The following is a 48,625-nucleotide window of genomic DNA, read 5'->3' as shown; positions in this document are numbered from 1 at the left end:
TGAACAAGTAGAACAAGTAGAACAAGTAGAACAAGTAGAACAAGTAGAACAAGTAGAACAAGTAGAACAAGTAGAACAAGTAGAACAGGTGGTCGCGATAAATTCAGTTAATGCTAAATACTTGGACAATCAAAAAAAGACGCAAGAGTTTATTAGCGAACTTTCTATCGGCCCCGTTTTTAATTCTGATTTAAATTATGTCTTGACTCTCGATACTGAAAACGATTTTTCATTTTATGATTTATCGACAACAACTGCTGAAGTAATGTGGTTCGATGAAAATATTGATTTGTTAGAGACCGAATATCGACTTAGCTTGAGTGACTTGATACTGAATAAATCCGTATCTGCCGAAAAATACGGTTTAATAAATAATCTGTCGCTGTTTGACCGAGGCTCCCTAGTTCATAGCTCGGATGTAAATATGGAGTCGTTTATGAATGAACCGGTGCATGTTATAAAACACACGAAAAAAATTACCGTGAGTTTTTTGGTGATTATCTCCGATATAAATTCGGGTCAGCAATTGCAGTCGAGAATTATCGATTTAAATGTCGATTATGTGGATTACAGTGTTAAGGCTGAGCAACTGGGTGAGACGGTTTTTATCCCCTATATTTTCGCAACCATTCCCAATGATCGATATTTGTTGGACGAAACCTTCCGCTACGGTCGTGAGCTGTTGTTATCTCGATTCACAAATCCTATTAATCTCGCGGAGTTTTAATAAATATTCGCAAGTTGTTTGCAATTACCTGCAAATAAATTTTAGGAAACTCTGATTAACCTAGAATTTCCAGCGACACAAGGATGTGTCGCCAATTTCAAGAACGGTAAGTGATTGAAATTGTGAAGAAATTGGAAATCGTATTTTCAATTTCTGTCCTCTGATTAAATCAGGGATGAGTTAATCAGAGGTTCCTTTAGTGTAATTACTGATGGCATTACTCGGAAAACGCCGAGTCTGTAGCGCATCTGCTTTCACATCAATCTAAACTCGGTATACTTGGCCTAGGCATTCTCTCGTGTGGTATTTAGGCTATGTTAAAATTTGAGCTGGTTCCTGTTACGCATTTTCAACAAAATTGCAGTGTTGTTTGGTGCAGTGAAACCAATCATGCGGCATTAATTGATCCCGGTGGTGAACCGGAGCGCATCATGCAAGTGGTGGAGCGACTTAAACTTACCGTGGTGGCAATTTGGCTAACCCACGGCCATCTCGATCATGTTGGTGCTTCAAATGCGCTCGCTAAAACACTCAAGGTTGATGTTATCGGCCCACACAAAGACGACGAATTTTGGCTTAAGGCGCTACCCGAACAAAGTAAGATGATGGGTTTCGCCGCTCATGATGCTCTGGCGCCAACACGTTGGTTAAATGACGGCGATACATTGTCGTTGGGTAATTTAACTTTTTCGGTATTGCATTGCCCAGGTCATACACCGGGCCACGTGGTATTGTTTGAGTCAAATTCAAAAATGGCATTTGTGGGTGACGTGATTTTTGCCGGATCGGTTGGTAGAACAGATTTCCCGCGCAGTAATTCTAAGCAACTGATTGATTCCATTCGTGAGAAATTATGGCCATTAGGCGATGATGTGAAGTTTGTTCCCGGACACGGCCCAATGTCTACCTTTGGCCAAGAGCGGCGCGTCAATCCCTTTGTTGCGGATGCTCGATTTGGCTAGCGTGGCAGAAGTTGGTACTTCGACGGGTTTAGGTTTTCCCTATTCTTTGCGGCGTTCGCGACGACGAAAATCCCTGGAAGTCAGAATCAGTCAGGGACAGGTTTTGGTGTCGGTACCGCACTTTGTTAATGAGCCGGAAGTTTTACGATTTTTAATCAGTAAGCGTGCTTGGATTCTAAAAAAAGTTGGTGAGCAAAATCATCTACTCGATACAAAACCAAAGCGCGAATTTTGTGATGGTGCGAATTGGCCGTATTTAAACGAGAACTTAACACTACGGCTTTATTTTGGCTCCAAGCTTGATGTTAATCGTCGTGATAACGAACTGCTGATCAGTTTATCGCGACGATCAAAAAGCAGTATTGAGTCACAGGTGCGAGGCGCATTAGAGTTTTGGTACAAAGAGCAGGCTTTAAGAGTTCTCTCTGAAAAGAGTTTTGCGCTTGCCAAGCTGATTAACCAAGACTTTACTGAAGTTCGAGTTCGCAAAACCAAGTCGCGTTGGGGGCATTGCACCAGTAAAGGTGTGCTGCAATACAACTGGTTAATAATGCTTGCACCGGAAGCTATCGCGGATTATTTAGTGGCGCACGAAGTGAGTCATCTGCGTCACTTTAATCACAGCCCTGAATTTTGGTCATTGGTGGCGAGTTTGTGCCCCGATTATCAACAACGACGCCGATGGTTGAAATCCGAAGGTTTTAGCCTGTGGTTTTGATGTTAGGTTTTGATAAATGTCTGTCGCATAGATCCACAATAATTCATAATCGAATTTTTTAGCCCGGAAAGATCCCATGAGCACGCTTCCACTGAGCAACGATTTAGACGAAAACTATGACCGCTTCATTGTTGAAGCCCTAGAGACTGGTTGTGTTTGGGGATTGTGTAATGAAGAAGGTTGGGCGGTATGTCCTTCTGAGGCCAGCCCTAATCGCGATGTTATGCCGTTTTGGTCACAGCCAGAATTTGCAGAGGTGTTGTGTGATGACGAATGGCAAGATTACGAAGTTACCGCTGTAAGCACAGAGGAATTTTTAGAAGAGTGGCTAACTGGCTTACACGATGACGAAGTGTTGGTGGGAGTTAACTGGAACGAAAATCTTGAGGGTGATGAAATTGAGCCGCTGGATTTATTAGAAGATTTCGATGGCGAACTAGAGTAAAAACGCTTTTCAATGAAAAAAAAACGAGCCTAAGGCTCGTTTTTTTATGCGTTTAATTTGGTTCGGAAAATCTATTAAAGCTCCAATGCTTCTCTAACCGCAGCCACAGCCGTCTCTTTACTGGTGCCTTTTTGACGAATGTAGGTGATGTTTTTATTCTCGTCCATCACAAATAAACCTGGAGTTCCTACAACGCCATAGCGTTGTGCCACTCGATCGGCTTGCAGCAACAGTTGCATGCCATAACCTTGTTTTTCCATGTAGGCTTTGGGGTCGCCGTCATCCCAAACATCTAAGGCATAGAATTTAACGTTTTGATCTTCGAGCTCAGCTCTTAAGGCATCTAACTCAGGCATTAGCTCGTGACAGAATGGACACCAAGTCGCCCAGAATAAAATAACCGCTTTTTGTCCCTCTGCGTCAGCGTACAAAGATATTCGTTCGCCGTCTCCAGTGGTTAAAATCCAGTCTGGAGCCTTTTCGCCACTTTGAGGTGGCATAGCTGCAAAGGCAGCAGTTGCAAAAAACATCCAAAATACAGCAGCAATCACTCGCATGAGAATTTCCAAATCATTATTGGTTTGTGTTCGACGTCGCCTTTTGACCTAGGTGGATTTTGATGGTTCCCAAGCGAACGTTTTGTGAAAGATTTGCGATATTTTTTACTTAATGGCCTGTGTAATTTCGCAACAGTTCAGGCAAATTTATCATGTCGTCGAAGGTGATAACCGCTCCCGCTGTCAATTGATCTTGTATGTTCATACCCGGCGCGTAAGCAAAGACGGTCATGCCAGCGGCGGCCGCAGCACGGATTCCCACCACTGAGTCCTCAATAGCGGCGCAATCTTGAGGATTGGTGTTAAGTCGGCGAGCGGCCTCCAGATAAACATCGGGGGCGGGCTTTGCTGCATCGACATCTTCAACGCAAACAGCGTCTAGAAAATAGTCTGTGAGCCTTGCTCGGGTGAGTTTGAGTTTAAGGCTTTCGCGCTGAGTATTGGTGGCTACTGCTTTAGGCAAGGCGATGTTCTGTAAAGCATATTCAATATTGTTAATGGTTTGTAGGTTGGTTTGTAGCTCGTGAACGAATCGTTGATAGAGTTTTTGCTGGAACGATTCTGGAACTGGGTAACCCAATAACTCGGCTGCTTGTTGCAGATTATCTGCCACAGATTTGCCCGCAAAATAATGCAACATCTGCTCGTAGCTTAATTCGAGTCCCAATTCGTTAAGACCCTTCTGCCACAAGATGTTGGTCATATGTTCGGTATCCACAAGAACGCCATCGCAATCAAAAATAACGGCTTTAAAAGGGAATGTATTTGTCATGGACCTTCCAAATCTTATGTAAATTCTTTCCAGATGCTTTTAAATCAAGGCTGAACACGAAAAGCGATAAAAGAATGATCGTACCACGCCTGAAAGGAGCGGTTTTTATCGAATGCTGAGTTGGGTGCAAAAATCGGGAAATATCTTTAGAAACTTCCTTAAGAAACTTCCTTAAGAAACTTCTGATTGGCACATCCATGATTGAATCAGAGGGCAGAAATTGACGGTGCGATTTCCAATTTCTTCACAACTTCAAGCTCCTACTGTTTTTGAAATTGGCGATATATCCTTGAGTCGCGGGCAACGTGGATAAATCAGAGTTTTCTTTAACAGCATAACGCGATTGATAAAGAAAAAAACCGGGAACAAGAATCCCGGTTTTTTCTAGGTCGACCAAGAGATGCAGGGAGCGACTTATAGACTTGCAAAATAAGCTGCTAAGTCTTCGATATCTTGATCTGAAAGACCTGCGGCCATCGGAGTCATGAAATCTGATAAACCACCTTTACGCTCTCCGGCACGATAGGCTTTAAGAGCATTTACAAGATAGTCAGCATTTTGACCGCCGATTTTTGGGTAGTTTGGAGCGACGGTAGTTTTACCATCGGGTCCGTGACAGCTTGCGCAAAAGGCTGATTTAGCTTGTCCAGCGGCTGGGTCGCCCGCGGCCATGGCTCCGAAGCTGACGAATGTGGCAATAATTGCAGCGCTTATTTTTTTCATGGTATTTCCTAATCACAGGTTATTGAAATCACGTAATTCGACCTTGCTTGTTATTTCTCAAGTTCACCGGAATTGCGAATATAACAAACCAAAGTTCGGATAAATGTCTGCTATTTGTATGCTTTAGTGGCCTATAACATACCATAAAGAAGACAATATTTTGCCGCCTTAATTTTAAATAGGGCAGGTCATTTCACCGAGTTTTTTCGTCAATTTTACGTTTTCAGTGTAGTCGATAGGAATTACCACAAGGCTTGGGCCGGGCTCAGAAATGGCTTTTTTTAGCTCGGTCTGCAAATCATCGGCATTGGAGACATGATGACCGTTCCATCCAAATGCCGCCGCCAGCTTTAACCAGTCCGGATTGCCAAAGGCCAAATCGGTGTGGCGGCCAAATTCGTTTTCTTGTTTCCAGCCAATCAAGCCGTAACCGCCGTCTTCCCACACCATGACCGTTAGGTTGCACTTGAGTCGAGCCGCGGTTTCCATTTCTTGCACGTTCATCATAAAACCACCGTCACCGCAGATTGCCAAAATATTGCGCTCTGGATACACAAGACTTGCTGATATGGCGCCGGGCAGTGCAAAACCCATGGAGCAAAAGCCGTTGGGAATTAAGCTGGTGTTGGGCTCGTGACTGATCCAATGACGAGCGATCCACATTTTGTGCGCGCCTACGTCACTGAGTAAAATGTCTTCTGGGTTTAACACTTGGCGAGCATCCCAAAGGGCTTTTTGCGGACGAATTGGGCCGCTGCCTGAATCGTCTTTGTGGGCTTCAAGTTCGGTAGTCATATCGCGGCGTACACTGCGTTGCACGCTAAGGTCAAAATCGAAAGGACCGTGAGCATCAATTCGTTCATTGAGCATCCACAGCGCGTGTGCTAAATCGCCAACGATCTCTACTGAAGGATCGTAGTTCTCATCGATTTCTGCCGGTAGAAAATCGATGTGCAGAACCTCTTTCTCGCCGCCGGGATTCCAAAGTTTGGGATGATATTCAACCATGTCGTAACCGATGGTGATGACCAGATCAGAGGCATCTATGGCGCAGGCGGGAATATCTTTGCTACCCAAACCAATGGTATAGAGACTGTATTCGGCGGACATATCCACACAACCTTTGGCCATAAAGGTGTTCAGCACACCAATGCCGGTTTTCTCGCACAAAAGACGCAGTTGCTTTGAGGCTCGGCGGCGAATACAGCCATTACCGGCGATGATGATCGGGCTTTTAGCGGCTTTGATTCGTGCAAACGCTTGATCAATGATTTTATCGGCAGGTACTGGTCGGCGGAATTTTTTGACCTTCAGAGGCTGCTTGTCAACCTTTAGCTTGGCGATATCCTCGGGCAATTCTATGTGCACTGCACCGGGCTTTTCGGTGCGAGCTAGACGCACGGCCTTGCGAACGATTTCTGGAATATTTTCTGGATGCCAAACGGTGGTGGCCCATTTGGTGACCGGCTCGAACATATCGACCACGTTCATGACCTGATGGGATTCTTTGTGGAGACGAGTTGAAGCGCCCTGGCCGGTAAGCACCAGCATAGGCGCACGATCCATGTTGGAGTCCGCAACGCCGGTGATTAAATTGGTGGCACCTGGGCCAAGTGTTCCTAAGCAACCTGCGGGATTGCCGGTGAGTCGGCCATAGATCTCTGCCATAAAGGCCGCGCCCTGTTCGTGGCGAGTGAGAATGAAGCGAATTTTTTTGCTTTTCTCCAGCGACATCATGAAATCGGCATTCTCTTCACCGGGAACACCAAAAATGTATTCGATGCCTTCTTCTTCTAAACATTGCACCATCAAATCGGATGCTTTCATGGTAATACCCTCATACTTTTTGTCTTGCTCTGTATTTTCTGCTTGCCACTACTTTGCGTTTGCGCTTTTTGACTGCTCACGACTCTTATCGTTGCGTTTGTACCACCTTGTGGCGAGTGACTTTTTGACAGGATTGCGTAAATTTAAAAGATTTTGTCACTCGGGTGTGGTCATTGGAAGCCATTGGCCCTTGAGTATTTTCCATTACCTTCATAGTTTGCTTTTTATTGGCAGGTTCGATAGCGCCACGCACTGGTAAGCTATAAAGTTGTTATCAGTCCTCGTTGTGTGAATGAGCGAGGTGAAAGCAAATTGCTCCTAACGGAGGCGTTTGGTATAAGCCTATAGCAAACGAGTAATTCAGAATTTAGGATAGATTGTATGACCGAGCTGACTTACGGAGCCGATGGTGAAGAAACCATGGCTCTGAGAGCCTTCACCGAAAAAGCGTACCTCGATTACAGCATGTACGTGATTTTAGATCGTGCGTTACCTCATGTTGGCGACGGGTTAAAACCTGTACAGCGTCGCATCATCTACGCCATGAGCGAACTCGGCTTACAATCTACAGCGAAGTTCAAAAAGTCTGCCAGAACCGTGGGTGACGTGATTGGTAAGTTCCACCCACACGGTGATAGCGCAGCCTACGAAGCCATGGTACTCATGGCGCAGCCTTTCTCTTATCGCTATCCATTGGTGGATGGTCAAGGCAACTGGGGTTCCCCGGATAACCCTAAGTCGTTCGCGGCCATGCGTTACACCGAGGCGCGTTTAGCCAAATACGCAGAAGCGCTGCTTGCCGAGGCGGGACAGGGCACTGTTGAGTGGCTGCCCAACTTTGACGGTACCTTAGAAGAACCGAAGGTGTTACCGGCGCAGGTGCCTAATGTGCTGCTCAATGGCACGACAGGTATCGCCGTGGGCATGGCAACCGACATTCCACCTCATAACCTACGTGAAGTGGTTAATGCCACCATTCATCTGCTCGATAATCCAAACGCCAGTGTTGCTGAACTGTGTCAGTTTTTACCTGGCCCAGATATGCCAACTGATGCGGAAATCGTAACCGGCCCAGCGGAGCTGCAAAAAATTTACGAAACCGGTCGCGGCGGCTTAAAAATGCGTGCCCTTTGGACCAAAGAAGACGGTGATGTTGTGATTACGGCGTTACCCTATCAGTCCAGTGGCGAAAAAATCATGGAGCAAATCGCCAACCAAATGCAGGCGAAAAAGCTGCCTATGGTTGCCGATTTGCGAGACGAATCCGATCACGAAAATCCAACGCGATTAGTGATCGTGCCGCGCTCGAACCGCATCGACCTCGAACAATTGATGAATCACCTATTTGCCACCACGGATCTAGAACGCAGTTATCGCGTCAATGTAAACGTGATTGGTATCGACGGCAAACCGCAAGTTAAGCCTTTAAATGTACTTTTGGGTGAGTGGCTAACCTTCCGGTTAGATACCGTTCGCAAACGTCTTTCGTACCGACTGGAAAAGGTTGAAGAGCGGTTATTGCGATTAGCGGCTTTGATGTTGGTATATCTCAACGTTGATGAAGTCATCGAAATTATTCGTAATGAAGACAAGCCTAAGCCTGTACTCATGGAGCGTTTTAATCTTATCGAAATGCAAGCTGAGTACATTCTTGATACACGCTTACGTCAGTTAGCGCGTTTAGAAGAAATGAAAATCCGCGAAGAGCAAGAAAAGCTCGAAAAAGAACGCGACGATTTAGAAAAAATTCTCGGCTCAGATCGACGCTTAAAAACCTTGGTTCGCAAAGAGCTTGAAAACGCCAGTAAAGAGTTTGGCGACGATCGTCGTTCACCGATAGTTGAGCGCGCCGAAGCCCAAGCTTTTAGTGAAGCTGATTTACTCAGTAGCGATCCAACAACCGTTGTTCTCTCTGAAAAAGGCTGGATTCGCGCCGCAAAAGGTCATGATATTGATCCGGCCGCACTCAGTTACAAATCCGGCGATAGCTTCAAATTTGCTGCACGCGGTAAAAGTAACCAAGCCGTAATATTACTCGATTCAACCGGACGCAGTTATTCTTTGGCAGTACACGCATTGCCGTCGGCAAGAGGCCAAGGCGAGCCGGTTACCGGTAAACTAAATCCACCCAGTGGCGCAACCTTTGAAGGTATGGTCATGGGCGAAAATGATCAGAAATACCTGGTCGCAAGTGATGCCGGTTATGGATTTATTGCCAAGCTTGAAGATATGCACACTAAAAACAGTCGTGGTAAAGCGCTGTTAAATGTTCCTGAAGGCGCGAAGGTTTTGCCTTTGGTTGATGTGCCCAGCGACGATGGTGCAATATTAATTGCGATCAGTAACGAAGGGCGAATGGTTGCCTTTCCGGTTGGTGAATTACCAGAATTGGCGCGTGGTAAGGGCAATAAAATTATCAACATTGCCAGTGCGCGTGTGAAAGATCGCCAAGAATATGTTGTTGCAGTTGCGATCTTAACCGAATTGCAAAAACTCGTTATTCATGCCGGAAAACGAAAAACGGTGATGAAGCACAGTGATCTGGAGCATTACTTGGGGGAGCGTGGCCGACGTGGCAATAAACTTCCAAGAGGCTTCCAAAAGGTCGATGCCGTAGAGATTGAGTAACTTAATCTCTTACGTTAACTCAAAGGAGCTCTGCTTAACCCGGAGTTTCCGGCGACACAAATCTATATTGCCAATTTCAAGAACGGTAAGGGATTGAAATTGGCAAGAAGTTTTTCAATCACACGGTAAATTTCCGTGCTCTGATTAAATCGCAGACGAGTTAATTCTTCATTTCTCTATGTGATCAACTCTCTAAGTGATCAAGGTGTAATGGGTGTGAGTGTGATTATGCGCTCACACAACGTTGTGCTTTGGGGTGAATGCATTTTATGGCGAAATTATATTTAGTATTAACGGTGCTGGGAATTATTCTACCGCTCTATGCGTTTGTTTCTTGGCTCATCGCTCACGGATTTAATGTCGCTCTATTTGTTAGCCAAATTGTTGACAACAAAATAAGTCTATTCGCTTGGCTGGATGTCATTGTCGCTGCGGTTGTTTCAATTATTTTTATTGTAACCAACGGCGCTAAGCATCAGATTCCTAATCGATGGTTAGCGATCTTGGGCACACTTACCGTGGGAGTGTCGTGTGGCCTACCATTGTATTTGTATTTAAGAGAGCGACATTTAAAAAATTGATGGCTTAAATGTGCTCTACAAAACGGTTTAGGGTGTGGTAATTTTAGTAACCTTAAAGAAGGCTTCAATGCGTCAGATTATTAGTAAACAATAAATCAGCATTAGCCTGTATATGCCAAAACGCTGCTAAGAAATTATTATCAATTTGAATTCGCAATTTAATCGCGCAGACCTATACTGAAGGTTCATCCCAATAATTACCACAGCTTCGAGGTCACTATGATAGAGAAGCGACGAAGTGAACGCACGCATTGTCATTGCACCGTCGAAATACAACCACTGGATCACGTTGTGGTTATGAATCGATTACGGTGTAGAGATGTATCTGACACAGGTGTTTACCTTTACGGCGACGATATACAAGGTTACGCCCAAGGCACCAAAGTCAGTTTAAGAGTGTGTTCGGTTTTGCCAAATCAAAAGATTAATGTTGCCCGCGTTGTGCGTAATGATCAATCGGGTTTGGCACTTGAGTTTGTCTCGGAACACCTTTGATACATATCTTGTTGTCGATATCATCTTCGTTGGAGTATTACGCCGACGATGAATTATTATTTTCTTAAAATCTATTCCAAAATAAGAGTTGAGACTTTTGCTCATCTGCCTTAAAAAGCACCTGCCGATTAAGTTGCTTCTAAGTTTTATTCATTGATTCTAATTAAGGCCGGTAGACAATATCGACCGTTTTCATGTTCACATATAATTTTTGACGACTTTACCTAACTCATTGCTATTCTAATGAATGAGCAGACTTAAAAACAGATTTCCAATTTTTCATAATTTCAATAACTTATCGTCATTAGTGCTGCCTTTGTATTGTTGATCCCTTAGGTATCTAAAACGGCGCAGGATTTGTTATTAACAAAAATTTCGAACGATTCAGAAAATATTATTTATAAATATTCGCTAGGCAGTGATAAAAGCTATAATTTTTTCATACAGTTATACCTGTCAATTTTATTGGTGATAATCAAATTTCGTAGTTAAGCTATGCCTAGTATTAAACGGATATCTACAAACGATTTAGAAGTGGGTATGTACATCGCCAATTCTAACAACGAATGGATTCCCAACGGGAATTTGTCGCGTTGTGGACTGATTAAAGATCCATTAGTTGTTGCTAAGATAAAAAGCCTAGGCATTCCCGAAATTTATATCGATATCGCTCGTGGTAAGGCGCCTGAAAGTCTAGCAACCTCTAATTTAGAGCTGATCAAACAAAAAGAAAACATACAATCACTGCTGAAAAAGCCGCACATCAGGCTGAATGAAAAAACCTCTTTTGATGCTGAATTAGCCGTCGCGAAAAAAATTCAATCCGAAGGCTTGGCACTTGTTGAAAGCGTTATGACCAACGTGAAATACGGTCAAGCCGTTGACGTCAACAGCACCAAAGAACTCGCCGGAAACGTTATTGAGTCTCTACTGAATAACCAAAATGCTTTGCTGTGTTTGACTCAACTTCGCACGAAAGACAAATACCTTGTTGAGCATTCATTTAATGTCAGTATTTTTATGGGGATTTTAGCCGTTTCCCTAAATATTATGGGTGATGAGCTCAATGATTTGGTGACTGGAGCGCTGTTGCACGATGTTGGCAAAATCAAAGTCTCCGACAGGATTTTAAATAAACCCGGAAAACTAACATCCGAAGAATGGCGAGAAATGCAGATGCATGTCACCTTTGGTGAGCAATATTTGCGAGATGTGCCGGGATTATCCAAGGAAATTATTGATATCTGTGCGCAGCATCATGAGCGCCTTGATGGCAGTGGGTATCCGAGAAAATTAGCCGCATCAGAAATACCACTGCACAGCCGAATGGCGGCGGTTGTCGATGTGTATGATGCGATCACGGCGGATCGTGTTTATCACCAAGGCATGGCTCCGGCCATTGCTTTAAAAAAAATGGTGGAATGGTCCGATGAAATTCATCTCGATAAAGATTTGGTTTATCAATTTATTCGTTGTTTAAGTGTTTATCCACAAGGCAGTTTCGTGTTACTGAACAATCAGCGATTAGGAATCGTGCAGGCTTTACATAAGACCGAAATGAAAAAACCCGTGATTACTATTGTTTATAATTTGGAAAAAAATATCCGAGTGCCTAATTTCCCTATGGATCTTTCTGACCCTTCTTGCTCGTGCAAGATAGAACGTGTGGTATTACCTGAAGAATATGGGCTTAATTTAAATGAGTTATTGGGTACGCTGGGTTAATATTGCGGCTACTAACTTCTGCGTTTTCAACGGTACTGAGATGTGTCATCAGATTTTTTGAAAGTAAGTGGCTATAGTTACGAAGTAAATAAAACGCTAGTTTTTAAACATTTTTCTACCATTAAATTAATCATCCGTCACAACAGCTTCTTAACATAATGTGTCTTATGTTGCTTCTTAAGAATCTTTTTTAGGCTGAGGGTTGTCGTATTTTTCCAGTCTGTTTGAGTCAATCATATTTTGAATTAAAACCACGTACTCGTAGCCCTTTTCAGAGTACTGCTCTAAGCCTTTGGCTAATTCTTTGCCGGTAATACGTTTATTTTCGTTGCGCAACTGCTCTCTTATTATTCTTAAATCGTAATAGGCTTCGTGAGTATTAATGTTATTAAAATACGCCTCAATAGATTTTGTAACATTCGGAAAAGTTTTTACCTCGTGATTCGCTCCGTCTAAGCGTGCGTTAGGAACTATGCCGCAGCCTTTTTCGTAGCACCATTGTCCGTAAAAATTATTACCTTCTTGTGCGAAGCGAGACGTTCCCCAACCACTTTCATTAGCGGCCTGGGCTAGAGCTAGTGATGCCGGAATTTTATCGACACGTCTAATTAATGTTTGTAGGTCTTCGGTTTGGTATCTTGTTTGAAGTTGCAATAATTTTTCGCGTTCGCTTTTATTGAGTGCTTGGTTGTTATCAAGTTTTTCTTTAATTTTAAATAAATGACTACGATTTGCTTCAATTCTTTGATTTTGACTGTTAATGGCTGGTAATAAATAATTAAAAAATGCCGATTTCTTTAGAGCGACATCGGTAATACTCTGGAAATCTGGAATGGTATTATTGGGTATAAATTCAGGAAAATCTTGCCAAATATCAGACCGGTAATTCCCATCTTTGGCCGTTGGGGTGTTGATAAGCAAAACTAAGGTAAGAATAAATAAACCTACAGCGTATAAAACAAATACAAAAATAAGTGCGTTCGCGCTTGATGTGGTACTTTTCTCGCTCACTGTAACGTTCCTATGGATTTAAATCCTTACTGTTTAAATGCTCGGTTTATATTTGGCAAATATTTAATCATTTATTGGGTCTAATATAACTAAAATCAAGTAAAACTGTCTATTTTTTGCTAATGGAATACCATTGCCTATTACCTACGTCGATTCTTGAAATAATGATTATTCACGCTAATGTTTTTGGGCCTCATTAACATGATAGAATCTGGACGACAAAGAATTTGCCGATTTAAAAGAAGAATAGGGAGAAAAACATGAAATGTACCGCGTGTGGTCAGGGTGATTTATCTCCCTGTTTAATTGATGGATTATTTCGCGCTCATAATTGCTCAAATTGCGGCGGTTATTGGATTCTTGTTGAGGACTTTGTTGCTTGGAAAGAGAATCACCCTAATTTCCAATTTGCAGTAGATGCCCAATTGAGCGAAATTGCCAACGATTCTAAAAAAGCGATGTTATGCCCAATTACTGGCACCCTAATGCAAAAATATAAAATTTCGGCTAATTCCGAGCATAAAGTTGATTACAGTCCATCGGTTGGTGGTTTATGGCTCGATAAAGGTGAATGGCAGCTGCTCAAGTCTGAAGGTATTGCCGGTGCGCTTAATTCGTTGGTGACACAAACTTGGCAGAAAAAAATTCGTGATCAACAGGCGCAATCGCGTTTTGTTACCTTGTATGAAGAGAAATTTGGCAAGGAGACCTATCAAAAAGTAAAAGAGTTTCGGCAATGGTTGGATCAACAGCCACAAAAAGCAGATTTGTTAGCGTACCTTTGCGCCCACGATCCGTACAGTGCCGAAAAATAAAGGAAATTCTACCGGTCTTTAATTGGCTCAAGCCTGATGTAATCTCAGCGCAAGTTCGAAAATGCAATTTCTGAGTTTTCAAACTGACGAGTAAGAGTGGTTATTTTAGGTACGGTTGTTGAGGTTGGCAGGACATTGTTCGAGTGCAGGAAACTCTGAATAAATCGGAGTTTCCTAAAGATCAAGCTTTGCCCTAAGTGCCGCTAATCTTTGTTGATTTTCTTCTCGCGTTAATACGCTTTCTTGGGGTGACGGCAATTCTTTTAATTTCGGTGCTTTGAGTTCTTCACCGTTACGCACGCGTTCGCACAGTTCTCGATAATGTTGCTTGAAGATCGGTAGCGCTGTGCTCTCTGGTGTGCTGGCCAGAAAAAACCAGTCGCAGGCAAGTCCTGCATAATATACCGCTGGATGACTCCATTGATATCCGGCCTTAGGGCTTGGCGCCTGGCAGGCTTCTACGTAGGCAGCGCGCGGTTCGGGCAGGGCAGCGTTACTGTGCCTTTCGCACTGAGCCACCATTTTGCTTAGCGTCGGTAAATATTCCGACTCAAGAATAATCGCTTTGGTGGCGGCTAAAATGGCTGCTGGTTCGAAGTTTTGCAAACTTTCAAACCATAATCGCTTGGCTTGCACTTCGAGAGCTTGCTCTTTAAATGCCGCGTAGTACTGATTGTGGTAGTTTAAGCTGAACAAGCTAAAGACTTGGTTAATTGCATCAATTAACGCGTCTTTATTCACACCATTATTACGATGTGTTCGCTCAGTACGCCCAGCTTCGGTCGGTGAGTCGTTCTTCGAGTGAGATATCTCTTGTGCTACGTTTTGGATCACCTGATTGCTGTCTTTCATGGCTTTGATTTGCGAGTTCGTTACCGGTTGAATGGTTAATGAGCTGATGCTGTTTCGCCCAAACGTATTTTAAGTGACGGATAAAAATGCTGTCCCAACTGTGTTTGGGTTCGCCGCGATTGCGCCAGTAGAGAATAAACTCTGGGATTTGGCTGGCGATAAAGGTTTCATCCATTTCACATTGAGTTTTCAATAACTCAACGCATTCTGGGGTTGGTGCCCAGTCGTTGTTGATAATGGTTGCCGTCGGATTGACGGTAACGCCTTCGCGGAAATACGTCCATTGTTTGCTGACGTGCTGGCAAAATAAATCTCCCCAATTGTTGCGAAAGCTGCCGTTTTCAATCCATTTGTGAACGAACTCGGCTACACAATCGTCGATAAACTGCGGGTCTATGTCGAGCTTTTCTAAATACTCTACCGTATGCGCCGCCGGTTGCCATTGATTAGTCATGGACACCGGTTTTTTGTTGGGCAAAAACGGTGTTTCTTTTTCTTGCCAATCTTTTTTCACCCACGAGTAAAACACCATTCCCCAAGACGCGCTGGTGGTGCCGGTTTCGTGATAGTACAGGCGAAACCGTGTCGCACATTCATCGATGTAATTGAGAGGAATGTCTTCGGCTCTTAACTGTGCCACAACTTGGTGATCCGGTTGCCAGTTTGGTGGCAGAGTGGTTTGCTGCGATTGCTGACGCTGTTGCCTTGCTTGATCGGTTTGAAATTGCCGATATCGGCGCAGTGCATGACTTTGAAACTTAGCGCCCCAGGCTCGGCTGGTGTCGCCTCGCTCCCGCCAATAGGTGACAAATTCCGGTACCAGAGCACGAACAAATTGCTCGGGTATACCGTGCTCTCGAATGCGTGCCAAGGTGTCTGCATTAGGTTGCCAGTTCGGAGCAATGGGTGAGCTGAAGTTGGTGTTACGGCCTTCCGAATATTGACCGCGAGCGGAAGTCTCTCCGCTTTGGTTTGCTTCTTGTTCAATGCGGCGGTTGAAGGCGAACCTCAGTTCACCACTGCTGCTAAATGGCGCCGAGGCGATCAACAGAACGCCTTGTCCGCGCAGCTGCTGCACGACCCGGTCTAAATCGAAGGCGCCCCAAAACGGAAATAGAATCTGTGCTTGAGTGTTGTCGAGACGAAACCATCGAAACTGATTGCGTATTTGCGATGGTTGATACACACAGAACTCGTTTAAAACAGCGATCATTGTTGCCGCTTCAAGTCCGTATTCACAGGCTTGGTGACGGTCAATAACAATGGGGTGACGCTGTGAATGATGTTCTGAATCAGGCATAAAATTTCGCAAAGAGTATCGGTTTGTAGAAGGATTTTAAGTCGCCGATTAGGAATAACAAGCGAGTTTGTTGGTTTCGGTGGATTGTTGTTGGACAAATGTTAAATCGAACGGTTGAATAGGTCGGTTAATAGCGTTTTAAAGAGAAGATTATCGTGGCAAAGCAAAAAACAGCTTACGTTTGTAATGAATGTGGCGCCGATTTTAGCAAATGGCAAGGCCAATGTACCGAATGTGGTGTTTGGAATAGCTTATCTGAGGTTCGTTTGGGCGCTGTGAAAGCGTCAAGAGAATCCCGATCCGGTTACGCCGGTGCTCGCTCCAACAAAGCTCAGCTACTCGATGAGATCAGCTTAGAAGACTTACCCAGATTCACCTCGGGCACCCACGAGTTTGACCGGGTTTTAGGTGGCGGATTTGTGCCGGGTTCGGTGGTTTTGATTGGCGGTAATCCCGGAGCTGGTAAGTCCACACTTCTGTTGCAAACCTTGTGTTTTCTCGCGTCAAAGATGAAGGCTTTGTATGTCACCGGTGAAGAATCTCTGCAACAGGTGGCCATGCGAGCTAAACGACTGAATTTACCATCAGACAGCCTGTATTTGTTATCCGAAACCAATGTAGAAGCCATTGTCAGTGCTGCAGAAGAGCATCAACCCAAGGTGCTGGTGGTGGATTCCATCCAAGTGGTGCATCTCAGCGATATTCAATCGGCGCCGGGCAGTGTGTCGCAAGTGCGAGAGTGTGCGGCCTTTTTAACGCGGTTCGCGAAAACCACCGGCACGGTTCTGATTTTGGTGGGTCACGTAACCAAAGACGGTTCTTTAGCGGGCCCGAAGGTGCTTGAGCACATGATCGATTGCTCGACGTTGCTCGATGGTGATCAAGACAATCGCTTTCGCATTCTCAGAAGCCATAAAAATCGTTTCGGCGCGGTTAACGAACTGGGTGTGTTCGCCATGACCGAACAGGGCTTAAAAGAGGTTTCCAATCCGTCGGCTATCTTTTTGCAGCGTAACGAAGACCGCGCCGCCGGTTCGGTAGTGATGGTGGTTTGGGAAGGTACACGCCCGTTGCTAGTCGAGATCCAGGCACTGGTAGACGACAGTCACCTTGGTAACCCGCGCCGCGTTGCTGTGGGTCTTGAACAAAACCGCCTAGCCATGCTGTTAGCCGTATTGCATCGTCACGGTGGTTTGCACTTGGGCGATCAAGATGTGTTTGTCAATGTGGTCGGTGGCGTCAAGGTGACCGAGACCAGCTCTGATCTCGCCTTATTACTTGCCGTGGTTTCTAGCTTCAGGGATCAGGTTTTGTCGCAAGAACTTATTGCCTTTGGCGAAGTGGGTTTATCGGGGGAAATTCGCCCGGTTCCGAACGGCCAAGATCGAGTTCGAGAGGCAGTAAAACACGGTTTTAAGCGCGCCATTGTGCCGGCGGCAAACTGCCCTAAAAACGGTATTGAAGGGATTGAACTAGTACCGGTAAAGCGTTTATCGGATGCGATTGAGGCGTTGTGGGGTTGAGCTTATCTTTTGAGAATTAGTCTTGATCAGACCAAACCGCAAATTCGTTACCCGAGGGTTCTAGAAAATGAAATCTACGGCCGCCGGGAAATGCAAATATTGGTTTAATAATGTCGCCGCCCGCAGCGGTTATTTTAGTGAGCGTTGCTTCTAAATCGTCGCTGTAAAACACGGCTAGGGCAGAGCCGCTATCGGTTCTAGCCTTGTGTTCGGATTTAAAAAAACCACCATCAAGACCGGCATTGGCAAATGCGACATATTCGTCACCGTAATCGGTAAATTGCCAATTGAATACTGTGCTAAAAAAAGCTTTCGTTGCTTTTAAATTACTTGCGGGATATTCCAAGTAATTAAGCTTTTCGTGGTGACTGCTCATCGAGAGTATCTATCCGGCTGATTAGTCTTGGTTGCGTGTATAGCTATTCAATAAACGTCTCAACTGCGTGCTGTTATCTACATTGGACGGTTTGCACTCAATACCCAAATAATTGCCTTTGGTGTGTGCTAAATGCCCACGCATTTTAATTTGTTCGCCAGAATCGAGATTAATAAATAACACCAGCTCTTCTTTTGCAACCAGCATTGGATTGCGATTTGTGGCTACTAGGGCGCCGTTGAACGATAAATCAACCAATTGCACCGGCCAGCGGCCTGTTGCACTGATCAGTTCGGCGGTTGCGCGAAAATTAACGCGCGGAAAGTAACGTCGCTCTTTAGGGCGAGAAGTTTTTTCTGATGTATTCATAGGGTGCTGCATGTGATTAATGGGTTTTCGTTCTTCTAAATTAGATTACTGCGACGAAACCAATCCTTGTTGACTTGTAGAGTGTTGTCCTGACACACAATCTATTACTGATTACTGCAAGATTTGTACGATCACACGAAAGTGATGTGAGATGCTATTACAGAGAGTTGCAAGCTCGATAAATCTAGTGCGCTGCGTAAACTATGATCCTAATTTTGAGGACGCTTTAGACAATTTGTTTCTACTACCTTATTTGGTGTGACTAAGCTGACTCAAAAGTCTCAGGCTGGAACGAAATATCGTGTTTTATAAGGCACATAGCTTTGGGCATAACAACGAGAAACGTAGGAACATGCAATTTATAGGGTGATTTTATCATCTTATAAATAAACAAACATGAAAGAAAGGAAAGATTGGTAAGGATAAATTGAAAGAATTGTTGATGATCTGGTTTGGAGAAATATGCAAGTGGCGAGGCCACTTGCAATAAGCCATTACACTTTAATGGGTTTGTATTTAACACGTTTGGGCTGTGCTTCTGAGCCTTTACGTTTTACAAAGTCTTCATGATATTCGGTGTAGTTACCTTCAAAGAACACCACTTCACTCTCGCCTTCGTACGACAAAATATGCGTTGCAACGCGGTCAAGGAACCAGCGGTCATGGGAGATAACCAAGGCGCAACCGGGGAAGTTCAAAAGCGCTTCTTCAAGTGCACGTAGAGTTTCAACGTCCAAATCGTTTGACGGTTCGTCAAGAAGAAGAACGTTAGCACCCTGTTTGAGTGTATTGGCCAAATGTAAACGACCGCGTTCACCACCAGACAGCTCACCTACGCGTTTTTGTTGGTCACTGCCTTTAAAGTTAAAGCGACCCACATACGAACGTGAGGGAACTTCGTAGTTGCCGATCTTAAGAATATCATGACCGCCAGAAACGGCTTCCCAAACGGTTTGCTCGTCTTTTAAACCTTCACGGCTTTGTTCAACAAACGCTAGCTGAACGGTTTCACCCATTTCAATACTGCCCGCGTCCGGCTGCTCAGCCCCAGAAATCATTCTGAATAACGTAGACTTACCTGCACCGTTACCACCAACGATACCCACAATGGCACCTTTAGGAATGGTAAAGCTCAGGTTGTTAATCAACAGACGGTCGCCAAAGCTTTTGCTGACGTTTTTAAACTCAATGACTTTATCGCCAAGGCGCTCACCCGGCGGAATGTAAATTTCATTGGTTTCGTTACGGCTTTGGAATTCCTGCGATTGCAGTTCTTCAAAACGTGCCAAGCGGGCTTTGTTTTTGGCGTGACGGCCTTTCGGGTTTTGACGAACCCACTCAAGTTCTGCCTTGATGGCTTTTTGGTGAGAAGCTTCGGCACGCTCTTCTTGCTGCAAGCGTTTTTCTTTCGTTTCTAACCATGTTGAGTAGTTGCCCTCGTAAGGAATGCCACGACCTCGGTCAAGTTCCAAAATCCATCCGGCGGCGTTATCTAAGAAATAACGGTCATGGGTAATGGCCACAACAGTGCCTGGGAAATCAACCAAGAAGCGCTCTAACCAATGTACCGATTCGGCGTCCAAGTGGTTGGTTGGTTCGTCAAGCAATAGCATGTCTGGACGTGACAAAAGTAAGCGGCACAAGGCTACACGGCGGCGTTCACCACCGGACAGTTTAGTAACATCGGCATCCCAAGGTGGCAGGCGTAACGCATCTGCTGCGGTTTCTAATTTATGATCAAGATTGTGCGCGTCCCACGCTTGAATAATGTCTTCAAGCTCGCCTTGGCGTTTGGCCAGGGCATCAAAATCGGCGTCGGGTTCGGCGTAGTCTGCGTAGACTTGATCAAGAGCAGCGATGGCGTCAACCGCTTCCTGAACACCCTCTTCAACATTACCGCGCACGGTTTTGGTTGGGTCTAGGTGAGGCTCCTGAGATAGATAACCTACCTTGATGCCGGGCATTGGACGAGCTTCACCGTTGTAATCGGTGTCGACACCCGCCATGATTTTTAGAAGGGTAGATTTACCCGCACCGTTTAAACCAAGTACGCCAATTTTCGCACCTGGAAAAAACGATAAAGAAATATCTTTTAAAATCTCGCGCTTAGGAGGAACAATTTTCCCCACGCGATTCATACTGTAAACGTATTGAGCCATATAACAGAATTCCTCTGAGTCGAGTACGTGCTGGCTTTGACGAGTTGCTCAAACAGCAACTGACTAGAAATTAATAATAGGCGGCCAAAATCTGGCTAAGGTCGCGGAAGGTACCGGAAGTTTTCAATAGTTTCAAATTTATATTAGCGTCATTGTAAAGCTTTCACACATAAAAAAACCGGCGCAAAGCGCCGGTTTTCAAGTTACAAAGTTTATTCAAAACTTAGAACTTATAGTTAACACCTACACGAAGCTTCCAAAGAGAAGCTTGGGTATCACGAGTTTCACCTCGTGGATTCAAGAACTCTCTATAAGTGTAAGTATCAGTTGCTTCATCATAGGTAGCATCAACAACTTGCTGAATTTGTGGGAAAGAAGCTTGAGTCAACTCGCCCCACTCGTCGTTTAACAAGTTGCCAACGTTTTCGATAACAACAAACAGGTTAGCTTTTTGATCTGGAGTAAATCCAGGAAGCTCTTGATCGATACGTAGATCGAAACGGTTCCACCAGCTGCCCTCGATGGTGTTACGGCCAGCGACTGAGCCACGAGATAGACCTGCTTCGTCAACTAGGCTGAAGAATGCTTCGGAATCGAAGGTATCTGCGAAAACTACGTTTGGATCATCTACACCTGTTGGAACGTAAAGAAGGTTACGGTTACCGCCGTTAGCAGGATCACCTAAGAAACCGTTGCTACCAAAGGTATATGAGTAAGATCTGTTTTGGCTAGATACACCGAATAGAGAGAACTTGGTGTAGTTGTCGCCAAAGAACGCTTTCTCGTAAGACAATCTTAGAGTGAAGCGGTGCGGAGTCTCGAAGTTAGAAGTACCAACGCTTGGATTGTTTAGGTCATCGATTGCAGTATTCGTGAAGTTCGAGAATGCAACAGAGCTAGCACCAGCGGTGACATCTTCAGAATCAGTAGCAGCATAACCTAACGAGAAGCTTAAGCCGTTATCGTATTCTTTGCTAAGTGACACAGAGAAAATGTTAGAAGAACCAGAATCGCCTTTAACGTTGGTTAACTCAAATACTTGAGTAGATCCGCCAAATGCGTCGGCACTTGAGTAGATAGGGCGACCATCGAAAGTGGTTCCGGTTTGCTCCAACGATGCATCAATAACAAGCGCAGCGTCTTCTTTTTCGGTATGGATAAAGTCGGTTTGTAATATATAACCGTTACCCACATCTAAACTCGCACCCAAGTTAAATTTCCACTCAGAAGGCACATCGAAATCAGGATCGATTACGTTAGTACCGCGAATTGCACCTTGTGGATCTGCGTTAGCAACAAAATCGATACCCTCTTGAGGAGCGTTGGCGATTGGAGTGCCATTGAAGGTTAGGTCTGCGAAGTTTACGTTACGTGCTTGGTATTCAACTTGAGTGATACCAGTGTTTGAGTAGTTGTTAGACAACCAAACGTTCGGGTTACCACCAGAGTAAAGACCTAAACCACCGTGTAATTCTAGGTTGCCATCAACATTGTATTGGAAGCCAAAACGTGGTTGAAGCAAATCAGCGCCGTCTAGGTTATCAGCGTTAGAGAAGCCCAACGCGTTTGATAGGTTCGGGTTGAACGCTGGAACGTCGTCACTTTCGTAGAAATCGTAACGAAGACCAAACAACAAAGTTAAATCAACATTGCTGAATGTGTACTCGTACTGGCCGTAAATTGAGCCAATTTGGTATGCGAAATTGGCAGCGGCATCCGCAGGATTGTTAGTACCTACGGCACTTTCGTAAGTAATACGAGATGCTTGGCCCGCTTCAAAATCGTCAATGCTGTTAAAGCGGTATTCACCAATAGATTCTTGAACGAATAGGTTAAATACGTCCAAGTCTTGGTATTCGATACCACCTGAGAATACATGGTTGCCTGAGTAATAAGTACCGGCAAACTTGAAGTTCAGGTTGTCGTAATTCAAGTCGTTAGATTGACGAGAATCGTCGGTACCTAGGTAAATGGTTGAACGGTCGCCGTTAGCGCCGGTATGGAAAATCTGCACCTCACCAAATTGACCGCCGTCTATAGAATCTTGACGGTTATCAACGTCGGTATAACCCACTTTAAATTCGGTAGTGAAGTTATCAGTCCAGTTTGAGAATAACTGAACAGAATAAGAAGTTAACTCTGCACCATCTTCATACAAGTGGTTTGAAAATTCAAATTCGTCAGAGTCGCCATCAGATTCGGTTGTAACGAAGCCATCAACATAGTTATAGGTTAACGCTAGACGCTGTGAATCGCTGATGTTCCAGTCTAATTTAACGAGGATTTTTTCGTCTTCGTTATCAAAGGTGGTTGGTACGCCGCCTGGATCATAACCGTAAACGCGCTGAGAAATTTCGCGGATACGATCAAAGTCAGCTTGGGTAAAGCCGTCAACTGGAGTGCCGGCGCCAGAGCCTTCAGGGCCTCTGTTGAAGTTGTCTGCACCTTCTAATTTTTCGTAAGCAGCAAAGAAGAACAATTTGTCTTTAACAATTGGGCCACCCACGTGGAAACCAAAACGTTTTTCATCGAAATCGTCCACGTCGATATCGTCGCCGTCGATTTCATCACCGGTGAAGCTTTCATCGGTGTAGTCGTAGAAGAAACCGCCATGGAATTCATTGGTACCAGACTTGGTAACGGCGTTGATGTTACAGGCGGTAAAGCCGCTGTATTGAACATCAAATGGTGCAAGTTCTACGGCAACCTGATCAATAGCATCAAACGAGAAGGGTACACGGTTGGTTGGGAAGCCGCCTTGGCGAAGACCAAAGTCATCGTTTAAACGCACACCGTCAACGGTAAGAGAGTTGAAACGTGGGTTAGCACCACCACACTGAATGGCGTTGTCGTTGGTTGGGTCAATGTGGATTCGAGGATCGGCGCGAATGATATCTTTAATGTCGCGGTTAATCGCTGGAATAGATTGAATATCACTTAGGTTGAACGTCGAAGACGGGCCAGTTGCTGTGTTATTTAATGCGCTAGCATCAGCAATAACCGTTACTTCTTCGATGTTGCCATCGCCCAAAGTGGCGTTGAAGTTAAAGGTCTCACCTAACTGTAGGAAAATACCTTCTTGAGTTTCGTCTTCGAAAGTATTCGAATCCACGATAATGCGGTATGGACCGCCAACGCGTAGACCACGAGCTGAGAAGCGACCGTTAGAATTAGTTGTAACCTCTGAAGATGTATTCGAAGGAATGTGGATAATTCGAATAACAGCAGAAGTTGGGCTACCACTTGGTCCAGTGATTTGCCCAGTAATAGCGGAGGTGGTTTCTTGTGCAAGTGCGCCTGATGCACCAGCAGCTAAAAACACGGCCGCGGCTAAGCGTCGCTTGATGAATGGTTTCATAGCGTTTCAATCCCTAATGATTACGTTATAAAAGTGATCTTAATGTTGTGTTGCGAACAAATAAAATACGAATCGCGCAATTGTCGATACAAATTATTACAAATTAGTTACAGTGTCAGCCCCTGCGATAACTATTTTTTATTCGGCCAGTACACTAATTACGATGATTGTTCTCTCGGCGTCATAAATAGTTTTTAACTGACGGAAATGGATAAGTTTTTATGGCAAATAGTCAGCTTTTTAAGTGGTTAAGTTTTTTAATTTTTTGTATTTGCAGTGCTATGACTTACGCCGATGAAAATTCCGCAAGCTCAGTCATTCGTATCGCAACTTTTAACGTCAGTATGGAAGCAACAAATTACACTGACGAAAAACTAGACGATGAAAGCAACGATATTCTTACTAAAGAATTACTGAGCGGCAAAAATTCACAAATAAAAAATATAGCTGAAATAATTCAGCGTGTTCGTCCAAATATCATTTTGTTGAATGAATTCGACTATATTCAAAATCCTAGCAGGGGCGTATTGGCGTTTATTGATCAATATCTAAAATTAGCCCAGCAAAGCGAATTATCGGGAATCGATTATCCCTACTTTTTTACTGCTCCCGTTAATACCGGAGAACCAAGCCCGTACGATTTTAATCGAGATGGCATTGCCTCTGGTAAAGGTGAAGATGCGTGGGGCTACGGAAATTATCCCGGCCAATACGGAATGGTAGTGTTGAGCCAATTTCCAATAGACATAGAGTCCATTCGCACTTTCAAGAATTTCCGTTGGCACGATATGCCCAACGCTCTTGCGCCGATCAATCCAGATTCTGGAAAACCTTGGTATTCGGCGGCGCAGTGGCAAGATTTTAGATTATCGTCCAAGTCTCATTGGGACCTGCCAATAACCATTCAAAATAAAAAGATTCATCTGTTAGCACAGCATCCAACACCACCGGTATTTGATGGCCCGGAGAATCGTAATGGCCTTAGAAACCACGATGAAATCCGTTTGATTGCGGATTATTTATCGGGTGAATCGTATCTTTACGACGATACTGGATCTCGCGAAAAATTTAATGGCCAGCGCTTTGTTATTCTCGGCGACTTAAATGCCAGTGTGTACAGCAAAGAAACCTATCCGGGTACGATGGAGCAACTGCTTAATCACCCAAAAATAAATTCGAGCTTTATTCCTAAAAGCGACGGCGGCAAAGAAAATGCTCCCGATGATGCCAATAGTGATGAGCATACCGCGTTTTGGAAAAGTCGGGCTGATTACGTATTACCTTCAAAAGAAGGTCTAGAGATTGTTGTTGGTGGTGTCTATTGGCCGACCAATGACAGCGCTTTGTTTCGTTTGGTCGCCGATCGTAAAGCGTCTTCAGATCATCGTTTAGTTTATTTGGACCTGAAAATAACTGACAACTAAAAAGCGAAAGCCGGTTTTGTACTGAAAGAAAGTCTCTTTTGTACGGGAGTAAACACCTTAACAAAAAGGTTAACGAACTCTTACTAACCTAGAATTTCCAATATCACAAGGATGTACCACCAATTTTAAGAACGGTAAGTAATTGAAATTATAAAGAAATTAAAAATCGAATGGTTAATTTCTTTCCTCTAAATTAATTGTGGAAGTATTAATTCTAAGTGATTCAGTTTACTTTCCCAGACGAATAACTACTTGCCTGTGTATTCAGTAAAAGTTGTTTTAGAAGAATTTACGTTCAAGAATCCGTAGGCCGATTCCCTACACAAACCCTGTTGAATCTGTATTGAATCTATTAAATGGTGCAAGCAGTGATAGCTTTGGTATTTTTCTGCGTATTCCTGTCTTAATCGACCAAAAACACTAAAATAGAGAGCAAATTTTACTGGATCGTGTAAAATCCGCGCCTCATTTTTAGACACCGGACCAGAAGGGGTAGCCAATGTTTGAATCCAACCAAACCCTGGAGCAATTTGATCCCGAAATTTGGGAAGCTATTGAGCAAGAAAATCAGCGCCAAGAGGAGCACATCGAACTGATTGCTTCTGAAAACTACACCAGCCCGTTGGTCATGGTTGCTCAAGGCAGCAAATTGACGAACAAGTATGCCGAAGGCTACCCTGGCAAGCGCTACTACGGCGGTTGTGAATACGTTGATAAAGCCGAAGCCTTAGCCATCGAACGCGCTAAAGAGCTCTTTGGTGCCGACTACGCCAACGTACAGCCACACTCGGGTTCGCAAGCGAACGCAGCGGTTTATCAAGCCTTGTGTGAGCCGGGTGACACCGTTTTAGGGTTTGACCTTGCCCACGGCGGTCACCTTACTCACGGTGCCAAAGTTAACTTCTCGGGCAAAACCTACAACGCCATTCAATACGGCTTGAACACCGAAACCGGTGAGGTCGATTACGACCAAGTTGAAGCTCTAGCCAAAGAACACAAACCAAAAATGATTGTTGCGGGTTTCTCTGCGTATTCCAAAGTTATGGATTGGCAGCGCTTCCGCGATATCGCAGACAGTGTTGGCGCCTATTTAATGGTTGATATGGCTCACGTTGCAGGTCTTGTTGCTGCCGGTGTTTATCCAAACCCTGTACAAATTGCAGACGTAACCACCTCTACCACCCACAAAACCCTTCGTGGTCCTCGTGGTGGTATTATTTTGGCCCGTGCTAACGAAGCAATCGAGAAGAAGCTTAACTCAGCGGTATTCCCAGGTGGTCAAGGTGGCCCATTGATGCACGTAATCGCTGCTAAAGCGATCAGCTTCAAAGAAGCGCTATCACCAGAATTTAAAGAATACCAAAAACAAGTGGTTGCTAATGCAAAAGCAATGGCAGCGACCTTTATGGAACGTGGTATTAAAATCGTTTCTGGCGGTACGGAAAACCACCTAATGTTGGTTGATCTAATCGGTAAAGAATACACCGGTAAAGACGCTGATAAAGCTCTTGGCGATGCTTACATCACCGTTAACAAAAACGCAGTGCCAAACGATCCGCGTTCACCGTTTGTGACCTCTGGCTTGCGCGTAGGTACACCAGCGATTACTACTCGTGGTTTTAAAGAAGCCGAAACCATTGAATTAACCAACTGGATTTGTGATGTTTTAGAAAGCCTAGAAAAAGGTACCTCTGAAACCGTAATTCCAGAAGTAAAAGCAAAAGTATTGGATATCTGCGCACGCTTCCCAGTGTACGCAAGCTAAGTTCAAAGGCTTAATTGCTCTTAAAAAACCGCAGATGAAAGTCTGCGGTTTTTTTATGTCTGCTGTTTAAGGCTTGTGTTTTTGGTGAGCAATTTTTTATAGGTTTGACGCAAGCTTTAAATACACGTTGTTGATTAAAGTTTGAACCTTGCGTGTCACTAAGTGATAGAATAGTATCACTGTTATGAAAACAGAACTCGTAACCACCTTAAAGCGCCAAGCCACAAAAATTTTGGCTGAGCTGCACGAAACCAAAGAACCGGTTCTAATAACAGAGCACGGTCAGCCTTCTGCTTATCTTGTTGATTTTGAACACTACGAGCAAATGCAAAATCGAATGAAGATATTAGAAGGCGTTGCTCGTGGAGAAAAAGCTGTGTTGGAAGGAAGAGTTTTGTCCGAATCAGAAGCTGAAGAAAGAATGGGGAAATGGCTCAAATAAAATGGACCGAACCCGCGTTTGCAGATTTGGATGAATTAGCCGAACACATCGCTCTCGATAAACCAAGTACGGCTAAAAAGTTCGTTAACGAAGTGTTTCAAGCAACTCAAAAATTAAAAACATTTCCTGAATCGGGGCGTAAGCCACCTGAGCTAGAAAACACAGACTACAGAGAATTAATTGTAGGGCCGTGCCGTCTGTTTTACCGAGCCGATAAAGATAATAATGTGTATATCTTATATGTAATGCGCAGCGAGCGAGAGCTGCGGTTATTTATGTTAAAAGATCGGAAAGGTAATCGCTAAATATTCTGAGTCAGAGTGTATTGCTGGTTGTACTTTATGCATTATCGCAATTGGGGTATTGATTGAGGTACTTACTTATACCTCAAAATAACGTCGGTAATCCAAGCACACTCGAATCTTCTTGGAACTTCTGATTAACGCATTCCTGATTTAATTAGAGAGCAGAAATCGAAAATGCCATTTCCAATTTCTTCACACCTTCAATTACTTACCATTCTTGAAATTGGCAAAACGTCCTTGTGTCGCTGGAAACTCTAAGTTAATTAGAGTTTCCGATAGGTTATTCTCACCTATTTTTGTTGTGCGATTACTGAGATAAAGTCTTCAGATAGGCTCGCCACCCACCCAATTCTGTAATTTCCTCTGCGCCTTCTATTCCGTAACCTTCACAAATAAAACCCGGTAACCATCGGCCGTCATCGAGTTCGAGTTTGCCAATGCCTAAGGGTGCTGGAATGCCTGCGACAAAGCTGCCGAATTCCGTCATTGGCAAGCGCCATACTTCTACCGCAATTTTTGCTCCGTTTTCAGTGTCGCGAATTAACCCTGGACGAAACGGTGGGCCACCGGCGAGTGCGTACATGCGGTAATTTTTTGAGGTTGTGGTGGTGTTAATTAATTTTCCGCCGCGTTCGGTAAGTTGCCAGTTCAGTGGTAATCCTTCTAGATGCGCACCGCAAACAACAACATCAACGGTTTTTGTTGAGTTAACTTTAGGTAGATGAGTTATTGTTTTCGAGGTTGTACTTGCGCCTTCGGGTGTTACAAAAATAGTCTCAAGATAATTAGCGATTGAAAGCAGCGACCGGTCGGCAAAGGTATCGCCGATTAAGGTAATGCCAAACGGTAAATTCTTTTCGGTAAACGATGTTGGGACAGCAATGGCCGATAAATCCAATAAATTCACAAAATTGGTGTAATACCCCAACTCGCTGTTGTGTTTAATGGGCTCATTTAGCATTTCTTCAATGGTAAATATCCGACCTGCCGTTGGCATTAATAACGCATTACACTTATTTAATTGAGCACGACAGGTTTTTGCGAGACCTCCAAGTTTATATTGTGCCGAAAATAATTCATGAGCTTTGGGTTCACCGCCGGGGGCGATAATATCGCGCACCACCGGAAAAATAGCATTGGGATTAGTATTAATTAACTCTTGTGCGGCAAGATAGCGTTCGGCAACCCATGGGCCTTCGTAAAGCAGTTTGGCAACTTGGTCAAAGGGTGAATAATCTATAGGAATTAAGGTAACGTCGGCGATGGCTTGCAATTGCTCAATCACCTTGTGATAAGCTTTTTCGTACTCTTTATCGCCAAAAAATTTCAGATGCGATGGATCAATAATTCCCAGTGTGAAAGGTGGTGTTTGTTGACCAAAATATCGTGATTTATTCGACGGCGTATTTTCTCGGCTGTATTCATCGCTTATATCAAAACCTTCGGCACTGGTTAATATCGTGTTGGCGTCTTCGGTAGTTAACGCGAAAATGCTCATGCAGTCGAGGCTTTTACACGCCGGTACCATTCCCGATGCCGATAATAATCCACGCGAAGGCTTTAGTCCGACTAAATTGTTAAAGCAGGCTGGTACTCGACCAGAACCGGCGGTGTCGCTGCCTAAACTAAAGGTCGCTAAACCCAATGCAACGGCTACCGAAGAACCAGAGCTTGAACCGCCGCTGATATATTCTTGATTAAACGAATTTTTACAGGCGCCAAAGGGTGAGCGAGTTCCGTTTAAGCCCGTAGCAAATTGATCAAGATTGGTTTTACCAACTGGAATGGCACCCGCGTTAATTAACTGTTGTACTGCAAACGCTGATTTTTCTGGCGTGTAAGCAAAAGCTTCGCAGCCCGCCGTAGTGGGAATTCCAGCAAGATCAATATTATCTTTTATAGCGAAGGGAATTCCCCACAATGGGTAGTCTGCTATGGGTTTTGTTGTTAAGGCTTCAATGTAAGGATTTATTTCTTTCGCCGTTAATAAATGAATCCAAATATTGTGGTCGGCAAATTTTTGGGCTTTATCTAAAATATCTGCGATTAATTGCTGTGGTGTTAATTGTTCTGATAAATAAGCATCGCGTAACGATTTTATGGTCATAGAGTTCATAGTTTCACTCCTAAAGGCTTTTAGGCTCTAGCACAATCAAAGGTTGACCCGCTTCAACGCGTTGACCTGCGGTTTTTAATATATGCGAAATGGTTCCGGCGGTGTGAGTGGTAATAGGTATTTCCATTTTCATGGATTCCAAAACCACCAAAATGTCGTCGGTGGTAATTTCGTCGCCCACGGATTTTTCTACCAGCCAAACGCTACCCGAAACCGGGCTTTCAATAACAATGCTGTCTTCGGGCCATTGTTGTTCGGGTGTGTCGTCTTGGATGTCCGTTTCGTTAAAATGAAATTGTCCATCGGCGTGCCAGCGTTGTAATTCTTGGTCAAAAGCGTAATCGCGTTTTTCTGTGAATTCTTCAATCGATGTTTGATTCTCGGCCAAAAACGTTTGGTAGCTGCTTAAATTAAATTCGGTTTCTTCAATTTTTAACGGATAATTACCTAACGGAAAATCACGGCGAATATGATTCAGTTCTTCGTGGCTGACTTCGTAAAAACGAATTTGATCGAAAAAGCGCAATAACCAAGGTTGTTCAAATTCTTTGGTTTTTTGATAGCGATTCCACATTTGCAAGGTGCGCCCGACAAACTGATAACCACCGGGGCCTTCCATGCCGTAAACGCACAAATAAGAACCACCAATACCTACCGAGTTCTCAGCTGTCCAAGTTCTGGCAGGATTGTATTTGGTCGTGACTAAACGATGACGCGGATCAACTGGTGTTGCAACCGGCGCTCCTAAATAAACATCACCGAGTCCCATGACTAAATAGGACGCATCAAAAACAATTTTTTTAACCTCGTCGATACTTTCTAAACCATTAATACGACGAATAAATTCTAAGTTACTTGGGCACCAAGGTGCATCGGCTCGCACCGATTGCTGATATTTTTCGATTGCTTGGCGGCAGGCTTTATCATCCCAAGACAGCGGTAAATGCACGATTCGCGATTTAATGGTGATGTCAGCCAGATTTTTGTAAATAATTCGCTCGGCATTTTTTAACTGTTGAACCAAATCTGAGTGTTCGAGTTGTTGGCTATCAAAATGGATTTGCAACGAGCGAATACCGGGTGTTAATTCTTTAATACCGGTTATTGGATTTTCGCTCAGCCAATTTAACAAAGCATGAGCGCGTAAACGCAAAGGAATATTCAGCATTAAATCGCCATATTCCACTAGCAAAAAATGATCGCCGGCCAAGCGATAACTGATTTCTATACCGGCATCGTGTTTACTAAAGGTCGAAAATATCGGGGTAGTTATTTCTACTTGTTCAAACTCAACGGATTGCGGTTGTAGAGTCGCGAGTTGTTTTAATTGCGCGACTTCTAACGCTTTGGCCGTGTCGATAGAAACCGGAATAAACTTGATTTTATCACCGGCTTTTAATTGGCCCAGTTTCCAAAGGTCTGCGGTAATAACCGTAGCTGGGCACACAAAGCCACCTAAAGATGGACCATCTGGGCCAAGAATTACTGGCATGTCACCAGTAAAATCAACGGTACCAAAAGCGTAGGCGTTATCGTGAATATTGGATGGATGCAGTCCTGCCTCGCCGCCATCTTTACGCGCCCATTGCGGTTTAGGGCCAATTAAGCGCACGCCGGTGCGACTGGAGTTATAGTGCACTTGCCATTGAGTGTTAAAAAATACGTCTATGTCGTCTTGTGTGAAAAAGTCCGGTGCGCCGTGAGGGCCATAAATAACTCGTAATTCCACTTCGTTATTTATATCCGGAAATATATTTGAAGATACCGATGATGTTTTTTTATCAGATAAATCATCGGATAAAAAAGGCAGCGTTGTTAAGCAATCGCCGGCGCGAAGTGCTCTACCGGCGTGACCGCCAAATTGGCCTAGTGTAAACGTAGCTTTAGAACCTAAATAATCGGGACAATCAAAGCCACCGGCAACGGCTAAATAACAGCGTGCACCCGCGGATGTTATTTTACCAATGGTCAAGGTTTGTTTGGCTAGAATGTTAATTGGGGTGTTTAAACGAATCGTTTCGCCGTCGATTGTTGCTTCTACGTCTGCGCCGACTATGGCGAAAACAGTATCAAAACTGAATTGTAGACATGGGCCTTGCAGCGTAATTTCTAAAGCAGCTGCATCGGATTTGTTGCCCAATAATTTATTGGCTAACCGAAACGAATAATTATCGAAGGGGCCGCTTGGCGGTACGCCTACATTCCAAAGCCCGGTACGACCAGGAAAATCTTGTATGGTGGTCAGCGTTCCCGCGGTTAGAACATCAATGCGTTTGGGTTGATATTTAAATTCGTTTAAATAACGAGTGGTAACATTGCCTTCGAGGAGAGTTTTATCGTTTAATAGATCACATAAATAATCTTTGTTGGTCGTTATACCGTAGAGCTTGGTTGCAGCCAGAGCGTCTCTCAGCTGATTAAGAGCGGTAGCGCGATCTTTTCCATGACAAATAAGTTTCGCGAGCATTGGATCAAAATACGGCGATACAGTAATGCCCGGTTCAAGCCAGTGATCGATGCGAATATTTTCTTGGCTCGGAAATTCAACGTGAGTTAATAAGCCAGCGGTGGCCTGAAAATTTTTGTAGGGGTCTTCGGCATAGAGTCGAACTTGAACGGCATGTCCTTCGGGTTTCAAGGTATTTCTAATGGCGTTTAAATCCAGATTCTCGCCAGAGGCAAGTTGTAACATCATCTCAACCAAATCGATGTTATACACTTCTTCGGTAACGCCGTGTTCTACCTGTAGCCGAGTATTTACTTCTAAAAAATAAAAATCTTGGGTGTCGGCATCCAAAATAAATTCGACGGTGCCAGCATTTTGATAATTCACACTGGCTAATAATTTTTCGGCGGTAGCATGTAGGTTTTTCTTGATCTCATCGCTTAGATTTGGAGCCGGACATTCTTCAACGACCTTTTGATTGCGTCTTTGGCTGGAACAATCTCGTTCTCCAATAGCCAGAGCGTTACCTTTTCCGTCGCCAAAAATTTGCACTTCAATATGTCGGGCACGGGCGATAAATTTTTCAAGAAATACGCGGTTATCGGCAAAGTTTTTTTCACCAAGGCGTCTTACGCTGTCAAAAGCGCCGCGCAGCTGATCTTCGGTTTCACACAACTGCATACCAATGCCACCACCACCGGCGCTGCTTTTTAGCATAACGGGGTAGCCAATTTCGGTGGCCGATATAAGGGCTTGATCGAGATTTTCCAGAACTTCTGTACCCGGTAATAATGGTACCTTGGCAGCTTGAGCCAGCTCACGAGCGCGGTGTTTTAAGCCGAAATCTAAAATCTGTGAAACGCGCGGGCCAATAAATACGATACCGGCCTTGTCACAAGCCTCCACAAAATCAGCGTTTTCACTTAAAAAGCCGTAGCCGGGATGAATCGCTTGCGCGCCCGTTTGTTTGGCGATGGTGAGTAATTTTTCGTAATTTAAATAGGTATCTTGTGCAGGGCCTTCACCCAAACAAAACGACTCGCTGGCTTGGCGAACGTGTAGGCTTTGAGCATCACTTTCGGCGTAAACCGCTACCGATTGAATATTGAGTTTGTTAAGCGTGCGAATAATTCGGCAAGCAATGGCGCCGCGATTGGCGATAAGAACTTTACTGAACATACATTATCGTTGGCGGGTCGTCCCGCGGGCATTACGACAGTGGCCGTCCACTGAAGGTGATTTAACTATTCCAAACCAAAACTTCGATTGGCGTTGGGTTGTAACCGTTACAGGGATTATTTAATTGTGGGCAATTCGATATGAGCACCGTGATGTCTATTAACGCTTTTAATTCTACGTATTTACCCGGCGCCGAAATGCCATCTTCAAAGGTTAGGCCGCCATCTTCGGTTACCGGTACATTCATAAAGAAATTAATGTTATGAGTGATATCACGTTTGTCTAAACCAAATTCAGGATTTTCGGCAATGGCAAGCATCCAGCTATCACGGCAAGCGTGCATGCAACGTTTCTCTAAATCATAACGAACGGTATTACTTTCAGTTGCGCAAGCACCACCCAATGTATCGTGACGACCGCAGGTGTCGGCAACGATTTCTAACATGGGATTATTCAGGTTTGATCGAAGAACGCTGCCATCGGTTAAATAAACATTTCCTTGTTCGCGAATAGTATCGGTTGCGCTGTAACGCTCTTCAGGGTTGTGTGAATTATAAAATAACGTATCGGCGGCTTGATTACCTTCGAGATCTAGAATTCTTAAAACACTGCCCGCAGTGATATTGTGAATAAAATAATCGCCCGCCAAAATTTTTTGGGTGAAATCGGCATTTTCTGCCATTAAATGACTGATTTTCATAGCGCTACGATTCCTTGTTGCTGCCCCAAGTAATACAACTGGTTATTAGCGAAGCCGCGTTGATTTTCGGGTCTAAAATTCAAACAATAATCGTCATCCATAACGGGTTCAGCAGCAGAAATATCTATTTTTACTGGTTTTGCTGGGTAATTTTCTTCGGTATTTAATGGATGAGGGCAGGTGTGTAATATCACAAGCGTATTCATTTCAAAGCGAAGTGTAATGCTGTTACCCGGTGATGAATGATTTTTGTTGAACGTTAATGCACCGTTTGCATCGGCGGTAATTTTGCTGAATAAATTTAAATTAGCAGCAAGATATTTTAAACCTAAGCCGTATTTAGCGAGTTCAACCAAAAAAGCATCGTGTCCGTTTTGATGCCAGGCATTGCGATGATTTTGATAGTCGCGAACACCCCACAATTTTGTGACTTGATTTGCGGTGCAGTTACCACCAACCGTATCGTGCCAACCTAAATCATCCTGCGTGATGGATGCAAAAATTCGCCCCATGTCTGAATATAGGCAGTTGCCGCGTGTTAATTTAAAGGTGTGCTGGCATTTTAGCGTGTCGGGTGCGTTGTATTTTTCTAACAGATTGTCGGGATTATAAAAAAGCATACCGATGTTTGCGCCACCTTCGATATCGGTAAGCGTCATTTGTGTGCCACGCAATAGCCTGAGTGACCAATGCCCGCCGGGAGCAATAGTGGTGGAGTAGGTTGATAAGCTCACGGTGTCTCCAGAGTTTTATCTAAACAGTATTTAGGAACCGCTGATTAAATCAGCCATAATTTAATTAGAGGACAGACATTGAAAATGCGATTTTCAATGTCTGCACAATTTCAATCACTTAGAGTTCTTGAAATTGGCGATACATCCTTGTGTCGCTAGAAACTCTAAATTAATCAGAGTTTTCTTTAATTTAGAGTTTCTTTTAATTTAAAAAAAGAGCGCTCAATAGTTTTCGAATTCAATTATTTTGTCGGTGACAATAAATTTTCATAATTCGAATTTTTAGAAACTGGTAGATCGTAGGTAATTGTTGCGCCGTAGGCGTTCGGGGCTTGTGGGTCGTGACGAATTTTATCGAATACCCAAAGTCGCGTGCCTAGATAAAAACCTTCTTTTAAATCGTGAGTGACCATAAATATGGTTAAGCCGTGCTCGCGCCATAAATTTAGAACCAGTTGATGCATTTCGGCACGAATACCCGGATCTAGAGCGCCGAAAGGTTCGTCCAATAACAGTATTTTTGGTTTGCCCAGTAGCGCTTGAGCAATGGCCAAACGTTGTTTCATTCCACCGGATAACTCGTGTGGATATTTTTTTAAAGCGTGCTCTAAACCCACTTCTTTGAGTATTTTTTCTGCCGCAGATTTTGCTTCTCGTTTGGCTTTGCCAAATAAATATCCAGTAAAACCTTTGCGCTCAAATGCTTTTGCGGCCATGACATTGTCTAAAACCGTCATGTGTGGAAACACGGAATACTGCTGAAAAACAATGCCCCGTTCTGGGCCGGGTTCGCTGGCAATAGGCTTGCCGTTAATCAACAATTCACCCCGAGACAATTGCTCGGTGCCTAATAATAAGTTCAGAAAAGTGCTCTTACCACAGCCGGAACTACCAACCATGGTAATAAAATCACCTTCTGCCACGGTTACATTAAGTTGCTCTAAAACAACGTTTTCGCCGTAGTTTTTCCACAAGTTTTTGACTTCAATCACTATCGATTACCTTGTGAATGCCACGGATACAATTTCCGATTCAGTAACGCTAAAAGCTGGTCAACAATAAACGCCAATAATGTAATCCACGCGACGTAGGGTAAAATAACGTCCATGGATAGATATCTTCGTACCAAAAATATTCGGTAACCTAGGCCATCGGTTGCGGCAATGGCTTCGGCGGCAATTAAAAATAACCAACCTGCACCCAGTGATAAACGCACAGAATCGATGAGTTTTGGCATTAATTGCGGCAGCAAAACGCGAACTATAATTTGTGATGTATTTGCGCCTAATGTTTGCGCCTTTACTAATTGTTCGTTGGGAATTTCTTCGGCGCGTCTTTGAATGTCGCGAGCAATAAATGGAAAGATGCCAATAACGATTAGAACAACTTTAGATAATTCGCCAAGACCAAAAACAATAAATAGAATTGGTAGTAATGCCAACGGTGGAATTAATGAGATAACCGTTAAAAAGGGCGATAAGCCCGATTTCACCAATGGAATTGCACCGGTAAAAATACCAAATAGCAAACCCAATGCTGCTGCACATAAAACGCCTAATCCTAACCGCTTTAGACTGCTTGCGGTATCTATCCAAAATGTGTATTCGCCGCTGCGTTTGCTGGGCTCTAGAGCCAAGCGTTCCATCGCGTCAGCCATTTTGCTGACGGGTGGTAACAACTTGTCGTCTGGATTTTCTGCAAGTCGCGTATTTGAATTAACCATATAGAGCATAGCAATTAAAAAAAACGGCAAAATTCCAAGTGCAAACGCTAGAGGTTTCGAGGGCTTTAAATTGATTAGGCGTTTCATAGAATAATTATTTACAGTTTTCCGTCTGCGGCCATTTGCATAAAGGTTGGATCGAAACGCAATTTAATATTGCCTGAATCTCCGTAAACTCCCGAGGGTGTTTCAATACCAATAAAGCCTGCATCCGGTGCGCCTTCACCTAAAATGCCGTGATCAAACGAAAATTCAGCAACTTGTTGCATGGTGGTTTTTAATTCAGAGCCATTAGTTAACGTTAGTGCTTGGCTCGGTTGAAAAAACATTTCGGTGCTTGCTAGCTGCGCTTCGTACCCGGTTAAATCGGTACCGGAGGCTTCGGCCATAAAAGTTTTTGCTTCTTTTGCAGCAGCGTCGTCACCGCTCATGGTTGCCATGATTTCATACCAGGCGCCAACCAGTGCTTTACCGAAATTAGGGTTTTCTTTTAGAACATCGGTATTTACAACTAACAAATCAATAATTTCGCCGGGAATTTTTGAAGAATCAAATACCAGATTGCTGCTGGGGTTTGTAAGAATTTCGCTTAATAAAGGGTTCCATGTAACAACAGAAGTCACATCGGATGTGCCGTAAACAGAAACCAAATCTGCGTCGGAGGTATTTACTACTTTTAAATCACGTTCTGATAATCCCACGCTATCTAATGCGCGAGCTAATAAATAATGTGAAACACTTAATTCAACCAGATTAACGGTTTGACCTTTGATTTCGGCGAGGGATTTTTTATCTTTGAGTACAACACCATCGTTGCCGTTGGAGAAGTCGCCAACAATTAATGCGGTTGAATCTACGCCACCCGCAGCAGGAATGGTTAGCGCATCCATGTTCGTCATAGAGCAACCGTCAAAAGCTCCGGCGGTATATTGATTTATGGATTCTACGTAATCATTGATTTGCACAACATCAATTTTAATATCGTATTTATCGGCCCATTTTTTAACGATACCGTGTTCGGCACCATAGGCCCAAGGCATCCAACCCACGTAAATTGACCAGCAGATTTTAAAGTTATCGCGAGCAAATACTGAATTAGTCAGGGAAATTAATAGCGCTGCAAGGAGAAGGTGTTTCATTGGAGACCTCTCGGATTTATAAGTATCAAATTTTCAGTTACGTGGAGCACTCTTGGCTAAACGCCAATTAAGTCTCCCGGGCTTTTGTCCCGCCGTGTAACCTCTATCTGAACTATCCGAAAGGAAAGTTAAGGAAGGTCGAGTGCTCTCGGACCAGTCGCTTAAGAATAAGCCGGAACCCTAGCGCTCTATTTAATCAAATTGTATCGCCGTCTATACCAAGAGTACGGTCGTTTTTATTAAAGCAGCCTTTATGCCACCGAGTAGATGTCTTGGAATTGGCGGTATTAAGCGGCTACCTACAAAATTAACTATTATCATACGATCATAGTTGGTGCATTTCTATTTTTTATTTAAGTTAATGGTGCGCCCTTTAGTAATAATTTTGTATTTTGTAAGGAATCCTTCTTCAATTTCTGTCAGTTTAAATTAAACCGAGTAATAATTATTAATATCGTCGCGAGTAACAACGCCTAGAATTTCGGTCTCCAGCGGTAATTGTCGAGGGTTTTGTACATACACGGCCTCGACGGATTCGCTTTTCATTAATAAATGCGCTTCAAGTACGGTAGCCTGCTCGTGAATGGGAGGCATAGTGAGTTTTTTGCCCGGCACTTCTAAAAGGTCGATGGGTTTTTCAAGGGTCAAAATGGCATTTGGTGCGTCTTCTAAAAAGCGCGCTAAATCTGCGGCACGTAATAGACGTTTGGTTTTACCAAGTTCATTGAGAACAATCCAATCCGGTCTTTTCTCTAGCAGTTCGATTGCTTTTTTATGGTCAATCTTATAAGGAGAAGACACTAATTTGACGTTCATAAGACTTCTGATGCCGATCCTTCGCAGGTCGTTTTCAAAGCTTGTGGATTTAACAATTAAACCTTGGCTTTTTAGGCTGGTAACAAATATGCCTTGGTCACCGATAAAATATCGTGTTGTTAAACAAGAAATCACCACGACCAACATACTTGGGAAAATAATGCTGGGATTGTTGGTTAATTCGAGCATGGTAACCAGAGCAGTGAGTGGAGCGTTGAGTACAGCTCCAAGGCTTGCGGTCATGCTCACTAGCACATAAAAGGTGGTTCCTGAGGCGTGAATGGGGTACGCCCAATGTGCGAAGAAACTTAAAATGGCTCCGAAAATTGCGCCAATAAATAATGTTGGGCCGATTAATCCACCGGGCATACCAAGATTTACACTGACGCCGGTTGCTATTATTTTTCCGATTAAAATTAATGTCAGTAATTTAACCTCTGTGTGGTCGAGCATGGCTTCTGCGACTGTGTCGTAGCCAAGACCTAAAATCTCCGGCAGATAAAGTGCAATTACTCCAGTTACTGCACCTGCGAAGCTTATGCGAATAAATATGGGCGTCGCATGCAATGGATTTTTCAATAGCATTAATTTAGAAAATACGGTGGCCAATAATCCAATTAGAACTCCTGCCACGAGCAAAAACGGTAATTCGGTTAGGCTGGTAATTGCAATATCTTGAACACTAAAAACAAACTCTGTACCAAATGCTAGGCGCGTAATTAGCGCTCCCGCAAAAGACGCCATAATTACTGGCACAAAACCGGTAATTGTGTACTCCATTAAGACCACTTCCATCGCAAATATAACGCCTGCTAATGGCGTGTTAAATGAGGCCGAAATGGCGGCAGCGACACCGCAGGCTACTAAATTACGTAAGCTGTTGTTGGGAATTTTGAGAACCTTACCAAAGCCGCTGGCTGCTCCTGCACCTAAATGTACAGCTGGTCCTTCTCGACCTACGGATTGACCAGTGATTAAACACAAGGCTCCGGCAAAAAATTGCACCCAAAAGTTGGATTTTGCTAAATGCCCTTGGAAGTTGTAAAGGCGATCGAGTACGTATCCGGCGCCAACGCGAATACTGCGCTTGGGAAGAAATTGAAAAATAATGCCGATAATCACAGCTCCCGCAAAAGGAACTAAAAATCTTAAATAAAATGGTAATGTTTCGAAGCCTTCTGAATTGGGTAAATACAGGCTTGTGCCGAGTTCAATGAGCGCTCGAAACGAAACAATTAGAACAGCGGCGAGGCATCCGGTGATTAAACCTAAAATAGTTAACTGTGGCAGTGCATTCAAGTATGAAAGCTGATGACGGAAATTGGTCAAAGACGAGGTTATTGCTGATCGAAAACCTTTTTGCATTGGACGATACGACGAGTCAATGAATTTAGAATTAGCAAGGGTAAACTAAAAGTTCCTGTAACGGTAATTTAAGACACCGGTAGAATTGCCGATATAGGAAATTCCGATTAACCCAGCGTTTCCAGAGACACTGGAATGGGTTGCCAATTTCAAGCGCTATAAGTAATTGAAATTGTATAGAAATTGAAATTCGTATTGTCAATTTCTGATCTCTGTGTCGTTCATCGATGCGTTAATCGGAGTTCTCTATAGTTATTTTCATTTTTCAGTATTGGGGCTACGCAATGGCGTCAATCACCAATACTTTAGCTTTTGGTTCTGCGTGGGTATCATTGCCGCCTTTATTTGACGATCGTTGTTGGTGCGAATCGCACGATCATATGGGCTAGAGGGCTTTTTCAATGGTAAAAGTAGGTATCGTTGGTGCCACTGGTTATACCGGTGTTGAGTTGCTGCGAGTTTTGGTCAATCACCCGCAAGCGGAAGTTGTTGCGGTAACCTCTCGTTCTGAGGCGGGCGTAAAAGTGAGTGATTATTTTCCAAGCCTACGAGGTCGCCTTGAGCTTACTTTTACCGACCCAACCTTTGATGAGCTCAGTCACTGCGATGTGGTGTTCTTCGCCACGCCTCATGGTGTAGCTCAGGCCCAGGTTCCTGAACTGATTTCTCGTGGCGTTAGGGTTATTGATTTGTCTGCGGACTTTCGAATCCGAGATGTCGCCCTCTGGGAGAAGTGGTACAACCAACCTCATGGTTGTCCCGATTTGGTCGATATGGCTGTATACGGCTTGCCAGAGCGTAATCGTGAGCAGATTGCTAACGCTAAGTTGATTGCCTGTCCAGGATGCTATCCTACGGCCACGCAAATGGCTTTTTTACCGTTAATTGAAGCAGGTCTTGTTGATACTCAGTCGTTAATTGCGAATGCGGCGTCAGGTGTCAGTGGTGCTGGTCGTCAGGGTAAGATCGACAATCTTTTTGCCGAAATCTCCGACAGTTTTAAAGCGTATGGCGTTAGTGGTCATCGTCATCTGCCGGAAATTGAGCAGGGTCTGAATGATGCGTTGCCTCAGGGTGAAAAAGTCAGTTTGACTTTTGTGCCGCATTTATTGCCCATCATTCGCGGTATTCACGTAACGGCCTACGCAAAATTGCGTGAAACTAGTGTTGATTTGCAGGCGTTGTTTGAAAGCCGTTACGCAAACGAGCCCTTTGTTGATGTGCTGCCAAAGGGCAGTTTTCCACAAACTCGAACCGTGAAGGGGACTAACCTCTGTCGAGTTGCAGTCGCCCGCCCTCAAGAGCGCGACACGGTTGTAGTGATGTCTGTTATTGATAATTTGGCAAAAGGTGCCTCAACTCAGGCAATCCAGAATTTTAATATCATGTTTGGGTTGCCAGAAGGTCAAGGTTTAGAGCAGGTCGCATTATTCCCATAAGATTTGCTTCTACAATTACAGTCATCTGCACAGAACAAAATATTCTAATGGGAATGGCTTGAGCGATGACAAAACTCAAATCGACAAAATCGAAACAGTTAGTAGTGGTTGAGCATCAGCCGTGGCGAGGGCGCATTTTGTTGCTCGTCGCGGTAGTGGCGATTGTACTTGCAAGCTTTGGCGGGTATTGGTTTGGTGGCTACGTGTTACGTCAAGAAGTGGCTGAGCTCACTGTCGCAAAGCAGGCGCTAGAGTCAAAGCTTGCGAGCGCAGAGGATAAGGTTAACGAATTGCGTCAACAATCGGCGAATCTGCGTTTGGGTTCAGAGATCGATAAAAAAGCCAGCGAAGATGTGCGCAATCAGGTTGTAGAACTCAGAGATAAGATCGCAACTTTAGAGGCTGATATCAGTTTCTATCGTGGCATCATGTCACCGAAAGGTAATCAGCAAGGCCTAACCATTGGACAGGTCGATTTCATCGCCACACAAATCCCGCGCCATTATCAATATCGAATGGTTATCCAGCAACTGGCAAGTAATCACAATTTGATTTCCGGGGCGTTAACTGTCACTGTTGTGGGCCGACAGGGCGGCCAGGCGCGCCAATTTCCATTGAAAGATCTTTCTGAGCAAATCGACGACGAAGACATCAAGTTGCGATTTAAATACTTCCAGAATATCGAAGGCGAGCTAGTTCTTCCCGAAGGTTTTGAGCCCGAACGTATCGAATTGATGGCAAAATCGAGTGGTAAAAACGGGCAATTAGTAGAGAAAAAGTTTGGTTGGTTGGTTCAGGAGACCTAGAACAATGTTCAACAAAAAAAGCGCTGACGTAAGTACGCCAAAAGCTTCGAAAGGTGCGACTACGTTGATTTCAAATACCACGGAAATCAAAGGTGATTTGGCTTTTAGTGGCAATCTTATGATTGAAGGTAAGGTGTTTGGCAACATTACTGCCGCTGAAGGCCCTGCCCATCTTCAGGTTCTCGACTCTGGCGAGGTTATCGGTGAGATTCGAGTGCCGACCATTATCATCAATGGTCGTGTTCGAGGTGATGTCTATTCAAGCGAACACGTTGAGCTCGCAGAGCGCGCCGTTGTTGATGGCAATGTTCATTACGCGTTGATTGAGATGGTTAAGGGTTCACAGGTTAACGGTAATCTTGTGTTCGAAAAAGTACAGCCTGCCAAGGCACCAGCCAAGTCTGATAAACCATCTGCCAAGTCAGATTCTAAACAAGACTTGAAAAATGGTGGCGCTGAGCCCATTAATGCTTGATCATTAGACTCAAGTATTTTTTGGCTTTCAACTGGTTACGAGGTGACTATGGCTTCTGGTGTTATGTATCATGACGCTGCCGCAGATTCTGCTAACTCTTTAATTAATCTTACTGATAGCGCGGTAAGTAAAGTGCGAGAGTTGATTGAAGATGAAGGTAATGAAGACTTAAAGTTTCGAGTGTATGTAACCGGTGGCGGCTGCTCTGGATTCCAATACGGTTTTACTTTCGATGAATCAACTACCGACGATGACTCCGTTATCTCGGTTGGTGGTGTTTCTGTTTTAGTAGACTCCCTGAGTTACCCTTTTTTGACCGGCTCCACTGTCGATTATGAACAAGGGTTAGCGGGTGCTCGATTTGTGGTAACCAATCCCAATGCGTCTAGCACCTGCGGCTGCGGAGCTTCCTTTACTATATAGTTTGAATTCACAACAAGTTTTTGGGTGGAGTTGTGAGTTTGGTCGATACTCTATGAAAAACTTGTTTTATTTCTTTCTCATTTTCTTCGGTTGGTCATCTTTAGTGAATGCGCAAGTCGAACAGCGCAATGACTTGCTTTTCGAAGGCAACTATCTGGCGCGCATTGGTAACAACTCTCCCGAAGAAATTGAGCGTGCACTTGTGCGTATTGAGCAGTATTTTCTGGCCGATCAACCTGAAGGTGATTACGACCCGGTTGTAATCGTATTGCACGGCCCAGAAGTCGGCATTTTTTTACGCAGTCAATATCAAGAACATAAGCACTTGGTCGATTTGGCTGCTCGTCTAACCGCCTTCGAAGTCGTGGATATTCGTGTTTGCGAGACCAGTATGGGAGTGCTTGGTCGGCCAGTGAATGAGCTGGTTCCTTTCGTAAATACCGTACCTTTTGGGCCCGCCGAGGTGAATCGCCTCATTAGCGAAGAGCAATATCTATACTTTTGACAAGCAGCCGACGGCTAAAAAGTCGTTGGCTTTTAGGTATCGTTTGCATTAACGTCTGGATTTTCCATCGATCTCCAAAAAAATTTCTATGCGTATTCGCGAAGCAACAGAAGACGACTTTGGACAAATTTGGCCAATCTTCCATGAGGTCGTCTCGGCGGGTGATACCTATGCCTTTGACGTTAACACCGATGCTGCTGGAGCGCGAAGGCTTTGGCTCGATGTGCCGCGTAAAACATTTGTTGCCGAAGATAAAGGCGAAATAGTCGCGACCTATTACATTAAAACCAATCAATCTGGCCCTGGTGAGCATGTATGTAACTGCGGTTATATGGTGGCGAGTGTTCATCGAGGTAAAGGAATTGCTGCTGAGTTGTGCGAGCATTCTCAACTGATCGCCAGGTCGCTTGGTTACAAGGCTATGCAATTTAATTTTGTCGCTACGTCTAATACCGGCGCGGTGCGGCTTTGGTCAAAACTTGGATTTGAGACTGTTGGGCGCTTGCCTCAAGCCTTTAACCACCCAGAGCAAGGTTTGGTGGACGCTTTGGTGATGTATAAATGGCTCTAATCTTAAGCGTTTCTCGTGCGCTTTATGGTTAGTGCTTTTTAGCTAGGACTTCGTGGTGCGGCGGGATATATCGCACCCAATACGAGATCTCTGGTTGCTCCGGTAACACTGGGGCAGTTATTCGTTAAATTCTTCATTGTGCGCATCGCCAGCCATGCAAATCCAGCTGATTCTACCTGTTGTGGGTCAATGCCAAGGTCTGCTGTGCTTTTCACACCTACGTTGAATAATTCAGATAACCGCGTCATTAGTGCAGTGTTGAATGCTCCACCACCGCAAATAAATACTTCATCAGGGCTAAACAGTTCTAGTGTTTGCTTTGCGATGCAAGTGGCCGTGAATTCAAGCAGGGTAGCTTGCACATCTTGCGGTAAAAAAACTGTCTGTTCGTCGAAGCCTTCAAGAGTGGCGTTTAGCCAATCCAAATTAAATTCTTCTCTACCTGTACTTTTGGGATGCGGTTGCGACAAAAATGGGTGTGCAAGTAGTTTTTCGAGCAAGCTTTCGCTTACGATTCCTGATTTCGCCCAATTGCCATTTTCATCAAATGGTTTGGCTCGGTGCATTTCGCACCAGGCGTCCATCAGACGATTGCCCGGCCCTAGATCGAAGCCAATTAGCTCATTGTTAGGATCAAGTTTAGAAAGGTTGCTGATGCCGCCAATGTTAATTATTGCTCGTGATTTGTTGGGCGAAGAGAAAAAAGCTCTGTGAAAAATAGGAGCTAAAGGTGCTCCTTGCCCACCTGCTGCTATATCTTTACTGCGGAAGTCTGCGACTGTGGTGATACCGGTAAGTAGCGAGATTACGCTGGCATCACCAATTTGCCAACTAAACGGAGAGGGGGATGTACCTGGAGGACGGTGCCGTATTGTTTGTCCGTGACTGCCGATAGCAGAAATCTCCGTAGATTTTTTTCCGGACTTTTCCAACAGAGACATAGCAGCTTGGGCAAATAAATAGCCAAGCTCTTGATGAGTTTCCCCGATCCGATCAATAGAGTAGGAATTGCAGGTGGTGAGCTCATCCAAACGCAATTTCAGATCGTTTGGAATGTCGTGGCAGTAATGATTTAAAAGCTGGAAGTGCTCTTTGGTGACTTCCAGCAACACAGCATCGATACTATCGATACTGGTGCCGGACATTAGCCCAATATAGAGCTCAGTTGTCATTGCTTGGGGTCGTTTACGTCTTGCAATGCAAGCTGTGTATTAGCAATTACACCAAGTTTTGCAAGGTGTGGCTGAGTTTGCTGAGCAAAGCGTAACATTTGTGCGTCGGGGATGGATTTCGCTTTTGGTAGTTTCACAGTTACAGGATTTCTTACGGCGCCATTTACATAAAACTCATAATGCAAATGAGGTCCTGTTGCGAGTCCGGTCGAACCAACATAGCCAATAACCTGGCCCTGTTTCACGTGAGTGCCGTTTTTCACGCCACGACGGAAGTTGTTCATGTGCGCATAAAGGGTTTTATAGGTTTGGCCGTGTTGAATGATTATCGCGTTACCATAACCGCCTTTTTTACCTGCAAATACAACTTTACCATCACCAACAGCTTTAATGGGTGTGCCCTTTGGAGCTGCGTAGTCTGTACCTTTGTGTGCGCGAATGGTGTTCAGCACCGGGTGTTTACGTTGTAGGTTAAAGTGCGAGCTAATACGAGCGAAGTCGACGGGTGTGCGCAGAAATTCTTTGCGCATTGATTGGCCGTCGGGAGTGTAGTATTGGCTGTCACCGGATTCGTCGGTGTATCTAACAGCTCTATAAGTCTTATTTTGATTGGTAAATTCGGCGGCTAAAATTGCGCCATTAGCAAACTTCTCGCCGTCTAGAAATTTCTCTTCGTAGAGGACTTTAAATTTATCCCCTTTGCGAATATCCAGCACAAAATCGATATCCCAACCAAAAATATTGGCCATTTCCATAATGACACTGTCATCCATGCCGACTCGGGAGCCTGCTAAGAACAATGATTCGTTAATTTGAGCCTCATTAAAGGCTAATTTTACGTCTGGAACGGCGGTTTGCTGGGTGAAATCAAAAGAGGCATCTGATTTGTTAAACATCAGAGTATCTAAGCGATTAGGCTTGTATCTAACTGCTACAAGTTCGCCTTCCTCAATCAAAAACTCAATTTCTTCACCCGGCTTAAGTTTGGTGAGTCCTTTGGCAGAGTCGCTGCTGTTTACAAATTGATAGACATCTCTATCACTCAGTTTTACGCGCTTAAAAATATTCGACAAGTTATCGCCGGATTTAACAACTTGTTTCTGCCAGTTTTGAGTCGGCTCAGAAGGGCTGTTTTGATCGACTGAACTACTTAGCACTTCCGATGCTATAGCGGTTAGATTGCTATCCTCTGGCTGCGAAAGTTCAGTTTCAATAACTATTTGAGAGGCTGTTGCGGTCGTCTGTGCAGAGTCTATTTCCCATTGCGGATCATTTGTTTCCTGCTCTGTAAATGATATTGCTTGGTCGGATAGAGCTTTCTCGGCAGAAAGTTCTTTATGCTTAATTGCGTTGGCGTCTTTACTCGGCCAAACAGACAGCAATCCAAGCAGCGATACGGTTAGAGCGCTCGTTACAATAAAATGAGTCTTGGGGAAATGCAGCCAGTTTAACGACTTTGATGTTTCTGTTTTTGAATCAATTGGTTGCATGGGAATCTTGAAAATTAGTTAAAAAACACACTGTATTTCTTTGTTTATAACAGAAAAAAGGGTATTTATCATCCCAATGAAACAACTTTATCGAAAATTTTGCGCGTGTTCTCAAGGTTTGCTTTGATTGTTTTTTAAGGTAAGGTTCCGCGTCCTAAAAGTCAGACGTAGATTATCTTTTCTACCTTACAGATTATATCTTTTATTTCTCCTTGTTATTTAATCATAGGCAAAAAATCCATGGCGGTGAGTATTCAAAATCTCCTCGATGACTTGCAATCACGAGGCTTGGTCAATCAGATGACCGGTGAAGAACAATTGATAGAGCATCTGAAAGAGCCTCGCATCCTATATTGTGGTTTTGATCCCACCGCCGACAGTCTTCATATTGGTAGTTTGGTTCCGCTGTTGACGCTGCGACGCTTTCAGTTGGCTGGACATAAGCCTATCGCTCTGGTTGGTGGAGCTACGGGTTTAATTGGTGACCCCAGTTTTAAGGCGCAGGAACGCAGGCTGAATTCGTCCGAAGTGGTAGCAGAATGGACCCAAAAGATTCAGCAGCAGGTATCTCGTTTTATCGAATTCGATTCTGGTGATAATTCAGCGTTGGTAGTAAATAACTTAGACTGGGTTGGCAAGCTTGATTTAGTGAGTTTTTTACGAGATGTGGGTAAGCATTTCTCCGTAAATAATATGATTAATAAAGAGTCGGTTAAGCAAAGATTGGATCGCGAAGGTGAAGGTATTTCCTTTACCGAATTTACCTACATGCTTTTGCAGAGCTATGACTTTGCCGAACTGTTTAAGCGTCAACAGTGCTCCATACAAATTGGTGGTTCCGATCAATGGGGTAACATCATTGGTGGTGTTGACCTTGCTCGCAAGATGTACGGTGGCAGCGTCTTTGGCCTTACTCTTCCACTGGTAACCAAATCTGACGGTACCAAGTTCGGTAAAACAGAGTCCGGTACGATCTGGTTGGATGCATCGAAGACATCGCCCTACGGTTTTTATCAGTTCTGGCTAGGAACAGCCGATGCCGATGTCTACAAGTTCCTAAAATACTTCACGTTCCTATCGGTCGAAGAGATAGACGCGATAGAGGCGGAAGATAAATCAGCAGCAGGTCGCCCCAAAGCGCAAGGTATTCTTGCGGAGCAAGTAACAGAGCTGGTTCATGGTGAAGATGGATTGGCTGCGGCGAAACGAATTACCGAGGCAATGTTCAGTGGTAACTCTGAGTTGCTGAGTGAAAATGATTTGGATCAATTGGCTTTGGATGGCTTGCCTTCGAGTAAATTGAGTTTTGCTGATCTTCTAGAAAAGCCTCTAACCACAATTTTGGTTGAGTGTGGAATGGTGTCTGCGGGCCGAGAAGTTAAAGACGCGCTCGGAAGAAGTGCCGTTTGGATCAACGGAGTGGAGAAATCTCAAGATGACAACATGTTGAGTGCTCAAAACTTCTCTAATGAAACTGCTCGTTATGGCCGCTATTTCTTGGTTAAGTTGGGTAAGAAGAAGAACCATCTGATCGAAGTTTCTTACTAATATCCCGAGTGTAAAAATAATTCTAAAAAAGAGTTGTCAGTCAAAAATATATTCCGTATAGTTCGCGCCCTCTTGCCAAGGGGTACAGAGAAAGCCTGCTGTAGAAGGGTTTTCAAAGG

The 48,625-nt window shown here is 44.1% G+C and carries 42 protein-coding genes and 1 riboswitch; of the genes, 21 read left to right on the top strand and 21 right to left on the bottom strand.

Annotated elements, in window-relative coordinates; all coding sequences use genetic code 11:
- From ACYQ28_RS15620 to ACYQ28_RS15605, 4 genes are all read left to right on the top strand, one after another.
- On the top strand, nt 1-727 hold a 727-nt coding region (locus tag ACYQ28_RS15620), incomplete at its 5' end, for a hypothetical protein (protein ID WP_460164726.1).
- A gap of 314 nt (nt 728-1,041) precedes the next feature.
- Nucleotides 1,042-1,689 carry an MBL fold metallo-hydrolase gene (locus ACYQ28_RS15615; RefSeq protein WP_460051646.1) on the top strand — a complete coding sequence of 216 codons (648 nt, stop codon included), beginning with the start codon at nt 1,042-1,044 and terminating at the stop codon, nt 1,687-1,689.
- Nucleotide 1,690: 1 nt separating this feature from the next.
- The gene (locus ACYQ28_RS15610) at nt 1,691-2,407 is read left to right on the top strand and encodes a M48 family metallopeptidase (protein ID WP_460051703.1); all 717 of its coding nucleotides are present in this window, start codon (nt 1,691-1,693) and stop codon (nt 2,405-2,407) included.
- Nucleotides 2,408-2,483: 76 nt separating this feature from the next.
- Complete coding sequence (locus tag ACYQ28_RS15605) at nt 2,484-2,852, top strand: DUF2750 domain-containing protein (protein ID WP_460051647.1); 369 nt, start codon at nt 2,484-2,486, stop codon at nt 2,850-2,852.
- A gap of 74 nt (nt 2,853-2,926) precedes the next feature.
- Here the strand turns inward: ACYQ28_RS15605 and ACYQ28_RS15600 are convergent, their stop codons facing one another.
- The 4 genes from ACYQ28_RS15600 to ACYQ28_RS15585 all read right to left on the bottom strand — a co-directional run bounded on the left by ACYQ28_RS15600 (nt 2,927) and on the right by ACYQ28_RS15585 (nt 6,731).
- A complete protein-coding gene (locus tag ACYQ28_RS15600) occupies nt 2,927-3,409 on the bottom strand; it encodes a peroxiredoxin family protein (RefSeq protein WP_460051649.1) in 483 nt (160 codons plus the stop codon).
- A 109-nt stretch (nt 3,410-3,518) separates the two neighbouring features.
- Nucleotides 3,519-4,181 carry an HAD family hydrolase gene (locus tag ACYQ28_RS15595; RefSeq protein WP_460051650.1) on the bottom strand — a complete coding sequence of 221 codons (663 nt, stop codon included), beginning with the start codon at nt 4,179-4,181 and terminating at the stop codon, nt 3,519-3,521.
- Nucleotides 4,182-4,595: 414 nt separating this feature from the next.
- Complete coding sequence (locus ACYQ28_RS15590) at nt 4,596-4,904, bottom strand: c-type cytochrome (RefSeq protein WP_460051652.1); 309 nt, start codon at nt 4,902-4,904, stop codon at nt 4,596-4,598.
- A gap of 174 nt (nt 4,905-5,078) precedes the next feature.
- Nucleotides 5,079-6,731, bottom strand: coding sequence for an acetolactate synthase large subunit (locus ACYQ28_RS15585; RefSeq protein ID WP_460051653.1), 1,653 nt, complete (start codon nt 6,729-6,731; stop codon nt 5,079-5,081).
- A gap of 381 nt (nt 6,732-7,112) precedes the next feature.
- Between ACYQ28_RS15585 and parC the strand changes: the two genes are divergently transcribed.
- The 4 genes from parC to ACYQ28_RS15565 all read left to right on the top strand — a co-directional run bounded on the left by parC (nt 7,113) and on the right by ACYQ28_RS15565 (nt 12,160).
- Nucleotides 7,113-9,359, top strand: a complete 2,247-nt coding sequence (gene parC / locus ACYQ28_RS15580) for a DNA topoisomerase IV subunit A (protein ID WP_460051654.1) — start codon at nt 7,113-7,115, stop codon at nt 9,357-9,359.
- Between the two features lie 269 nt (nt 9,360-9,628).
- A complete protein-coding gene (locus tag ACYQ28_RS15575; protein WP_460051655.1) occupies nt 9,629-9,940 on the top strand; it encodes a DUF2834 domain-containing protein in 312 nt (103 codons plus the stop codon).
- Between the two features lie 219 nt (nt 9,941-10,159).
- The gene (locus ACYQ28_RS15570) at nt 10,160-10,435 is read left to right on the top strand and encodes a PilZ domain-containing protein (RefSeq protein ID WP_460051656.1); all 276 of its coding nucleotides are present in this window, start codon (nt 10,160-10,162) and stop codon (nt 10,433-10,435) included.
- A 495-nt stretch (nt 10,436-10,930) separates the two neighbouring features.
- Nucleotides 10,931-12,160 (top strand): HD-GYP domain-containing protein, encoded by a 1,230-nt coding sequence (locus ACYQ28_RS15565; protein ID WP_460051658.1) that lies wholly within the window; start codon nt 10,931-10,933, stop codon nt 12,158-12,160.
- A 177-nt stretch (nt 12,161-12,337) separates the two neighbouring features.
- On the opposite strand, the gene ACYQ28_RS15560 is transcribed toward ACYQ28_RS15565, so the two are convergent.
- A complete protein-coding gene (locus tag ACYQ28_RS15560; protein ID WP_460051659.1) occupies nt 12,338-13,171 on the bottom strand; it encodes a glucosaminidase domain-containing protein in 834 nt (277 codons plus the stop codon).
- A 260-nt stretch (nt 13,172-13,431) separates the two neighbouring features.
- On the opposite strand from ACYQ28_RS15560, the gene ACYQ28_RS15555 reads away from it, so the two are divergent.
- Complete coding sequence (locus ACYQ28_RS15555) at nt 13,432-13,986, top strand: TFIIB-type zinc ribbon-containing protein (RefSeq protein WP_460051660.1); 555 nt, start codon at nt 13,432-13,434, stop codon at nt 13,984-13,986.
- A 174-nt stretch (nt 13,987-14,160) separates the two neighbouring features.
- Here the strand turns inward: ACYQ28_RS15555 and ACYQ28_RS15550 are convergent, their stop codons facing one another.
- Both ACYQ28_RS15550 and ACYQ28_RS15545 read right to left on the bottom strand, forming a co-directional pair.
- Nucleotides 14,161-14,727, bottom strand: coding sequence for a replication protein P (locus ACYQ28_RS15550; RefSeq protein ID WP_460164725.1), 567 nt, complete (start codon nt 14,725-14,727; stop codon nt 14,161-14,163).
- Between the two features lie 22 nt (nt 14,728-14,749).
- The gene (locus ACYQ28_RS15545; protein ID WP_460051663.1) at nt 14,750-16,138 is read right to left on the bottom strand and encodes a DnaT-like ssDNA-binding domain-containing protein; all 1,389 of its coding nucleotides are present in this window, start codon (nt 16,136-16,138) and stop codon (nt 14,750-14,752) included.
- 155 nt (nt 16,139-16,293) lie between these two features.
- On the opposite strand from ACYQ28_RS15545, the gene radA reads away from it, so the two are divergent.
- Nucleotides 16,294-17,661, top strand: coding sequence for a DNA repair protein RadA (gene radA / locus ACYQ28_RS15540; protein ID WP_460051665.1), 1,368 nt, complete (start codon nt 16,294-16,296; stop codon nt 17,659-17,661).
- A gap of 16 nt (nt 17,662-17,677) precedes the next feature.
- Here radA and ACYQ28_RS15535 read toward each other — a convergent pair whose 3' ends face one another.
- The 4 genes from ACYQ28_RS15535 to ACYQ28_RS15520 form a co-directional block, all read right to left on the bottom strand.
- Nucleotides 17,678-18,037 (bottom strand): VOC family protein, encoded by a 360-nt coding sequence (locus ACYQ28_RS15535; RefSeq protein WP_460051666.1) that lies wholly within the window; start codon nt 18,035-18,037, stop codon nt 17,678-17,680.
- A gap of 21 nt (nt 18,038-18,058) precedes the next feature.
- Complete coding sequence (locus ACYQ28_RS15530; protein WP_460051667.1) at nt 18,059-18,406, bottom strand: PilZ domain-containing protein; 348 nt, start codon at nt 18,404-18,406, stop codon at nt 18,059-18,061.
- A 494-nt stretch (nt 18,407-18,900) separates the two neighbouring features.
- Nucleotides 18,901-20,565 (bottom strand): energy-dependent translational throttle protein EttA, encoded by a 1,665-nt coding sequence (gene ettA / locus ACYQ28_RS15525; RefSeq protein ID WP_460051669.1) that lies wholly within the window; start codon nt 20,563-20,565, stop codon nt 18,901-18,903.
- Between the two features lie 223 nt (nt 20,566-20,788).
- A complete protein-coding gene (locus tag ACYQ28_RS15520) occupies nt 20,789-23,923 on the bottom strand; it encodes a TonB-dependent receptor (RefSeq protein WP_460051670.1) in 3,135 nt (1,044 codons plus the stop codon).
- A 221-nt stretch (nt 23,924-24,144) separates the two neighbouring features.
- On the opposite strand from ACYQ28_RS15520, the gene ACYQ28_RS15515 reads away from it, so the two are divergent.
- The 4 genes from ACYQ28_RS15515 to ACYQ28_RS15500 all read left to right on the top strand — a co-directional run bounded on the left by ACYQ28_RS15515 (nt 24,145) and on the right by ACYQ28_RS15500 (nt 27,859).
- On the top strand, nt 24,145-25,347 hold the full coding sequence (locus tag ACYQ28_RS15515) for an endonuclease/exonuclease/phosphatase family protein (RefSeq protein ID WP_460164724.1): 1,203 nt from the start codon (nt 24,145-24,147) through the stop codon (nt 25,345-25,347).
- Between the two features lie 499 nt (nt 25,348-25,846).
- The gene (gene glyA, locus ACYQ28_RS15510; protein WP_460051673.1) at nt 25,847-27,112 is read left to right on the top strand and encodes a serine hydroxymethyltransferase; all 1,266 of its coding nucleotides are present in this window, start codon (nt 25,847-25,849) and stop codon (nt 27,110-27,112) included.
- 184 nt (nt 27,113-27,296) lie between these two features.
- Nucleotides 27,297-27,554, top strand: coding sequence for a type II toxin-antitoxin system Phd/YefM family antitoxin (locus ACYQ28_RS15505; protein ID WP_460051674.1), 258 nt, complete (start codon nt 27,297-27,299; stop codon nt 27,552-27,554).
- Nucleotides 27,542-27,859, top strand: a complete 318-nt coding sequence (locus tag ACYQ28_RS15500; protein WP_460051676.1) for a type II toxin-antitoxin system RelE/ParE family toxin — start codon at nt 27,542-27,544, stop codon at nt 27,857-27,859. The genes ACYQ28_RS15505 and ACYQ28_RS15500 overlap by 13 nt, the downstream gene beginning before the upstream one ends.
- Before the next feature lie 307 nt (nt 27,860-28,166).
- On the opposite strand, the gene atzF is transcribed toward ACYQ28_RS15500, so the two are convergent.
- From atzF to ACYQ28_RS15460, 8 genes are all read right to left on the bottom strand, one after another.
- Nucleotides 28,167-29,975: an allophanate hydrolase gene (gene atzF, locus ACYQ28_RS15495; RefSeq protein ID WP_460051677.1), complete on the bottom strand. Its 1,809-nt coding sequence runs from the start codon at nt 29,973-29,975 to the stop codon at nt 28,167-28,169.
- A gap of 10 nt (nt 29,976-29,985) precedes the next feature.
- Nucleotides 29,986-33,600: an urea carboxylase gene (uca, locus tag ACYQ28_RS15490; protein WP_460051678.1), complete on the bottom strand. Its 3,615-nt coding sequence runs from the start codon at nt 33,598-33,600 to the stop codon at nt 29,986-29,988.
- Between the two features lie 61 nt (nt 33,601-33,661).
- Nucleotides 33,662-34,300 (bottom strand): urea amidolyase associated protein UAAP2, encoded by a 639-nt coding sequence (locus ACYQ28_RS15485; RefSeq protein WP_460051680.1) that lies wholly within the window; start codon nt 34,298-34,300, stop codon nt 33,662-33,664.
- Nucleotides 34,297-35,034 carry an urea amidolyase associated protein UAAP1 gene (locus ACYQ28_RS15480; protein WP_460051681.1) on the bottom strand — a complete coding sequence of 246 codons (738 nt, stop codon included), beginning with the start codon at nt 35,032-35,034 and terminating at the stop codon, nt 34,297-34,299. Before ACYQ28_RS15480 ends, ACYQ28_RS15485 begins: the two co-directional genes overlap by 4 nt.
- Before the next feature lie 242 nt (nt 35,035-35,276).
- Entirely contained in the window at nt 35,277-36,026 is a 750-nt protein-coding gene (locus ACYQ28_RS15475) for an ABC transporter ATP-binding protein (RefSeq protein ID WP_460051683.1), read from the bottom strand.
- Entirely contained in the window at nt 36,026-36,844 is an 819-nt protein-coding gene (locus ACYQ28_RS15470; RefSeq protein ID WP_460051684.1) for an ABC transporter permease, read from the bottom strand. Before ACYQ28_RS15470 ends, ACYQ28_RS15475 begins: the two co-directional genes overlap by 1 nt.
- Before the next feature lie 11 nt (nt 36,845-36,855).
- Entirely contained in the window at nt 36,856-37,896 is a 1,041-nt protein-coding gene (locus ACYQ28_RS15465; RefSeq protein ID WP_460051685.1) for a putative urea ABC transporter substrate-binding protein, read from the bottom strand.
- Nucleotides 37,897-37,967: 71 nt separating this feature from the next.
- Nucleotides 37,968-38,091, bottom strand: a riboswitch (guanidine-I (ykkC/yxkD leader).
- A gap of 234 nt (nt 38,092-38,325) precedes the next feature.
- Nucleotides 38,326-40,077: a chloride channel protein gene (locus ACYQ28_RS15460; protein ID WP_460051687.1), complete on the bottom strand. Its 1,752-nt coding sequence runs from the start codon at nt 40,075-40,077 to the stop codon at nt 38,326-38,328.
- Between the two features lie 401 nt (nt 40,078-40,478).
- On the opposite strand from ACYQ28_RS15460, the gene argC reads away from it, so the two are divergent.
- From argC to ACYQ28_RS15430, 6 genes are all read left to right on the top strand, one after another.
- Nucleotides 40,479-41,516: an N-acetyl-gamma-glutamyl-phosphate reductase gene (gene argC / locus ACYQ28_RS15455; protein ID WP_460051689.1), complete on the top strand. Its 1,038-nt coding sequence runs from the start codon at nt 40,479-40,481 to the stop codon at nt 41,514-41,516.
- 65 nt (nt 41,517-41,581) lie between these two features.
- Nucleotides 41,582-42,322, top strand: a complete 741-nt coding sequence (locus tag ACYQ28_RS15450; protein WP_460051690.1) for a DUF6776 family protein — start codon at nt 41,582-41,584, stop codon at nt 42,320-42,322.
- A 4-nt stretch (nt 42,323-42,326) separates the two neighbouring features.
- Entirely contained in the window at nt 42,327-42,797 is a 471-nt protein-coding gene (locus ACYQ28_RS15445; protein ID WP_460051692.1) for a bactofilin family protein, read from the top strand.
- Nucleotides 42,798-42,845: 48 nt separating this feature from the next.
- Complete coding sequence (gene erpA, locus ACYQ28_RS15440; protein WP_460051694.1) at nt 42,846-43,220, top strand: iron-sulfur cluster insertion protein ErpA; 375 nt, start codon at nt 42,846-42,848, stop codon at nt 43,218-43,220.
- A 52-nt stretch (nt 43,221-43,272) separates the two neighbouring features.
- On the top strand, nt 43,273-43,725 hold the full coding sequence (locus ACYQ28_RS15435) for a DsrE family protein (RefSeq protein WP_460051695.1): 453 nt from the start codon (nt 43,273-43,275) through the stop codon (nt 43,723-43,725).
- 88 nt (nt 43,726-43,813) lie between these two features.
- A complete protein-coding gene (locus ACYQ28_RS15430; protein ID WP_460051697.1) occupies nt 43,814-44,296 on the top strand; it encodes an N-acetyltransferase family protein in 483 nt (160 codons plus the stop codon).
- 38 nt (nt 44,297-44,334) lie between these two features.
- Here ACYQ28_RS15430 and ACYQ28_RS15425 read toward each other — a convergent pair whose 3' ends face one another.
- The gene (locus tag ACYQ28_RS15425) at nt 44,335-45,468 is read right to left on the bottom strand and encodes an anhydro-N-acetylmuramic acid kinase (protein WP_460051699.1); all 1,134 of its coding nucleotides are present in this window, start codon (nt 45,466-45,468) and stop codon (nt 44,335-44,337) included.
- A complete protein-coding gene (locus ACYQ28_RS15420; protein WP_460051700.1) occupies nt 45,465-46,958 on the bottom strand; it encodes an OapA family protein in 1,494 nt (497 codons plus the stop codon). Before ACYQ28_RS15420 ends, ACYQ28_RS15425 begins: the two co-directional genes overlap by 4 nt.
- A 240-nt stretch (nt 46,959-47,198) precedes the next feature.
- Between ACYQ28_RS15420 and tyrS the strand changes: the two genes are divergently transcribed.
- A complete protein-coding gene (gene tyrS / locus ACYQ28_RS15415; RefSeq protein WP_460051702.1) occupies nt 47,199-48,506 on the top strand; it encodes a tyrosine--tRNA ligase in 1,308 nt (435 codons plus the stop codon).
- The last annotated feature ends 119 nt before the right edge of the window (nt 48,507-48,625 follow it).

Source organism: Sessilibacter sp. MAH1, assembly GCF_054658315.1.
The sequence above is the reverse complement of the archived record's forward strand: the minus strand, read 5'-3'. Positions and strand labels throughout refer to the sequence as shown.

Bases quoted from the DNA above. Each gene is read 5' to 3' on its own strand.
- tyrS (WP_460051702.1), top strand. From the start codon at position 47,199: ATGGCGGTGAGTATTCAAAATCTCCTCGATGACTTGCAATCACGAGGC.
- atzF (WP_460051677.1), bottom strand. From the start codon at position 29,975: ATGAACTCTATGACCATAAAATCGTTACGCGATGCTTATTTATCAGAA.
- ACYQ28_RS15600 (WP_460051649.1), bottom strand. From the start codon at position 3,409: ATGCGAGTGATTGCTGCTGTATTTTGGATGTTTTTTGCAACTGCTGCC.
- ettA (WP_460051669.1), bottom strand. From the start codon at position 20,565: ATGGCTCAATACGTTTACAGTATGAATCGCGTGGGGAAAATTGTTCCT.
- ACYQ28_RS15555 (WP_460051660.1), top strand. From the start codon at position 13,432: ATGAAATGTACCGCGTGTGGTCAGGGTGATTTATCTCCCTGTTTAATT.
- ACYQ28_RS15595 (WP_460051650.1), bottom strand. From the start codon at position 4,181: ATGACAAATACATTCCCTTTTAAAGCCGTTATTTTTGATTGCGATGGC.
- ACYQ28_RS15425 (WP_460051699.1), bottom strand. From the start codon at position 45,468: ATGACAACTGAGCTCTATATTGGGCTAATGTCCGGCACCAGTATCGAT.
- ACYQ28_RS15520 (WP_460051670.1), bottom strand. From the start codon at position 23,923: ATGAAACCATTCATCAAGCGACGCTTAGCCGCGGCCGTGTTTTTAGCT.
- erpA (WP_460051694.1), top strand. From the start codon at position 42,846: ATGGCTTCTGGTGTTATGTATCATGACGCTGCCGCAGATTCTGCTAAC.
- ACYQ28_RS15575 (WP_460051655.1), top strand. From the start codon at position 9,629: ATGGCGAAATTATATTTAGTATTAACGGTGCTGGGAATTATTCTACCG.
- ACYQ28_RS15500 (WP_460051676.1), top strand. From the start codon at position 27,542: ATGGCTCAAATAAAATGGACCGAACCCGCGTTTGCAGATTTGGATGAA.
- ACYQ28_RS15435 (WP_460051695.1), top strand. From the start codon at position 43,273: ATGAAAAACTTGTTTTATTTCTTTCTCATTTTCTTCGGTTGGTCATCT.
- ACYQ28_RS15605 (WP_460051647.1), top strand. From the start codon at position 2,484: ATGAGCACGCTTCCACTGAGCAACGATTTAGACGAAAACTATGACCGC.
- ACYQ28_RS15615 (WP_460051646.1), top strand. From the start codon at position 1,042: ATGTTAAAATTTGAGCTGGTTCCTGTTACGCATTTTCAACAAAATTGC.
- glyA (WP_460051673.1), top strand. From the start codon at position 25,847: ATGTTTGAATCCAACCAAACCCTGGAGCAATTTGATCCCGAAATTTGG.
- ACYQ28_RS15570 (WP_460051656.1), top strand. From the start codon at position 10,160: ATGATAGAGAAGCGACGAAGTGAACGCACGCATTGTCATTGCACCGTC.
- ACYQ28_RS15430 (WP_460051697.1), top strand. From the start codon at position 43,814: ATGCGTATTCGCGAAGCAACAGAAGACGACTTTGGACAAATTTGGCCA.
- ACYQ28_RS15465 (WP_460051685.1), bottom strand. From the start codon at position 37,896: ATGAAACACCTTCTCCTTGCAGCGCTATTAATTTCCCTGACTAATTCA.
- uca (WP_460051678.1), bottom strand. From the start codon at position 33,600: ATGTTCAGTAAAGTTCTTATCGCCAATCGCGGCGCCATTGCTTGCCGA.
- parC (WP_460051654.1), top strand. From the start codon at position 7,113: ATGACCGAGCTGACTTACGGAGCCGATGGTGAAGAAACCATGGCTCTG.
- ACYQ28_RS15450 (WP_460051690.1), top strand. From the start codon at position 41,582: ATGACAAAACTCAAATCGACAAAATCGAAACAGTTAGTAGTGGTTGAG.
- ACYQ28_RS15515 (WP_460164724.1), top strand. From the start codon at position 24,145: ATGGCAAATAGTCAGCTTTTTAAGTGGTTAAGTTTTTTAATTTTTTGT.
- ACYQ28_RS15445 (WP_460051692.1), top strand. From the start codon at position 42,327: ATGTTCAACAAAAAAAGCGCTGACGTAAGTACGCCAAAAGCTTCGAAA.
- ACYQ28_RS15535 (WP_460051666.1), bottom strand. From the start codon at position 18,037: ATGAGCAGTCACCACGAAAAGCTTAATTACTTGGAATATCCCGCAAGT.
- ACYQ28_RS15460 (WP_460051687.1), bottom strand. From the start codon at position 40,077: ATGCAAAAAGGTTTTCGATCAGCAATAACCTCGTCTTTGACCAATTTC.
- ACYQ28_RS15505 (WP_460051674.1), top strand. From the start codon at position 27,297: ATGAAAACAGAACTCGTAACCACCTTAAAGCGCCAAGCCACAAAAATT.
- ACYQ28_RS15590 (WP_460051652.1), bottom strand. From the start codon at position 4,904: ATGAAAAAAATAAGCGCTGCAATTATTGCCACATTCGTCAGCTTCGGA.
- ACYQ28_RS15565 (WP_460051658.1), top strand. From the start codon at position 10,931: ATGCCTAGTATTAAACGGATATCTACAAACGATTTAGAAGTGGGTATG.
- ACYQ28_RS15420 (WP_460051700.1), bottom strand. From the start codon at position 46,958: ATGCAACCAATTGATTCAAAAACAGAAACATCAAAGTCGTTAAACTGG.
- ACYQ28_RS15470 (WP_460051684.1), bottom strand. From the start codon at position 36,844: ATGAAACGCCTAATCAATTTAAAGCCCTCGAAACCTCTAGCGTTTGCA.
- argC (WP_460051689.1), top strand. From the start codon at position 40,479: ATGGTAAAAGTAGGTATCGTTGGTGCCACTGGTTATACCGGTGTTGAG.
- ACYQ28_RS15485 (WP_460051680.1), bottom strand. From the start codon at position 34,300: ATGAAAATCAGTCATTTAATGGCAGAAAATGCCGATTTCACCCAAAAA.
- ACYQ28_RS15585 (WP_460051653.1), bottom strand. From the start codon at position 6,731: ATGAAAGCATCCGATTTGATGGTGCAATGTTTAGAAGAAGAAGGCATC.
- ACYQ28_RS15530 (WP_460051667.1), bottom strand. From the start codon at position 18,406: ATGAATACATCAGAAAAAACTTCTCGCCCTAAAGAGCGACGTTACTTT.
- ACYQ28_RS15545 (WP_460051663.1), bottom strand. From the start codon at position 16,138: ATGCCTGATTCAGAACATCATTCACAGCGTCACCCCATTGTTATTGAC.